The sequence below is a fragment of the Streptomyces sp. NPDC096311 genome (assembly GCF_044763085.1).
In the GTDB taxonomy this organism is placed as follows: Bacteria; Actinomycetota; Actinomycetes; order Streptomycetales; family Streptomycetaceae; genus Streptomyces.
On sequence record NZ_JBIWFN010000012.1, the window covers coordinates 1 to 57,671 of the forward strand.

The window sequence follows — 57,671 nt, forward strand, 5'->3', positions numbered from 1 at the left end:
GCAGGGGGGACCCTGTGGGAGAGTAGGACGCCGCCGAACTAATTGTAGGGAGAACCCCCGTACCGGGAAATCGGTACGGGGGTTTTCTGCGTTCAGGATCATTTTTTGGGGCCTCTCGCGTCGAGAGGCCCCCCTTTTTTGTGCCCGCTTAGAGCCGTCCCGCCGCCTTGAGCGCCAGATAGGCATCCGCAAGGGCCGGCGCCAGGTTGTCCGGAACCGCGTCGACGACGGTTACTCCATGGCGTTGGAGTTGTTCGGCCGTGCGATGGCGTTCTGTCTGGGCCTGGGCCGCGGCTGCCGCCTCGTACACCGCCTCGGTGCTTCCTCGAGCCGTAGCCATGTGCGCGACATGTGGGTCGGCCACTGAGGCCACGAGGACTGTGTGACGGCGGGTGAGACCGGAGAGTACAGGGAGCAGGCCCTCTTCGATGGGGGCCGCGTCGAGGCTGGTCAGCAACACGATCAGGGAGCGGCGAGGGGCCGTACGGAGGACCGTGGCGGTGAGGCCGCGGGCGTCCGTTTCGACGAGTTCAGGCTCCAGGGTCGCCATTGCGTTGACCAGGGAAGGGAGGACGTCGCCAGCCGAGCGGCCCTGGACCAGGGCGTGTACCCGGCGGTCGTACGCGAGGAGGTCCACGCGGTCGCCGGCCCGGGAGGCCAGGGCTGCCAGGAGGAGTGCCGCGTCCATGGAGGCGTCGAGACGCGGGGCGTCGCCCACGCGACCGGCGGAGGTTCGGCCCGTGTCGAGGACCAGGAGAATGTGGCGGTCGCGCTCAGGACGCCAGGTGCGTACGGCGACCGTGGCCCGGCGGGCCGTGGCGCGCCAGTCGATGGAACGGGTGTCGTCGCCGGGGACGTACTCGCGCAGGCTGTCGAATTCCGTGCCCTCGCCGCGGGTCAGGACGCTGGTTCGGCCGTCGAGTTCGCGCAGGCGGGCCAGTTTGGAGGGCAGGTGCTTGCGGCTGGTGAAGGGTGGCAGGACTCGTACGGTCCAGGGCACCTGGTGGCTGCCTTGGCGGGAGAAGAGACCGAGGGGGCCGTACGAGCGGATGGTGACGCGGTCTGCCTGGCGGTCGCCTCGGCGGGTGGGGCGCAGGCGGGTGGTCAGGCGTCGACGCTCGCCGGCGGGGACCGTCAGGCGGTGGCGGGAGGCGGCCACCTCGGTGCTCGGCTCCCAGCTGCTGGGAGGCCAGGCGTCACGGAGGCGGGCGCGCAGGAGGCGGCCGGAGGGATTGGTGACGGTCAGGGTGACATCGGCGGTCTCGCCGAGGCGTACAGAAGTGTCGCCGGAGCGGGCCAGGCCGAGGCGGCGTACGGGTGCGGCCAGGGCGGCGTCGCAGGCGCAGGCCAGGGCCAGGGGAGCGTTCACGGCGAGGATGCCCGTCCAACTCGGCTCCCAGATGCCGACGGGGAGTGTGCCGAGGGCCGCCAGCAGCGCGGCGCGTCCGGTGAGTGCCATCAGCGGGGGACGGGGACGTGGGCGAGGATCGCGTTGATGACCGAGTCGGCCGTCACGCCCTCCATCTCGGCCTCGGGGCGGAGCTGGATGCGGTGGCGGAGGGTGGGCAGGGCGAGGGCCTTTACGTCGTCGGGGATGACGTAGTCGCGGCCGGTCAGCCAGGCCCAGGCACGGGCGGTGGCGAGGAGGGCGGTCGCGCCGCGCGGGGAGACGCCGAGGGTGAGGGACGGCGATTCGCGGGTGGCGCGGCAGATGTCGACGACGTAGCCGGTGATTTCGGGGGAGACCGATGTCTTGGCCACGGCGGCGCGGGCGGCTTCCAGGTCGGCCGGGCCCGCCACGGGGCGTACGCCGGCGGCGCGCAGGTCGCGCGGGTTGAAGCCCTCGGCGTGGCGGGTGAGGACGTCGATCTCGTCCTGACGGGACGGCAGAGGGATCGTCAGTTTCAGGAGGAAGCGGTCCAGTTGGGCTTCGGGCAGAGGATACGTTCCCTCGTACTCGACCGGGTTCTGGGTCGCGGCGACCAGGAAGGGTTCCGGGAGCGGGCGGGGGGTGCCGTCGACCGTGACTTGACGCTCCTCCATTGCTTCGAGGAGGGACGACTGGGTCTTGGGCGGGGTGCGGTTGATCTCGTCGGCCAGCAGGAGGTTCGTGAAGACCGGGCCGGGCTGGAAGGAGAACTCGGCGGTGCGGGCGTCGTAGACGAGTGAGCCGGTGATGTCGCTCGGCATCAGGTCGGGAGTGAACTGGACGCGCTTGGTGTCGAGTTCGAGCGCGGATGCGAGCGCGCGGACGAGCAACGTTTTGGCGACTCCGGGGACTCCTTCTAGTAGAACGTGTCCGCGGCAGAGGAGGGCGACGACGAGGCCGGTCACGGCGGGGTCCTGGCCGACCACGGCTTTGGCGATCTCGGCGCGCAGGGCTTCCAGGGAGGAGCGGGCGGTACCCGGATCCCCGGTGTACCCGGCGTTGTCAGTGGTCGGGGCCATCATGAACGGCGTACCTCTCTTTCGAGGGCGTCGAGTTGGTCGGCGAGGGAGATGAGGGCCGCGTCGTCGGTGGGCGGCGGGCCGAAGAGGAGGGTGTGCAGGGCCTGTCCGTCGCCGTTGAGGCGGGCGGACATGGCGGGGAGCAGTGCCTCGGGCGCGTGCGCCTGGGCGGGGGACACGCCGATGAGGGGGGCGAGTCGGGTGCGGGTGGTGGAGCGCAGAGCGGCGGCCGCGCGGTCGCGGGCGTTGGCCTTGCGGTAGAGGCGGGCGCGGCCTTCGACGGTTTCGGAGGCGCGGATCGCGACGGGGAGGCGTTCGGGTACGAGGGGGCCGAGTCGGCGTGCCCGCCACAGGGCGGCCAGGCCTGCCGCGATGAAGAGCTGAAGGGTGCCCCAGAGCCAGCCCGAGGGGAGCAGGTCGAGGAAGGTCTTTTTGCCCGCGTCGGTGGCCGAGGTGTCGGAGAGGGAGGGGAGGTACCAGACCAAGTGGGGTCGGGAACCGAGCAGTTGGAGGGCGAGCGAGGCGTTGCCCTGCTTGTCGAGACGGTTGTTGTAGAGGATGTCGGGGGCGCCGATGACGACGGTGTCGCCGTTCCCGGTGGCCGCCGGGATGCGCAGCAGGGTGGGCAGGCCGTCGCTGGGGTAGCAGACATCGGCGCCGGGGTCGCTGGTGCTGTAGCGGATGCCGCCGGTGTCGGCGCTGCCCGCGCGGCGGGCGGCGGGCAGGTCGCAGCCGGGGGAGAGCGTCGAGTCGAAGCTGATCGCGGGATCGGCGGTGACTCCGGGGGCGAGGGTGCCGAGGGAGGGCGAGTCGGGGGCGATCAGGATCGTGCGGCCACCGGAGTTCTTGGTCGCCGCGCGGAGGCCGGCCTGCTGATGGTCGGTCAGCAGGTCAGGGGCCGCGACGAGGAGAGTGGTGTCGGCGTCGGCCGCGGCGCGGGCCTCGTCCAGGGTGGTGACCACGCGAGTGGAGACCCCGCGGTCGCCAAGGAGTTCGGCGGTGGCGCGACTGCCGTAGGGGTCGGCGGAGCGTGGGTCGAGGCGGCCGTGCTGGGCGCCGGAGCGGATTGCGGCGATCGCGACGGCGGCCGCCAGCAGGATCACGACGGCGAGGACGATGCCTCGGGTGCGGGTCCACACCTGGCGGGGTGTGGGCGAGGCCGAAGTGGACGTGAGGGTGGCCTCGGTCATGAGGCGGCCCCCTGGCGGCTGTTGCGGTCCGTGCTCTGGGCGCTGCTGGTGAGTACGGGTTTGGTGCGCTCGAGGTCGCGGTCGAGTCCGGTGAGGCGGTGGTATGTGTCGGAGCCCGCGGACCGGCCGCCGTATGTGACCTCGTCGAAGTCCCGGGCGGCGGCGCGCAGTCGGTCCGTGTGGGAGGGCAGTGTGCGGCCCGCTTCGGCGGCGGCCTCGTCCGCGGTGCGGCCGGGGCGTGGGTCGAGCAGGGCGCGCTCCTCGAGGGAGCGCACGACGGCGCGCATGCGTTCCTGGACGGCTTGGTTCCAGTGGCCCTGGGCGGCGTGCGCTTCGGCGGCCGCGCGGTGTTCGGCGGCGCTGCGGGGGCGGTCGTCGAAGAGTGCGGCGGAGGAGGTGGGGGTGCGGTGCGGGGTGCCGAGGCGCCACCAGAGGGCGGCCACGACCGCCAGCACCGCCACCACGATGACGACAAGTCCGAGCGTGCCGCCGGGAGTCGCCGTGGAGGCGGCGCTGAACAGTTTGTCGACCCAGTCCCAGAAGGCGTTCAAAGCGCGTTGCACCGGGCTGGGGTCGTTCTCGTGGTACATCCGTTTGGACAGTTCGCGTTTGGCCGCCTCCCGCGCGGGGTCGCGCGGGATCGTCACCGGTGGTTCGTCGTCGCGCGGCAGCGCGAGTACGGCCGTGGCGCCGGTGCGCGGCAGGGCCAGTACCGCTGTGAGAACTCCCCCCGCCGGACTCACCGCATCAGCTCCCCGGAGTGGTGCCGGGGGTGCTGGAGCCGTAGTCCTGGACACCGGCGGCACGTGCCAGGTCGAGGTCGAGGGCCTCGCGGCGGATGCGCTGGTCGATGTAGAGGAGCACGGTGACGCCCGCGGAGATCGGGAAGGTGATCATGGAGCCGATCACCGAACCGATTCCGCTGACGATGAGGAACGTCCAGCCGGAGCTGCCGCCGCTGCCAAGGAAACCGGCGACGCCGTCGCCACTCAGGGCGGAGGCGATGAGCGCGAAGGGGATCACGATGATCGACGCCACGATGTTGGCGATGATCGTGGCGAGCAGCTGGATGCCGAAGACTCGCCACCAGGAGCCGCGGACGAGCTTCGCGGAGCGGCTCATCGACTTCAGGACGCCTTGCTTCTCCAGCATCAGGGCGGGCGAGGCGAGCGAGAAGCGGATCATCAGCCAGAGGGCGACGACGCCCGTGCCGAGTCCGCCGAGGACCGCGAGTGCGGCGCCTGCGCTGCTCGAGCCGGCGACGGCGACGAGCAGGCCGGGAAGAGTGCCGATGGTGATGATCGCGACGGCGATGAGCGGCAGCAGGAAGGTCAGGGCGAACAGCTTCGGCAGCCGGGGTCTGGCGTCGCGCCAGGCCTCGGCGGTGGTCACCGACTTGCCGAGCACCGCGCGGCTGGTCACGGAGGTGAGCAGGGCCGTGGCGACGATGGTGCCGAGCAGGCCGATGAGCACGACGACGCCGGAGCTCAGCAGGGTGTCGCCCAGGGCGCGGCTCAACTCCCCGGCGGTGGCGCTCGGGTCGTTGAGGACGTCCGTGCTCGCGCTGTCGTCCAGAACCAGGCCCTGGAGCAGGATGACCGCGATCTGTGTGACGACGGCGACGGTGAGCGAGATGCCCAGGACGGTGCGCCAGTAGGTCCGCATCGTGGAGACCGCGCCGTCGAGGATCTCGCCGACGCCGAGCGGGCGCAGGGGGATCACGCCGGGCTTGGCAGCGGGCGGCGGGCCGCCCCAGTTGCCGCCCCAGCCACCGGGACCTCCTGGGCCTCCGTAGCCACGGCCGGGGCCTCCCCAGCCGCCGCCCTGGCCTCCGTAGCCGCCCGCGCCAGGGGGCTGCTGGCCGCCCCAGCCGGGGCCGGGGGGTGGTGGCGGCGGGGCTTGGGGGTCCTGTGGGCTGGGAGCGGACCACTGGCCGGGCGGGGGCTGCTCCTTGGACCACTTCGAGGGCGGCTCCGGCTGGTTCGCGCCACCTTGGTCCGCGGGCTGCTCCGGGGGCTCGAGGGCGCCGGAGTTGTCCGGCTCCTGCCCGTCGGAGGGGGCAGATCCGGGCGAGGCCCAGCCCGGAGTGTCTTTCATCGTCGCTCCTTCACGGTGCCCGTCCGCGTTCGCGGCGGCAGGTTGGCAGCCATCGTGCCACGGTGTGCCCGGCATGGGACCGGCCCCCGTATGGGGTGGACACCTTCAATTGTCCGCCTGCTACGGGGCAGACTGGGCGGATGGCTGATCAGTACGCGCAATTCCGCGAGGACGACGGGCTACTGGAGATACCGGCGATCCGCTGGGACGAGCCGCCCGAAGGGCCGGTGCTGGTCCTCCTCGACCAGACACGGTTGCCGGCCGAGGAAGTCGAGTTGGTGTGTACGGACGCTCCCGCGCTGGTGGAGGCGATCCGCACGCTGGCCGTGCGAGGGGCGCCGTTGCTGGGTATCGCCGGGGCGTACGGAGTCGCGCTCGCCGCCGTGCGCGGCTTCGACGTGGACGATGCCGCCCGGTCGCTGGCGGGCGCCAGGCCCACCGCGGTGAACCTCGCTGTCGGTGTGCGCCGGGCGCAGACGGCGTATCGTGCCGCGCTCTCCGGCGGCGGTGATCAGCGGCAGGCTGCCGGGGCGGCGCTCGAAGCGGCGCGGGCGTTGCACCGGGAGGACGCCGCGGCCAGTGCTCGGATGGCCGAGCACGGGTTGGCGCTGCTCGACGAGCTGTTGCCGGGTGGCGGGCACCGGATTCTGACGCATTGCAACACCGGGGCGCTGGTGTCCGGCGGGGAGGGCACGGCCTTCGCGGTGGCCCTCGCGGCGCATCGGGCGGGGCAGCTGCGGAGGCTGTGGGTGGACGAAACGCGTCCGTTGCTGCAAGGTGCTCGCCTGACGGCTTACGAGGCGGCACGCAACGGAATGGCGTACACCTTGCTCACGGACAACGCGGCAGGATCACTGTTCGCGGCGGGGGAGGTGGACGCGGTGCTCATCGGGGCCGATCGGATCGCTGCTGACGGTTCGGTGGCGAACAAGGTGGGGAGCTATCCGCTCGCGGTGCTGGCCCGGTATCACCATGTGCCTTTCATCGTGGTGGCGCCGGTGACGACGGTGGACCCGGACACCCCGGACGGAGCATCCATCGAGGTCGAGCAGCGCCCCGGTCATGAAGTGACCGAGGTCACAGCACCCCAGGTGCCTGTGGCGGGAGTGGAAGCGGGAGGCGGGATACCGGTGGCACCCCTGGGGACCCAGGCGTACAACCCGGCATTCGATGTGACGCCCCCCGAGTTGGTGACGGCGATCGTGACTGAAGAGGGCGCTGTGTCGCCCGTGACAGCAGAGGCACTCGCTGAGCTGTGTGGCAGGTCACGCCAGGTAACGATTTAGTTAATGGGATGATGTCGTTTATGAAGGGACGAGTCCTTGTCGTCGATGACGACACCGCACTGGCCGAGATGCTCGGCATTGTGTTGCGTGGTGAAGGTTTTGAGCCGTCTTTCGTAGCTGACGGCGACAAGGCGCTGGCCGCCTTCCGTGAGACCAAGCCCGATCTGGTGCTCCTGGACCTGATGCTTCCCGGCCGGGACGGTATCGAGGTGTGCCGCCTGATCAGGGCGGAATCCGGGGTGCCGATCGTGATGCTCACCGCGAAGAGCGACACCGTCGATGTCGTGGTCGGCCTCGAGTCCGGCGCCGACGACTACATCGTGAAGCCGTTCAAGCCAAAGGAGCTGGTGGCGCGGATCAGGGCGCGGCTGCGTCGTTCCGAGGAACCGGCGCCCGAGCAGCTGGCCATCGGCGATCTTGTGATCGATGTGGCCGGTCACTCTGTGAAGCGGGACGGGCAGTCGATCGCCCTGACGCCGCTGGAGTTCGATCTGCTCGTGGCACTGGCCCGCAAGCCGTGGCAGGTGTTCACGCGCGAGGTGCTCCTCGAGCAGGTGTGGGGCTACCGACACGCGGCGGACACCCGACTGGTCAACGTCCATGTCCAGCGGCTGCGCTCCAAGGTCGAGAAGGACCCGGAGCGGCCGGAGATCGTGGTGACCGTCCGTGGTGTCGGTTACAAGGCCGGACCGAGCTGACATGTCCCGGGACAGTGCCGCTTCGGCGCCCGGCGAGTCGGGGGTCCGTTCGGGGCGGCCTGTCGGCCGGAAGGTGACGGGCTCCCGCTGGGGACGTCTTTTGGAGGGCGGGCTGCTGCAGGGCGGAGTCCAGGGCAGCCCGGTCCTTCGGTTGTTCATGCGCTGGGTGCGCCGTCCGTTGCTGCCCGTGATGCGGCTGTGGCGGCGCAACATCCAGCTCAAGATCGTCGTCACGACGCTGCTGATGTCGCTGGGTGTCGTGCTGCTGCTCGGCTTCGTGGTCATCGGGCAGGTGCGCAACGGTCTGCTGGACGCCAAGGTCAAGGCCTCGCAGAGTCAGGCCACGGGTGGCTTCTCGGTGGCCAAGCAGAAGGCGGACGCGGCTGCCACGGCCAATGGCGACGACGGTTCGAGTACGGACGGCCGTCCGTCCAAGAACGTCAGCCAGTGGATGAACGACCTCGTCGTCTCCCTTTCCAGCGGCGGCCAGGGCGCCTTCGACGTGGTGACGCTCAGCTCCACCGTGGCCGGCAACGGCGGTGCCGGGCGCGGTCCGCGTTCCTCGGGTGACGTCGATCCGACAGTGAGCATCCCGGAGGACCTGCGCGCCCGCGTCGACAGCAACACGATGGCGGCGCAGAGCTACACCAGGGTCGTGTACAAGGACGGCACGGAGTCGCAGGCCGCGCTGGTCATCGGCAAGCAGGTCCTCGACCCCAACGGAGACGCGTACCAGCTCTACTACCTCTTCCCGCTGACGCAGGAGGAGAAGTCGCTGAGCCTGGTCAAGGGGACGCTCGCGACGGCCGGACTGTTCGTCGTGGTGCTTCTGGGGGCCATCGCCTGGCTCGTGGTGCGCCAGGTCGTCACTCCGGTGCGGATGGCGGCCGGGATCGCCGAGCGGCTCTCCGCCGGGCGCCTGCAGGAGCGGATGAAGGTCACCGGCGAGGACGACATCGCGCGGCTCGGCGAGGCTTTCAATAAGATGGCACAGAACCTTCAGCTGAAGATCCAGCAGCTGGAGGACCTGTCGCGGATGCAGCGACGGTTCGTGTCCGACGTGTCGCACGAGCTGCGTACGCCGCTCACGACCGTCCGGATGGCGGCCGACGTCATCCACGACGCGCGCGTGGACTTCGATCCGGTGACCGCTCGGTCGGCCGAGCTGCTCGCCGATCAGCTGGACCGGTTCGAGACGCTGCTCGCGGACCTGCTGGAGATCAGCCGGTTCGACGCGGGTGCGGCGGCGCTGGAGGCCGAGGCGATAGACCTCAGGGAAGTCGTACGACGTGTCGTCAGCGGCGCCGAGCCGCTCGCCGAGCGCAAGGGCTCGCAGATACGTGTCGTCGGCGACCAGCAGCCCGTGGTCGCCGAGGCGGATGCCCGGCGGGTGGAGCGGGTGCTGCGCAATCTCGTCGTCAACGCCGTGGAGCACGGCGACGGCAAGGAAGTGGTGGTCAAGCTCGCCACAGCGGGCGGGGCGGTCGCCATCGCGGTGCGTGACTACGGCGTCGGCCTCAAGCCCGGAGAGGCGACCCGGGTCTTCAGCCGCTTCTGGCGTGCCGACCCGGCACGCGCGCGTACCACCGGCGGTACGGGGCTCGGGCTGTCCATCGCCCTGGAGGACGCCCGGCTGCACGGCGGCTGGCTGCAGGCGTGGGGTGAGCCGGGCGGCGGTTCGCAGTTCCGGCTGACGCTGCCGCGTACCGCGGACGAGCCGCTGCGGGGGTCTCCGATACCTCTGGAGCCCATGGACTCGCGGCGTAATCGTGGACTTAATGACGCGGGACTGCCCTCCGGCGGCGGCGACAAGCTCGCCACGGTGCCGATGCAGGCCGCGGGTGGAAAGGCGGCACCGCCCATGCAGCGGACGTCCGTGGTGCCGCGACTGGCCGGGGCGTCGCCCACGGCCGATCCGACGGCGCTGCCGGGCAACGGCGCGCGTGTGGTGCCGAGGCCCTCCGGGGCAGTGCGGCGGCCGGACGACATGCCCGCCGCGGGTGGGGAGCGGAGCGTGCAGGAGCGTGGCCGGGACGGCGGCGGGTCTGAAGAACTCGGACAAGCAGAGCCCGAGGAACTCGGGCAAGGGGAGGCATTTCGTGGTCGCTGACCGCGAGGGGAGCGGCCGTCGGCGTCCCGCGCGCGTGGGGGTGTACATCGGCTGCGGCGCACTGCTGCTGACCGGGTGCGCCTCGATGCCGGACAGCGGGGATCTGCGCGGGGTCGAGTCCACGCCGAGGCAGGACTCGCAGGTCCGCGTCTTCGCGCTGCCGCCCCGCGAGGACGCCCCGCCGGCGGAGATCGTGCAGGGCTTCCTGGAGGCACTGACCAGTGACGACGCGCAGTATGAGACGGCGCGCAAATATCTGACGACGGGCGCCCGCAGAACGTGGGATCCGTACCGCTCCACGACCGTCCTCGCGGACGGGCCCAACCCCGAGTCGGAGCACTCGGGCACCAGGGAGGGCGACGACTCGTACACGCTCTCCGGCAGCAAGGTCGCCACGGTGGACGAGCAGCACGCGTACGCGCCGGACGCCGGTTCGTACCGGACGACGGTGCACCTCACGCTGCAGAAGGACACCAAGCAGTGGCGCATCGACGCGCTGCCGCAGGGCGTGGTGATGGGCAACTCCGACTTCCAGCGCAACTACGTGTCCGTCAACAAGTACTACTTCGCCTCGAATATGCCCTCTGGGCCGGGCGGACCGCTGGGGACTGTCGCCGATCCCGTCTATGTGCGGGACAAGGTGGACCCGATGACGGAGATGGTCCGGTCGCTCCTGAAGGGGCCCACACGCTGGCTGGATCCGGTGGTGACCTCGAGCTTCCCGTCCGACACGGAACTGAAGAAGGGCGTCACGTCGCTGTCGCCCGACGACCGCAACAGGGTGACGGTCCCGCTGAGCAAGAAGGCCGACCGGGTCGGAGAGACCCAGTGCAACAAGATGGCCACCCAACTCCTCTTCACGCTCCAGGACCTGACGCCCACGGGCGTCGACGAGGTGGAGCTGCAGCGGTCGAACGGTTCGCAGTTGTGCGTGGTCACCGAGAGCCAGGCGGAGACCGTCGCTTCGCACGGCACGGCCAAGCACCCTGAGTACGAGTACTTCATCGACGCCAAGCAGCGGCTCGTACGGCTGCCCAGCGGCAACAGTGACAAGCAGCCCGAGCCGGTACCCGGTGCGCTGGGAGTGGGTGACAAGAAGCTGCGGTCGGCCGCGGTGTCCCGGACCGAGGACAGCGCGGCCGGCGTGTCGGCCGACGGGAGTTCGCTGTACGTCGGATCGCTGGTGTCGGGCGCCTCGCTGGGGGACGCGGTGCTGCACAGCCAGGGGACGAAGGCGGACGACCGGCTGACGACGCCCAGTTGGGACGGACAGGGCGACCTGTGGGTGGCCGACCGCGATCCGAAGAACCCGCGGCTGCTCCTGCTGGAGAAGGGCGCGGGTACTCCGCTGGCGGTCACCGCGCCGGGTATCGACGGGCGTGTCCAGGCGGTGCGGGTGGCCGCCGACGGGGTGCGGATCGCACTGATCGTGCAGAAGGACGGCAAGAGCTCGCTGCAGATCGGGCGCATCCAGCGTGACACCAAGACCGGCGGACGGCCTCTCATCTCGATCCTCGAGCTGCGCTCCGTGGCGCCGCAGCTGGAGGAGGTCACCGCCATGTCGTGGGCCGGGGACAGCCGGCTCGTCGTCGTCGGGCGCGAGTCCGGCGGGGTGCAGCAGATGCGCTACGTCCAGGTCGACGGCTCCACTCCGGTGGGCGCCGCACCCTCCGCGCTGACGGGGGTGAAGGAGGTCGCCGCGTCCGAGGACGAACGGCTGCCGCTGGTGGCGCACTCGGAGGAGGACGGGATCGTGCGGCTGTCCTCCGGGGAGCAGTGGCAGAAGATCGTCAAGGACGGCACGGCACCGGTTTATCCCGGGTAGCGACCTCTTTCTTCCGATTTCTTCCGATTTCTTCCGAGTGCGGACTAGCCGGGCCTCCCTTTTCGGGCAGGCCCGGCTGCCATATCGGGTGGATCCGGCCGTTGCAGGGGGTGGACCTGGCCGTCGTACGGGATGGACTTGGCCGCCATTGCGGGCCGGGTCCCCCGGACGGGTGATGGGCGTGGAGTTGTCCACAGGCGGTTGTCCACAGGGGTGGCCGGTCGGCCCGCGCGTTGGCACAGTGGTGGGCATGCGGGGGTGGTGGCAGGACCTCACCGATCTGGTGCTGCCGGCCGAGTGCGGAGGCTGCGGAAGGCCTCGCACGGTGCTCTGCCCGGAGTGCCGTGCCGCCCTGAGCGGGGCCGCACCGCGCCGGGTGCGACCGGATCCGGAGCCGCCCGGGCTGCCGGTCGTGCACGCGGCGGCCCCATACGAGGACGAGGTGCGCGCGACGCTCCTCGCCCACAAGGAACGGGGGGCGCTGACACTTGCGAGACCTTTGGGGACGGCCCTGGCGGGGGCTGTGCGGGCAGGGCTGCGGCACCTGTGCCTCCCGGTCCCGGAGGGACCGCCCACGGCCCGGGACGGGCGCCTGAGGGGCGGCAACAGGCAACTGCGGCCCGGGGGTGGTCAGGGGCGCGTGCCGCTTTCCGGCACAGGTTCTCTGCTGCTTGTTCCCCTGCCGTCCTCGCGGCAGGCGGTGCGGGCGCGCGGCCATGATCCGGCGCGGCGGATCGCGCTCGCGGCGGCGGGGGAGCTGCGGCGCGCGGGGACACCGGCCCGGGTGCTGGCCGTGCTGCGGCAGCGGCGCGCCGTGGCCGACCAGGCGGGGCTCAACTCGCGGCAGCGACTGGACAATCTCGCGGGCGCCCTGGAGGTGGCGGCCGGAGGTGCCCGGCTATTGGCGAGCGGGGGCCGGGTCGTACTCGTGGACGACCTGATGACGACGGGCGCCTCGATGACGGAGGCGGCCCGTGCCGTACGGGCGGCGGTGGCGGGGGAAGCGACGGGGGAACGGATGACCGAGGCAACGACAGTGGTTACCGACCGGGCACAAGGAGCCCAGCGAATGGCGGGTATGAGCGGAGTCGACGACATGATCTGCGCGGCTGTGGTCGCGGCCCCGCCGGACTCTTTCGGAATAAACCGGAACTGACCGGGAAGTTCCATCGTTGCAGGTAATGACCAGGTCAATTCACCTGAACGGAGGTACGCCGCAGTAGAGGGTGACGACATCCGTCCAGGCGAGATATGTTCGGTTGTGAGGCAATGGCGCAGGCCATACCTCGCCCATCCGAATGTTGTGCTGCGGGTTTCTGAATCACCCGTAGCGATGGGGTGTAGATCTTGCCCATGGGGGAGGAGGAGGTGAAAGTCACCAAGTCCGAGGTTCCGGCACTCACCGGGGCCTGGTGCAAAAGGGAGACGCTCCGCCAGTGCAGCGGAGCAATCCGGGAACGGAGTTCTGCGTGGACATCGTCGTCAAGGGCCGCAAGACCGAGGTGCCCGAGCGGTTCCGCAAGCACGTGGCCGAGAAGCTGAAGCTGGAGAAGATCCAGAAGCTCGATGGCAAGGTGATCAGCCTCGACGTGGAGGTGTCCAAGGAGCCCAACCCCCGGCAGGCCGACCGTTGCGACCGAGTGGAGATCACGCTCCACTCCCGCGGTCCGGTGATCCGGGCGGAGGCGGCGGCAAGTGACCCGTATGCGGCACTCGACCTGGCGGCGGACAAACTCGAAGCCCGTCTGCGCAAGCAGCACGACAAGCGCTACACCCGCCGCGGCAACGGCCGGCTCTCGGCCGCGGAGGTCGCCGACCACGTCCCCGGCGCCGCGACGCTCAACGGGAACGGGACCGTCGTCCACGAGGACGACGCGGACAGCGTGCCGACGAAGAAGATCGGCTCCCTCGAGGTCATGGGCGAAGGCCCCCTCATCGTTCGCGAGAAGACCCACGTGGCCGCCCCGATGACGCTCGACCAGGCGCTCTACGAGATGGAGCTGGTCGGGCACGACTTCTATCTCTTTGTCGACTCCGAGACGAAGGAACCCAGTGTCGTCTACCGGCGGCACGCATACGACTACGGCGTCATTCACCTCAGCACGGACCCCATGGTCACCCAGGCCGGACCGGACGCGCCGGGCGGTGCGCTCGGCGGCTGACCCGCCCCGATGACGGCTGAGCCGGTGCCCCTGGAGCGCGCGTGCGCCCCCAGGGGCACCGGTGTGCGACCACTTCGCGACCCGCTCTGTCACCGCACTGTCGTCCGGGCATGGAATCATGGCCGAACCGGCCCCAACCGGTGGGTCGTTGCCTCGGATTGGCGATGGCACAAGAACGCAGGCCACGGCCTTCAGGGGGAGGAACGATGGCGGACAGCTTCGGACCGATGCGTGACGGGGATGCCGACGGCGGCGTCGTCGGCATGGGCCCGGACGCGGGCTCTCCACGCAAGGAGCCCATTCGGGTCCTCGTCGTGGACGACCATGCCCTCTTCCGCCGCGGCCTGGAGATCGTGCTCGCGGCCGAGGAGGACATCCAGGTCGTCGGCGAGGCGGGTGACGGGGCGGAGGCGGTCGACAAGGCGGCCGACCTGCTCCCCGACATCGTGCTGATGGACGTACGTATGCCGAAGCGGGGCGGCATCGAGGCGTGCACCTCCATCAAGGAGGTCGCTCCGAGCGCGAAGATCATCATGCTGACGATCAGCGACGAGGAAGCCGATCTCTACGACGCGATCAAGGCGGGCGCTACCGGTTATCTCCTCAAGGAGATCTCCACGGACGAGGTGGCCACGGCCATTCGCGCGGTGGCGGACGGGCAGTCGCAGATCAGCCCGTCGATGGCGTCGAAACTTCTCACCGAGTTCAAGTCGATGATTCAGCGGACGGACGAGCGCCGGCTCGTGCCCGCGCCGCGGCTCACGGATCGCGAGCTGGAGGTTCTCAAGCTCGTCGCGACCGGGATGAACAACCGGGATATCGCCAAGGAGTTGTTCATCTCCGAGAACACCGTGAAGAACCATGTGCGCAACATCCTGGAGAAGTTGCAACTGCACTCCAGGATGGAGGCGGTGGTCTACGCGATGCGGGAGAAGATCCTCGAGATCCGGTGAGTCTGCGTTGCGTCTGCGTAAGGCTGGTCGGGTTGGTCGGTCGGGTTGCCGGTCAGGTCAGGCCAGTGCGCGGGTGAGTTCCTTGGCGAGGGGCTCGCGGAGGTCCGGGGCGTCCACCCGCTCCACTCGTACGTTTGTGCAGTCCACCCAGCTCGCTGCCTCCAGGAGGGCCTGGGCCACGGCAGGGACCGCCTTGGCGCCGTCCAGCGTGACCTGTTTGGCGACCAGGGTTCGGCCCTCGCGGGCGGGGTCCACGCGGCCGACGAGCCGGCCCCCGGCGAGGACCGGCATCGCGAAGTAGCCGTACACCCGCTTCGGCTTGGGCGTGTACGCCTCCAGACGGTGGGTGAAGCCGAAGATCCGCTCCGTGCGGGCCCGCTCCCAGACGAGTGAGTCGAACGGGGACAGCAGCGTCGTACGGTGGCGGCCGCGCGGCGGTGTCTCCAGGGCCGCCGGGTCCGCCCACGCGGGCTTGCCCCAGCCCTCCACCGTCACCGGGACCAGGCCCGAGTCCGCGATCACCGCGTCGACCTGCTCGCCCTTGAGACGGTGATAGTCGGCGATGTCCGCGCGCGTGCCGACGCCCAGGGACTTGCCGGCCAGGCCGACCAGGCGGCGCAGGCACTCCCTGTCGTCCAGCTCGTCATGGAGCAGGGCCTCGGGGACGGCGCGCTCGGCGAGGTCGTACACGCGCTTCCAGCCACGGCGCTCCGTGCACACCACCTCGCCGTACATCAGCGCGCGCTCCACGGCCACCTTGGTGCCCGACCAGTCCCACCACTCGCTGGTCTTCTTCGCGCCGCCCAACTCCGTGGCCGTGAGGGGGCCTTCTGTGCGGAGCTGCTTGATGACCTGGTCGTAGGTGCCGTCAGGCAGGTCGTGGTTCCAGTGCGGGCGGGAGCGGTAGGCGCGGCGGCGGAAGGCGAAGTGGGGCCATTCCTCCACGGGGAGGATGCAGGCGGCGTGGGACCAGTACTCGAAGGCGTGGGTGTCGGTCCAGTAGGCCTGGTCGACGGTCGTGCGGCCTACCGCGCCCAGGCGGGCGTACGGGATGAGTTCGTGGGAGCGGGCCAGGACGGAGATCGTGTCGAGCTGGACCGCGCCGAGGTGTCGCAGGATTCCGCGGACGCCGGCCCTGCGGTCGGGGGCGCCCAGGAAGCCCTGGGCCCGTAGGGCGATGCGGCGGGCTTCTTCGGCGGAGAGGTCGGTGGTGGGACGCGGGAGGCTCGTCATGTTCCACACGGTAGGCGGTGCCACTGACAGTGGACTCGCCCCCGCCGCCCCTACCCGTCCCATCCCAGGGGCTCCGCCCCAGCCCCCGCCAGGGGCTGCGCCCCCGGACCCCCGGCGGGGCTCCGCCCCTGCACCCCGCCAGGGGCTGCGCCCCCGGACCCCCGGCAGGGCTGCGCCCCCGGACCCCTGGCAGGGCTGCGCCCCTGGACCCTTGGCGGGGCTCCGGCCCTGGACCCCCGGCGGAGCTGCGCCCCTGGACCCCCGGCGGAGCTGCGCCCCTGGACCTCCGGCGGAGCTGCGCCCCCGGACCCCCGGCGGAGCTGCGTCGCTGCACCCGGTGGGGCTGCGCTCCTGCACCCCGCCAGGGGCTCCGGCCCTGGACCCCGGTGGGGCTGCGCTCCTGCACCCCGCCAGGGGCTCCGGCCCTGGACCCCGGTGGGGCTGCGCCCCTGGACCCCTGGCGGGGCTCCGCCCCCGGACCCTTGGCGGGGCTCCGCCCCCGGACCCCCAGCGGGTGCCCCCTGCACCCTGGCGGGGCTGTGCCCCCGGACCCCCCGGCCGGGCTCCCCCCTGCTTCCCTCGAACCCCCCGTGGGGCTTTGCCTCCGGGCCCCGGAGGGGCTGTGCTTTGTGGTTGTGGTGGGGCTTCCGCCCCAGGGTGCTGCGGGGTTTCGCTCTGTCGCGGACGGGCTGCGCCCCAGCCCTGCCCCTGCGGGGGTGCGCCCTGCACCCTCCCGGGGCGGCAGGCCAGGTCTCCGGGGAGCCGGTTCGGGGTGAGGGGATTGGTTTTGAGTGTCGGGTGGCCTGGATGAGGTGGGTGTGTGGTGGAGGGGGGGTTACGGGGTGGCGGGCGGGGCGGGCAAGTACGGGGCCGTTGAGGCCAGGCCCAGGTCTGAGGGGAGTAGGGAGCCGATCCAGCAGTCTCGGCGTACGCCCTTGTTGTTGAGGGCGGAGCGGAGGGTGCCTTCCAGGGTGAAGCCGGCGCGTTCGGCGACCGCGCGGGAACCCTTGTTGCCGACCTCGGCGCGCCATTCCAGGCGGTCGACGGCGAGGCTCGTGAAGGCCCAGCGGGCGGCGGTGAGGGTGGCCTCGGTGATGTAGCCGTTGCCGCGGTGCTCCTTGGCCGCCCAGAAGCCGACCTCGCCGACCCCCAGGGAACGCATGCTGATGGAGAGCATGCCCGCCAGGTCCCCCGACAGGAGGAAGGCGCCGAAGGTGAACATGGAGCCGTCCGCCCAGCCGTCCGGCACCATCTGATCCGTGAAGCCCGTCGCGTGCTCGCGGAGATAGGGCGAGGGGATCGTGGTCCAGCGCTGGATATCGGGGTCCTGGACGGCTTCGTACACCGAGTCGGTGTCGTGCGAGTCCACGGCGCGCAGGAGCAGCCGGTCGGTGGTCAGCGTGACGGGGTCCATCGGCCGATTCTGCTAGGGCTACCGAAAGGGCGCCATTCCTTTGCGGCGAGTGACGGTTCGGTTACTTTTCGCAGCGCGGGCACGGCACCTTCCGCCACCCCTGTCCGTTGTCCTAGTGGCTGTCACTGGCAGACCTCCCGGCGCGGTGGGGTCCTCGCTTACGATGGCCGTTGCTCAAGCTGTGATTTGAATCTGACATTGAACCCGACCGTCCCAGGCCCGACCGGCAAGGAGACAAACCCCCGTGTCCGTCCTCTCGAAGATCATGCGTGCAGGCGAAGGCAAGATCCTGCGCAAGCTGCACCGCATCGCGGACCAGGTCAACTCCATCGAAGAGGACTTCGTCGACCTCTCCGACGCCGAGCTGCGCGCCCTCACTGATGAGTACAAGCAGCGGTATGCGGATGGGGAGAGCCTGGACGACCTGCTCCCCGAGGCCTTCGCCACCGTGCGTGAGGCCGCCAAGCGCGTCCTCGGACAGCGTCACTACGACGTGCAGATGATGGGTGGCGCCGCGCTCCACCTCGGCTACGTCGCGGAGATGAAGACCGGCGAGGGCAAGACCCTCGTCGGCACGCTGCCCGCGTATCTGAACGCCCTCTCCGGAGACGGCGTTCACCTGATCACGGTCAACGACTATCTGGCCGAGCGCGACTCCGAGATGATGGGTCGCGTCCACAAGTTCCTGGGTCTGACCGTCGGCTGCATCCTCGCCAACATGACGCCGGCCCAGCGCCGCGAGCAGTACGCGTGCGACATCACGTACGGCACGAACAACGAGTTCGGCTTCGACTACCTGCGCGACAACATGGCCTGGTCGCAGGACGAACTCGTCCAGCGCGGCCACAACTTCGCGATCGTCGACGAGGTCGACTCGATCCTCGTCGACGAGGCCCGTACGCCGCTCATCATCTCCGGCCCGGCCGACCAGGCCACCAAGTGGTACGGCGACTTCGCCAAGCTGGTCACCCGGCTGAAGAAGGGCGAGGCCGGCAACCCCCTCAAGGGCCTCGAGGAGACCGGGGACTACGAGGTCGACGAGAAGAAGCGCACCGTCGCCATCCACGAGCCCGGCGTCTCCAAGGTCGAGGACTGGCTGGGCATCGACAACCTGTACGAGTCGGTGAACACGCCGCTGGTGGGCTACCTGAACAACGCCATCAAGGCCAAGGAGCTCTTCAAGAAGGACAAGGACTACGTCGTCATCGACGGCGAAGTCATGATCGTCGACGAGCACACCGGCCGTATCCTCGCCGGCCGCCGCTACAACGAGGGCATGCACCAGGCGATCGAGGCGAAGGAAGGGGTGGACATCAAGGACGAGAACCAGACGCTCGCCACGATCACCCTGCAGAACTTCTTCCGCCTCTACGGCAAGCTCTCCGGCATGACCGGTACGGCGATGACCGAGGCCGCCGAGTTCCACCAGATCTACAAGCTCGGCGTCGTCCCGATCCCGACCAACAAGCCGATGGTCCGCAAGGACCAGTCGGACCTGATCTACCGCACCGAGGTCGCCAAGTTCGACGCGGTGGTCGACGACATCGCCGAGAAGCACGAGAAGGGCCAGCCGATCCTCGTCGGTACGACGTCGGTCGAGAAGTCCGAGTACCTTTCGCAGCAGCTCTCGAAGCGGGGCATCCAGCACGAGGTGCTGAACGCGAAGCAGCACGACCGTGAGGCCCCGATCATCGCCCAGGCCGGCCGCCGGGGCGCTGTGACCGTCGCCACGAACATGGCCGGTCGAGGCACGGACATCAAGCTCGGCGGCAACCCCGACGACCTCGCCGAGGCGGAGCTGCGTCAGCGTGGCCTCGACCCCGAGGAGCACATCGAGGAGTGGGCCGCGGCCCTCCCCGCCGCCCTGGAGAAGGCCGAGCAGGCCGTCAAGGCGGAGTTCGAAGAGGTCAAGGAGCTCGGCGGGCTCTACGTGCTGGGCACCGAGCGCCACGAGTCGCGTCGTATCGACAACCAGCTGCGCGGTCGTTCCGGCCGTCAGGGCGACCCGGGCGAGTCCCGCTTCTACCTGTCGCTCGGTGACGACCTGATGCGGCTGTTCAAGGCCCAGATGGTCGAGCGCGTGATGTCGATGGCCAACGTGCCGGACGACGTGCCGATCGAGAACAAGATGGTCACGCGCGCGATCGCCTCCGCCCAGTCGCAGGTCGAGCAGCAGAACTTCGAGACGCGCAAGAACGTTCTGAAGTACGACGAGGTGCTCAACCGGCAGCGCGAGGTCATCTACGGCGAGCGCCGCCGCGTCCTGGAGGGCGAGGACCTCCAGGAGCAGATCCAGCACTTCATGGACGACACGATCGACGCCTACATCGCGGCCGAGACCGCCGAGGGCTTCGCCGAGGAGTGGGACCTGGACCGGCTGTGGGGCGCCTTCAAGCAGCTCTACCCGGTGAAGGTCACCGTCGACGAGCTGGAGGAGGCGGCCGGTGACCGTGCCGGTCTGACCGCCGAGTTCATCTCCGAGTCCATCAAGGACGACATCCACGAGCAGTACGCGGCCCGTGAGGAGCAGCTCGGCTCCGAGATCATGCGGGAGCTGGAGCGGCGGGTCGTCCTGTCGGTCCTCGACCGCAAGTGGCGCGAGCACCTCTACGAGATGGACTACCTCCAGGAGGGCATCGGCCTGCGCGCCATGGCGCAGAAGGACCCGCTGGTCGAGTACCAGCGCGAGGGCTTCGACATGTTCTCCGCCATGATGGACGGCATCAAGGAGGAGTCCGTCGGCTACCTGTTCAACCTGGAGGTTCAGGTCGAGCAGCAGGTCGAGGAGGTCCCGGTCGAGGACGCCGCGCCGTCGCTGGAGAAGAAGGAGGACGTCGTACCCGCGGGTGCGCGTCCCGAGATCCGCGCCAAGGGGCTCGACGCCCCGCAGCGTCCCGACCGGCTGCACTTCTCCGCGCCGACCGTGGACGGTGAGGGCGGCATCGTCGAGGGCGACTTCGCCAACGACGACGACGAGCCCGTGCGTTCCGAGGCGGACGGCCTCACGCGCGCGGAGCGCCGCAAGCAGCAGAAGAGCAACGGGCGACGCCGCAAGAAGTGACCGATCGGCTCGCGAGAGCCGATGAGAGCTGAGAAGCGGTGAAGGGCCGGGCACCTGTGGGTGTCCGGCCCTTTGCGTTGCTCAGTGGGGGTTCAGGGGCCCGTGGGAGCCGGGCAGTGGGGGTTCAGGGGTCTGTGGGAGTTGGGCAGTGGGGGTTCAGGGGTCTGTGGGAGTTGGGCGGCGGGGCAGCGGTCCGCAGGAGTTGCCGGCGAGGTGTTCACGGATTCGGGGGCTGCTCAGTCGTCGTCCGGGCGGGGCATACGGGGGCCGCCCAGTTCCACCGCCGTGCAGCGCCAGCGGAGGTCGGGGCCCTGTTCCAGGCGGAAGGCCATCGCGCGGAGCCGGTCGCCCGCGCCGATGCGGGCGAAGGCCTCGATCGCGCCGGGCCGTGGCACGTAGTAGCCGATGTCGCGGACGACCGGGCGGGTGCCGCGGGTGCGCAGGGGGCCGCGCTCGGCGAGCCAGGCCAGCTCGTCGTAGGCCCGGCCCGCGGTGTGGCGCAGCATGCAGTGGACCGGGCGTTGGCCGCTGAGCACGGCGAGGAGGCGTTCGGCGAAGAGGTCGGTGGGACGGGGCTGCGGCGGCGCTGAGGACGGCGATGAGGGCGGCAGCGACGGCCGTGGGGGGTCGGCCGGCGGGGGCAGGAGGCGGGTGCGGGATGTGGCCTCCGCCGGGGGTGTTTGCGGTGCGGGCGCCTGGGGTGGGCTGTCTCCCGGGGCCGGGCGGGGTGCGCCCGCGCCCGGGGTGCGCGGTGGGGTGGTGCCGGGGCGGCGGGTGTCGTGGCGGCCGGGTGGGCGGGTGCCCGGGCGGCGCTTCGTCCTGGTCATCACCTTGTTCATGTGTCGTCCCCGTTCAGCGTCGGTCCCGCTCGCCGCGACCGGTCGATACCGGGCGGTAACTTCGTGTTGGGGATCTTCTACGAGGCGGGAGCGGGTCCCCGCAAGGACGCCGGGCGCGCGCCGCGGCGGCAGGAAGGTTCACCTATCAGAGTGAGCGGGAGGGGCGGGAGGCCCGGCGGGGAAGGGATGTTCCGGGTGAATCGCGGGCCGGGGGTGGACGCCGTACGGGGGAGGGACCGGGACCCGAAAGGGGACGCCCGCACGTATCCTGAAGGCCTTCCCGGGAGGCGCGGGACCGCCCTTCCAGGAGCCCTCCGACCCGGGAAACCCACCCGACTACGAAAGCGGCCAGCCATGCGCGTCTACGTCCCCCTGACCCTCTCCGGTCTCGCCGAGGCGTACAAGACGGGGGAACTGGCGGCGGGACCGGTCGTCGCGTACGCCGTCACGCCCGCGTTGCGCGAGTGGTACCTCTCCGACGACATCGAGGAGCTCGAGTACGCGGCGCTGAACCGGGCCGCGCTGGCCTCGCTGCGGCTGCTCGCGGGGGAGCCGGGGGCCGTGCGGCGGCGGGTGGTCGTCGCGGTCGACGTTCCCGACCGGGCCGCGGTCGCCGACCCCGACCGGGGGCTCGATCCGGTGGCGCTCGGTGAGGTGCGGGTGTCGGGGCCCGTGGCCCTGTCCAAGGCGGCCGCGGTGCACGTCGACGCCGATGACGCCGGGGTGGACGTCTCGGCCGCCGTGGACGCGCTCGGGGCGGCCGATCACGGGGACGACGACGCGCAGTTCATCGTGGACGGGGCCGAGGACCACGAGTTGTTGTGGTTCGCGACGCAGGAGATTCCCCACCTGGTGGGGCTGGAGGACTGAGCCTGCGCCGAGGGGCGTTGTCAGTGCGGGCGGGTAGTTTCTTGGTATGGGGAAGCAGGGCGCAGCAGCGCACATCGTGTGGGACTGGAACGGGACGCTGTTCCACGACAACGCCGCGATCATCGGGGCGACGAACGCGGCATTCGCCGAGTTGGGGTTGGAGCCGCTCACGCTCGAGCGGTACCGGGAGTTGTACTGCGTGCCGGTGCCGAAGTTCTACGAGCGGCTGATGGGGCGGCTGCCGACCGATGCCGAGTGGGAGGTCATGGACGACACCTTCCATCGGTACTACGCGGAGCACCGCGTGACGTGCGAGCTCACCGAGGGGGCGTCGACGTTGCTCGCGGACTGGCGGTCGGCGGGGCGCAGCCAGTCGCTGTTGAGCATGTATGTGCACGAGGAACTGGTGCCGCTGGTCCGGGGGTTCGGGATCGAGCCGCACTTCGTGCGGGTGGAGGGGCGGGTCGGGCCGTCCGGCGGCAGCAAGGCCGAGCACATGGTGCGGCACATAGGCTCGCTCGCGGGCGTGGACCCGGAGCGCACGGTGGTGATCGGGGACGCCGCCGACGACGCGGTGGCCGCGCTGCACGTGGGGGCGCGGGCCGTGCTCTACACCGGCGGTTCGCACAGTCGCGCCAGCCTCGAAGGGGTCGGCGTGCCCGTGGTGGACAGCCTGGAGGAGGCGGTCGAGGAGGCCGAGCGACTGATGGCGGCGTAGGCCCGTCGTCCGAGCTCGCCGCGCGGGGTGTGCGGCGGCGCCCGGGGTGTGCGGCGGCCCTCGTCGGCGAGGCGGCCGCGTACCCGGCTCACACCTCCCACGTCACCGCCCCCGAGTCGTTCAGCCCACCGGCGCCTTCGCCCTCAGCACCCTGAGGAACTCGCGCATCCAGGCCGGGTGGTCCGGCCAGGCGCGGGCGGACACGAGGGTGCCGTCGACCACTGCCTCCGCGTCCTGGAAGGTCGCTCCGGCGGCCTGCATGTCCAGTTCCAGTGCCGGGTAGGCGGTGACGCGGCGCCCGCTCAGGGCGTCGGCGGCGGCCGTGAGGAGCGGGCCGTGGCAGATCTGGGCCACGGGCTTGTCGGCGTCGAAGAAGGACTTGAGGATCTTGCGGAGTTCGGGGTCGTTGCGGAGGTACTCGGGCGCGCGGCCGCCCGGGATCACCACGGCGGCGTACTGACCGGGGTCGACCTCCGAGAACGCGAGGTCGGCGGGCCAGGTGTAGCCGGGCTTCTCCGTGTACGTGTCGAAGCCGGGTTCGAAGTCGTGGACCACGAAGCGGAGCTGCTTGCGGGTGGGGGCCGCGATATGGACCTCGTAGCCCTCCTCGCGCAGGCGCTGGTAGGGGTACAGGACCTCCAGTGATTCCGCCGCGTCGCCGGTGACCATCAGGATCTTCGGTGTCATGTCGGTGCCGCTCCCTTCGGTGGAGCTTCGGTGGAGCTTCAGCGGGGCCCAGCGGGTCCCGGCGGGACTTCAGAGGGGCTACAGCTCTATTCCGCCTCTGCCCCACCGTCCTCGTCAACGTGGTGCCGCAGGAGAGGGTTACCGGAGGACTGCACGTTCCCGTCCCTTTCGTCCCTGTGCATACTGTCAAAGTTCCACCCCCGGTTTTGTACACATACGGCTCATGACGGGCCCCGGGTAGGGAGCGATAGCCTGGTGGCGTGATCAGCGCGATATCTCGCGGGGGCCCAGTTGCCCCTGCCTCGCGCCCGGAGCGCACGGACGACATCCGTGACCGGGCGGCGATCGCTGATCTTCACGGGCGGGATGGAGCGGCGACCGCGGCAAGCACCAGCGGAAACGCGGGCGCAAGCGGAATCGCGAGCGTTCTCCGTAGGCCGCGGACACCCCGGGGACGGACGACGCAGAGATCAGCGTCACAGTCGCCGAGGGTGCCAAGAATGGCCGATACCCCCCCGCCCATCTCTCCATGCGGCATAGCGTCGGACCAGACCGGACACCCCGCGTCTCGGCGTTACGTCGGAGAAGAGACCGTACTTCCTTCTACGTCACGCAACGGCGCGCGACAGGAGCCAGAGGACAATGCAGACCAAGCTGGACGAAGCCAAGGCCGAGCTGCTCGAGAGGGCTGCCCGGGTAGCTGAGAACAGCCCGGTCGGGGGGCACCTACCGACTGGGACGACGAGCGAGGGCACTCCGGACAAGGACACCGTGCTCGCGTTCCTCCAGCGCTACTACCTGCACACAGCCCCGGAGGACATGACCGACCGCGACCCGGTCGATGTCTTCGGAGCCGCCTTCTCCCACTACCGACTGGCCGAGAACCGCCCCCAGGGCACGGCCAACGTCCGAGTGCACACGCCCACCGTCGAGGAGAACGGCTGGACCTGCAGCCACTCCGTCGTCGAGGTCGTGACCGACGACATGCCCTTCCTCGTCGACTCGGTCACCAACGAGCTGTCCCGGCAGGGCCGCGGCATCCACCTCGTCATCCACCCGCAGTTCGTCGTACGGCGCGATCTGACCGGCGAGCTCATCGAGGTGTTCCCCGGCCGGCCCACCCTCGAGGATCTGCCGCACGACGCGCACGTCGAGTCCTGGATCCACGTCGAGATCGACCGCGAGACCGACCGTGCCGACCTGAAGCAGATCACCGCCGATCTGCTGCGCGTCCTGTCCGACGTCCGCGAGGCCGTCGAGGACTGGGAGAAGATGCGCGACGCCGCGCTGCGCATCGCCGAGGAACTGCCCACCGAGCCGACCGCCGACGACCTGCGTGACCTGGAGGTCGAGGAGGCCCGTGAGCTGCTGCGCTGGCTCTCGGACGACCACTTCACCTTCCTGGGGTTCCGCGAGTACGAGCTGCGCGACGACGACTCGCTGGCCGCCGTCCCCGGCACCGGACTCGGCATCCTGCGCTCCGACCCGCAGCACGGCGGTGACGACAGCCACCCGGTCAGCCCGTCCTTCGAGCGGCTGCCCGCGGACGCCCGCGCCAAGGCCCGTGAGCACAAGCTGCTCGTCCTCACCAAGGCCAACAGCCGCGCCACCGTGCACCGGCCGTCCTACCTCGACTACATCGGTGTGAAGAAGTTCGACGCCGAGGGCAACGTCGTCGGTGAGCGGCGCTTCCTGGGCCTGTTCTCCTCGGCCGCGTACACCGAGTCCGTGCGCCGCGTGCCCGTGGTCCGCCGCAAGGTCGAGGAGGTCCTCAAGGGCGCGGGCTTCTCGCCCAACAGCCACGACGGCCGCGACCTGCTCCAGATCCTGGAGACCTACCCCCGCGACGAGCTCTTCCAGACGCCCGCCGACGAGCTGCGTTCCATCGTCACCAGCGTCCTCTACCTCCAGGAGCGGCGCCGCCTGCGCCTCTACCTGCGCCAGGACGAGTACGGCCGCTACTACTCGGCCCTCGTCTACCTCCCGCGCGACCGCTACACCACCGGGGTGCGCCTCAGGATCATCGACATCCTGAAGGAGGAGCTGAACGGCACCAGCGTCGACTTCACCGCCTGGAACACCGAGTCGATCCTCTCCCGGCTGCACTTCGTGGTCCGGGTCCCGCAGGGCACCGAGCTGACGCAGCTCAGCGACGCGGACAAGGACAGGCTCGAGGTGCGGCTCGTCGAGGCCGCCCGCTCCTGGGCCGACGGTTTCGCCGAGGCGCTGAACGCCGAGTGCGGCGAGGAGCGCGCGGCCGAGCTGCTGCGCCGCTACGGCAGCGCCTTCCCCGAGGGCTACAAGGCCGACCACACCCCGCGTGCCGCGGTCGCCGATCTGGTTCACCTGGAGAAGCTCACCCGCGACCGGAGCAAGGACTTCGCGCTCAGCCTGTACGAGCCGGTCGGTGCCGGTCCCGGCGAGCGCCGCTTCAAGATCTACCGCACCGGCGAGCAGGTCTCCCTCTCGGCGGTCCTGCCGGCCCTCAACCGCATGGGCGTCGAGGTCACCGACGAGCGCCCGTACGAGCTGCGCTGCTCGGACCGTACGACGGCCTGGATCTACGACTTCGGGCTGCGCCTGCCCAAGTCCCTGAACGGCAACGGCGACTACCTCGGCGACGACGGCCGTGAGCGCTTCCAGGAGGCCTTCGCCGCCACCTGGACCGGCGAGGCCGAGAACGACGGCTTCAACGCCCTCGTGCTGAGCGCCGGGTTGACCTGGCGGCAGGCGATGGTGCTGCGCGCGTACGCCAAGTACCTGCGCCAGGCGGGCTCCACCTTCAGCCAGGACTACATGGAGGACACCCTCCGGAACAATGTCCACACCACCCGGCTGCTGGTCTCGCTCTTCGAGGCGCGGATGTCGCCGGAGCGCCAGCACGCCGGTGTCGAGCTGACCGACGCGCTGATGGAGGAGCTGGACGCCGCTCTCGACCAGGTGGCCAGCCTGGACGAGGACCGGATCCTGCGCTCCTTCCTCACCCTCATCAAGGCGACCCTGCGCACCAACTTCTTCCAGGAGGCGTTGGGCGCCAAGCCGCACGAGTACGTCTCCATGAAGTTCGACCCGCAGGCCATCCCGGACCTGCCGGCGCCGCGACCGGCGTACGAGATCTGGGTGTACTCGCCGAAGGTGGAGGGCGTGCACCTGCGCTTCGGCAAGGTCGCGCGCGGTGGTCTGCGCTGGTCCGACCGGCGCGAGGACTTCCGGACGGAGATCCTGGGCCTGGTCAAGGCACAGATGGTGAAGAACACCGTCATCGTGCCCGTCGGCGCCAAGGGCGGCTTCGTCGCCAAGCAGCTGCCCGACCCGTCCGTGGACCGCGACGCCTGGCTCGCGGAGGGCATCCGCAGCTACCGGACCTTCATCTCGGCGCTGCTCGACATCACCGACAACCTGGTCGCCGGTGCGGTCGTGCCCCCGGTGGACGTGGTCCGGCACGACGGGGAGGACACCTATCTCGTCGTCGCCGCCGACAAGGGCACCGCGACCTTCTCCGACATCGCCAACGAGGTCGCCGAGAGTTACAACTTCTGGCTCGGGGATGCCTTCGCCTCCGGCGGCTCCGCCGGGTACGACCACAAGAAGATGGGCATCACCGCGCGCGGTGCCTGGGAGTCCGTGAAGCGGCACTTCCGGGAGCTGGGCGTCAACACCCAGACCGAGGACTTCACCGTCGTCGGTGTCGGTGACATGTCCGGGGACGTGTTCGGCAACGGCATGCTGCTCTCCGAGCACATCCGCGTGGTCGCCGCCTTCGACCACCGGCACATCTTCCTCGACCCGACCCCGGACGCGGAGACCTCGTACGCCGAGCGGCGTCGGCTCTTCGAGCTGCCGCGCTCGTCCTGGGCGGACTACAACACCGAGCTGATCTCGGCCGGCGGCGGAGTCTTCCCGCGGACCGCCAAGGCGATCCCGGTCAACGCGCACGTCCGCGAGGCCCTCGGCATCGAGGCCGGTGTCACCAAGATGACTCCGGCCGACCTGATGAAGGCGATCCTCCACGCGCCGGTCGACCTGCTGTGGAACGGCGGCATCGGTACGTACGTCAAGGCGTCCGCCGAGTCGCACGCGGACGTCGGCGACAAGGCCAACGACGCCATCCGCGTCGACGGCGCCGACCTGCGCGTCAAGGTCGTCGGCGAGGGCGGCAACCTCGGTCTGACCCAGCTGGGCCGGATCGAGTTCGCGCAGCACGGCGGCAAGATCAACACCGACGCCATCGACAACAGCGCGGGCGTGGACACCTCCGACCACGAGGTGAACATCAAGATCCTGCTCAACGCGGTCGTGACCAACGGCGATCAGACGGTCAAGCAGCGCAACAAGCTGCTCGCCGAGATGACCGACGAGGTCGGCGCCCTGGTCCTGCGCAACAACTACGCGCAGAACGTCGCGATCGCCAACGCGCTGGCCCAGTCGCCGAGCATGCTCCACGCCCAGCAGCGCTTCCTGCGCTTCCTGGTGAGGGAGGGCCACCTCGACCGGGCGCTGGAGTTCCTGCCCAACGAGCGGCAGATCCGTGAGCGGCTCAACTCCGGGCAGGGCCTGACCGGTCCGGAGACGGCCGTGCTCCTCGCGTACACGAAGATCACGGTCTCCGACGAGCTGCTCGCCACCTCGCTGCCCGACGACCAGTACCTGCAGAGCCTGCTGTTCGCGTACTTCCCCACCGCGCTGCGTGAGAAGTTCCGCGAGCAGATCGAGGCGCACGCGCTGCGCCGCGAGATCGTGACGACCGTCCTGGTCAACGACACGGTCAACACGGGTGGTACGAGCTTCCTGCACCGCCTCCGTGAGGAGACGGGCGCGTCCCTGGAGGAGATCGTCCGGGCGCAGACCGCGGCCCGCGCGATCTTCGAGTCGAGCAAGGTGTGGGACGCGGTGGAGGCGCTCGACAATGTCGTCGCCGCCGACGTCCAGACCAGGATCCGGCTGCACTCGCGCCGTCTCGTCGAGCGGGGCACGCGCTGGCTGCTCAACAACCGGCCGCAGCCGCTCCAGCTCGCCGAGAACATCTCCTTCTTCAGCGAGGGGGTCGCGCAGGTCTGGGGCGAGCTGCCCAAGCTGCTGCGCGGTGCGGACCTGGAGTGGTACCAGCAGATCTTCGAGGAGCTGACGGGCGCCGGCGTCCCCGAGGAGCTGGCCACGCACGTGGCCGGGTTCTCCTCGGCCTTCCCGACGCTGGACATCGTCGCGGTGGCCGACCGCATGGGCAAGAACCCGATGGCCGTCGCGGAGGTGTACTACGACCTCGCCGACCGCCTGAACATCACCCAGCTCATGGACCGCATCATCGAGCTCCCGCGTGCCGACCGCTGGCAGTCCATGGCCCGCGCCTCGATCCGCGAGGACCTGTACGCGGCTCACGCGGCGCTCACCGCGGACGTGCTCGCCGTCGGCAACGGCACCTCGACCCCGGAGCAGCGCTTCAAGGCCTGGGAGGAGAAGAACGCGGCGATCCTGAGCCGCGCCCGCACCACCCTGGAGGAGATCCAGACCTCGGACTCGTTCGACCTGGCGAACCTGTCGGTGGCGATGCGCACGATGCGGACGCTTCTGCGGACGCACTCGTAGCTCACCTCTGGGTGCGCTTCACTCACTCGTGAGCGCACTTGTTTCACTCGATCGGATGTACGTCGATGGGGCAGCCCCGGCCGGGACGGCCGGGGCTGCCCCTGTTTGTGCAGGTAGGGGCAAGCGCCTCGGCCGCCCTCTTGCCTCGCTCTTGCGGATCTCTCGGGAAAACCGGAACCGGAATTTACCTATTGCTGATAAAAGGGACAATCGTGACTGTGAATCTCTCCGAGGGGCGGGCCCGTGTAGGCCGACAGGCCCCCGCGCCGCCCCAGCCCGCACCAGCCGCCACTCCTCCCGGGGCGATCGAAAGGACCCGGCGGATCGTCCTCGAAGTGGTGAAGTTCGGAGCCGTCGGCGGTAGCGGTATCGCAGTCAACTTCCTGGTCTTCAACCTTCTCCTGCACGGCCTGAAGTGGGCCCCGATGGCCGCCACGGTCATCGCCAGCTGTGTCGCCATGGGCAGCAACTACCTCGGCTTCCGCTTCTTCGCCTACCGTGACCGGGCCTCGCGCACCCGACGCCAGATCGCCCTGTTCTTCGCCTTCAGCGGCATCGGCGTCATCATGGAGAGCGCGCTGTTCTACATCGGCTACCACGGTCTGGGTATGGACACCCCGCTCGGCTCCAACCTGGCCAAGGCGCTGTCGATCGTGCTGGCCTCGGCGTTCCGTTTTCTCGTGTACCGCACCTGGGTGTTCGAACAGGTGAAACACAGCCGCTAGACAGCCGCTCGCAACCCTTTGCGGGCGATCGGCATCTACCTAGGTGATACGCAAATGGACTAGATCGCCTAGGTTGAACCATCAGGAATGTCTAGCATTAATAGGATGAGTGTGGATCACCCCTGCCCGCCAGCAGAAACAGCAGCCTTGCCCGCCGTGTCCGTGGTCGTGATCGTCTACAACGACGCGTCCCGGCTGACGACGGCCGTGCGCTCCGTTCTCGACCAGACCCTGCGCGGTGTCGAGGTCGTCATCGTCGACGACCGCAGTACGGACGACTCGTACGACGTGGCACAGCGACTGGCCGCCGCGCACCCGGACCGCGTCCGGGCCTTCAGGCTGCCCGAGAACAGCGGCGGCTGCGGCGCCCCCCGCAACCACGGCATCCAGCAGGCCCGCGGCGACTACGTCCTCTTCCTCGACAGTGACGACGTCCTGGAGCGCAACGCCTGCCGCAACATGCTGGAGGCCGCCGAGTCCACCGGCGCGGACCTCGTCTCGGGCCTGTGCGTGCGTGTGCACGTCGACTCGCGCACCGGCAAGGAGGTCAAGTGGTACCCCTGGCTGTACGACCGCACCCGCACCCTGGAGTCCATCTCCGAGCTGCCCGACCTGCTGGTCTTCGACACCCTGTCGACGAACAAGTGCTACCGCAGGCAGTTCCTGCTCGATGAGGGCCTTGAGTTCCCGGTCGGGATCCACTACGAGGACCTGCTGTTCTCCGCGCAGGCCTACGTGGCCGCCCAGCGCATCACGCTCATCCCGAACCGGGTGTACGACTGGCGGGTGGTCGAGAAGACGGCCGCGAAGTCCATCAGCAACCGGCGTGACGAGATCGCCAACTTCACGCACCGCATGGAGATCCACCGCCGGGTCGACCAGCTCCTCGCCGACCACGGCCTGCTGGAGCTGAAGTTCGCCAAGGACGTCAAGTGGCTCAAGCACGACCTGGTGCTGCACCTGCGCGAGCTGCCCTTCCGTGACGAGACCTACCGCCAGGAGTTCGCGCAGATCGCGCGCACCTACCTGGAGTCGATCGACCGCATGGCCTTCGACGAGGTCGAGCCGATCCACGCCATCTGCGCGTACCTCCTCCACGAGGCCGACTGGGACAACCTGCTGCCCGCCGTGGACACGCTCAGCAACCGCGACAAGATCTCCTCGCCGCTCGTCGAGCACGAGGGACGCGTGTACTGGTGCGCCGAACACATCGAGCACGACGCCTTCGCCCGGCACGTCCTGGACGTCACCGAGCTCGGTTACCACACCAAGCCGGTCGAGAAGATGTTCCTGCGCAACGCGCTGACCGGATACGCGGAGACCGACGGCACCGTCCGGCTGGCCGGGCGCATCACCAACCCGCTCGGCGTGATCCCGCCCGACGCCCGGCTCTCCGCGCAGCTGGAGTTCTACGCCCGCCGTCCGGGCGTGCGCTTCCAGACCTTCCGCTTCCCCGTGGCCACCGTGCGGCACGAGGGCGAGGCCATCGCCTGGGAGGCCTCGGCCGACCTCGCCAAGGGCCTGCGTCCGCTCGGCATCGTGGACGCGGTCTGGGACGTACGCCTCCACCTCGCCGTCGCCGGTGAGGGCGAAGGCGCGAGGACGGTCCGCACCACGACCCGGCTCACGGCCTCCGAGCCCGAGCTGGCCCAGGGGCACCTGCCCGTCCGGCCCCGCCTGACCCGGCTGGTCGCCGACCGCATCGAGCCCGAGGTCTCCTCCCGCGGCCACCTCTCCTTCCGGCTCGTCCCGGACAAGAAGGCCAACGAACTCGTCCAGCGCGGAGTGCAGGGCCCGACCGGGCGGCTCGCCAAGACCGGCTACCGCAAGGTCAAGGCGCTGCGCAAGGAACTCGCCTCCGGCGACACCAAGCTCCGCGTCTACCACGACGTGTTCAGCCGCCTGCCCGTCAAGAAGGGCCTCGTCGTCTTCGAGAGCCACCTGGGCCGGCAGTACAGCGACAGCCCCAAGGCCATCTACGAGGAGATGCGCCGCCAGGGCATCGACTTCGAGGCCGTGTGGGCCTACGCGGACAGCCCCCAGGGCTTCCCGGACGACGCCACCCTCGTACGCCGCTGGTCGCTGCCGTACCTCAAGGCGCTCGCCCAGGCCGAGTACTGGGTCGACAACCAGAGCTATCCGCTGAAGGTCACCAAGCGGCCCGAGACGACGTACATCCAGACCTGGCACGGTTCGGCGCTCAAGCGGATGGGCTTCGACGAGCCGGAATGGAAGCTCAAGTCCCGTGAGGAGCAGGCCGAGCAGCAGCGCACCCTCAACCGCTTCGACCGCTTCCTGATCCGCTCCGAGCACGACGTGCGCACCCTCGCGCGGGCGTTCCGGCTCCAGGAGCGGACGCTGCTGCGGGTGGGCTACCCGCGCAACGACGCGCTCGTCCAGGCCAAGGAGCGCGAGGAGGCCACCGGGCAGCGGGAGCGCGGTGCGCTGGCGGCCGAGTTCGGCATCCCGGAGGACAAGCAGATCCTGCTGTACGCGCCGACCTTCCGTCAGCGCGGCGGCAAGCGCCGGTTCGAGCTGCCCTTCGACGTGGAGCGCTTCGCCGACACCTTCGGCGACCGCTATGTCCTCCTGGTCCGCTCGCACTACCTCAACCACGTCGTGCTGCCGCCCTCCGTGCGCGGCCGGGTCATCGACGTGACCAGCTACCACGACATGACCCCGCTGCTGGCGCTCGCCGACGGTCTGATCACCGACTACTCGTCCGTGATGTTCGACTACTCCCTCCTCGACCGCCCGATGTTCTTCTTCACGTACGACTACGACGAATACGTGCACGAGGGCCGCGGAACCTACTTCGACCTGCTGGAGAGGGCCCCCGGCCCGGTCGTCCGCACCGAGGACGAGCTGCACGCGGTTCTGGACTCGCTGGAGGATCAGAAGGTGAAGTACGCGGCCCCGCGCGAGCGGTTCGTCGCCGACTTCGGCGAGTTCGACCAGGGCAACGCCGCGCAGAGCATCGTCGACCAGTTCTTCTCCCAGTGGAGGCGCGCGTGACCGCGTACAGCGAGCGGGACGTCTTCTTCGTCTCCAACAGCGTCGACGAGCTCGGCGGCGTGACCAGCTGGTCGCACCAGATGGCCCGGCTGTTCACCGAGCGCGGGCACCGCGTGCACGTCATCGGCATCACCGAGCCCGCGGTCGTCCAGGAGCTCGGCGAACTCCCGTACCCCACCACGACGTTGTACGAGGTCCACCCGCCGCGCGTGGGCTCCGCGCGCGGCATCAAGGGGCGGCTCAACGTCGCCGAGCGCAGGCTGCGCGCCGAACGGGCGGCGGGTATGCGTGAGCAGGCCGCCAAGCTGACCCGGTTGTTCCGGGCCGCGCGCCCCGGCGCCGTCGTGATCGTCACGCAGGTGTGGGCGATGGAGTGGGTGGAGCTCGCCGACACCACCGGTCTGACCGTCATCGGCATGAGCCACGAGTCCTTCGCGTACTCGAAGGCGACCTCGCGCTTCGGACGGGTGCAGAAGCACTACAAGGACGTCGACCGGATGCTCGCGCTCACCCGCGAGGACGCCGACCTGTGGATCCGCCAGGGTCTCGACAACGCGTCCTTCATGCCGAACCCGATCCCCTTCATGCCCGAGGTGCCCTCCTCGCGCACCGAGAACGTCGTCGTCAGCGTCGGCCGGCTCTCGGACCAGAAGGGCATCGACATGCTCCTCGACACCTGGGCCGAGGTGGCGCCCCGCCATCCCGAGTGGACCTTGCGGATCTTCGGCTCCGGCGAGGACGAGGAGATCCTCAAGAAGCAGTGCACCGCCCTCGGCCTCGACGACTCCGTCGAGTGGATGGGCCGCACCAGCGACGTACCCGGCGCCCTGCGCGGCGGTTCCGTCTTCGTCCTGTCCTCCCGCGGCGAGGGCTTCCCCCTCGCCCTCATGGAGGCCATGGCGACCGCCCTGCCGTGTGCCGCCTTCGACTGCGCTCCCGGCGTCCACGAGATCGTCCAGGACGGCGAGGACGGTCTCCTGGCGGCCCTGGGCAACACCGGGGAGCTGGCCCGCCGCCTCGACACCCTGATGTCCGACAAGGACCTGCGCGACCGCATGGGCGAGGCGGCCCGCGTCAACATCCAGCGCTACACGACGGACGAGATCGTCCGCAGGTGGGAAGACCTGTTCACCTTCTTGGAGAGGTGAGCAGAGGCGCCCCAAAGAGGTGCGGGGAACTGCGCGACCGGCCACGACGAACTCGCGGCCGGCATCGAGCAGTTCCCCGCACCCCCTGAGTCGCCCCTACTTCCCCGTGAACTTCTCGTACTCCGCGAGCACATCCTCCGTGGGCCCGTCCAGGCGGAGCTCCCCCCGCTCCAGCCACAGCACCCGGTCGCACGTGTCCCGGATCGACTTGTTGTTGTGGCTCACCAGGAACACGGTGCCCGCGTGCTTGCGCAACTCCCGGATCCGCTCCTCGGAGCGCTTCTGGAAGGAGCGGTCCCCCGTGGCGAGAGCCTCGTCGATCATCAGCACGTCGTGGTCCTTGGCCGCCGCGATGGAGAACCGCAGCCGCGCCGCCATCCCGGAGGAGTACGTCCGCATCGGGAGGGTGATGAAGTCGCCCTTCTCGTTGATGCCGGAGAAGTCGACGATCTCCTGGTAGCGCTCCTTGACCTGCTCGCGGGACATGCCCATGGCGAGTCCGCCGAGGTAGACGTTCCGCTCACCCGTGAGGTCGCTCATCAGGGCCGCGTTGACGCCGAGCAGCGAGGGCTGACCGTCGGTGTAGATCTTGCCGTTCTCCACCGGAAGGAGGCCGGCGACCGCCTTGAGCAGGGTGGACTTGCCCGAGCCGTTGGTGCCGATCAGACCGATGGCCTCGCCGCGGTAGGCGGTGAAGGACACGTCCTTGACGGCGTGCACCTTGCGTACGCCCGCGGCCTTCTCGGCCTGCCCCCGCCGCAGCATGCGGTTGAGCGCGGCGGTGGCGCTGCCTCGTCCTGCACCGGTGCCGTTGACCCGGTAGACGATGTCCACGTGGTCGGCGACGACGGTGGGGACGAGCGCGTCGGCGCTGCCGGCCGCGTCCTGGGGCCGGGCGTCCTGCATGAGGGTGTCAGCCATGTCAGCCACGTCCGTACGTCTCCTCGGCCTTCCAGAAGTAGATGAAGCCGCCGACTCCGGCGACCAGCGCCCAGCCGGTCGCCAGCGCCCACACGTGGTGCGGCAGCTGGTGGGCGTGGAAGCTGTCGATCAGCGCGTAGCGCGTCAGGTCGATGTAGACGGCGGCCGGGTTGCTCTCCAGCGCGACCATCGCCCAGTGCGGCATGTGGCTGTGCTTGAGGGTCGAGGCGATGCTCCACATGACACCGGAGACGTACATCCAGGTGCGCAGCACGAACGGCATGAGCTGCGCGATGTCCGGCGTCTTGGCGCCCATCCGCGCCATGATCATCGCCACGCCCGCGTTGAAGACGAACTGCAGCGTCAGGATCGGCACGACGAGCAGCCACGACGCGCTCACGGGAATGCCGAAGCAGAGCAGGATGACGACCAGCGCGGCCATCGAGAACAGCAGCTGCTGGAGCTGCTGGATGGCGTACGACACCGGCAGCGCGGCCCGCGGGAAGTGCAGGGCTCGGACCAGGCCGAGGCTGCCGGAGATCGCCCGGGTGCCCGCCATGATCGAGCTCTGTGTGAAGGTCCAGATGAAGACACCGGTGACCAGGAACGGGACGAAGTCCGGCACGCCGTGCTTGGTGCCGAGCAGCACACCGAAGATGAAGTAGTAGACCGCCGCGTTCAGCAGCGGGTTCATGACCTGCCAGACCTGGCCGAGCTTCGCCTGGCTGTACTGGGCCGTGAGCTTGGCGGTGGCGAAGGCGGTGATGAAGTGGCGCCGTGCCCACAGCTGGCGGATGTACTCCGGCAGGGTCGGGCGGGCGCCACTGACCGTGAGGCCGTACCGGGCGGCGAGCGCCGCGGGATCGTCGGTGGGGGGAACCGACGTCGGCGGTGTGTGGAGGACCTGGCTCACATCCGCTGCTTTCGCTCGGGGGGTGGGATGCGCGGGCCGTCCTTGACGTTTCTTAACTGCGGCTTTGCCAGCTTCTTACGTCGGGACGGGACCGTATCGTCGCAACGCGAGACTATGGCTTCTCGACGTCGGAACGCAACCGTTTCGTCGTAACGCCCTATGCTGGAAGGCATGACGACGAACGCCGACACCACGAGTGCCGCCGCGAACGCGGGGAGTGCTGCCGGGAAGGCCCCGCGTCGTAGGGCTCCGGCGGGGGCGGCCGTGCTGCGCGAGGACGTGACCGAGGCGATCCGGGCCGCCGTCTTCGAGGAGCTCGCGGCCGTCGGCTACGCCCGCATGTCCATCGAGGGCATCGCGCGCCGCGCGGGCGTCGGCAAGACGGCGGTGTACCGGCGATGGCGTTCGAAACTGCACCTGGTGCTCGACCTGGTCTCCGCCATCGCGATCCAGGGACTGCCCGCCCCTGACACGGGCTCCCTGGAGGGCGACCTGCGCCTGCTGTACGAGGTCACCTCCCGTGCGCTGCGCCACCCCGTGGCCGGCCAGATCATCCCGGACCTCCAGGCGGAGGCGGCCCGCAACCCCGACATCGCGGACGCCATGCAGAAGGCGCTGCGGGAAGGCCAGCAGTCAGTGGCGAGCGGGATCGTCGCGGCGGCGGCCGCGCGGGGCGAGGTGCGCGAGGGAATCGACCAGGAACTCGCGCTCGACCTCATGTCGGGCCCGCTGTACTGGCGGGCGGTGGTGGTCCGCGGGCCCAAGTTGCCGAAGGGGTACCTGGCGAGCCTGGCCCGGGCCACGGCGGCGGCGCTGCGGGCGGTGTGAGGGCGCCTGTCCGACGGGCGGGCGGGTTCAGGCGCCCGCCGAAGGGCGCTCAGGCCGCGTGCTGTCCCTCCTCGCGGCCCTTGAGAAGGGCGCTGCCCGCGCCGAGGGAGACGGCTCCCATGCCGACCGCCGTCGCGACGCCCTGCGCGCCGTCGACGACGCACGGGGCGACCGCGGCGACGACGAGGTCGAACAGGAACAGGAACAGGAACAGGAACAGGAACAGGAACAGGAACAGGAACAGGAACCAGAGGGCCGGCTTTGACGACAGGAGCGCCCTCCCGAACCCCTGGCGCAGTGGGCTGCACCTCACCAGGTCACCTGTTCGTCCACGGCGGCTGCCGTTCGCCTAACCTGTGGCCATGCGAGAGACGGTGCGGCAGGCCGCGCGGGCCACGGCCGGCCTCGTCATGTCCGCCGTGCTGGCCTTCGGCACGATCCTCTTCATCACCGTGCTGCTGATCACGGCCACGCTGACGCTCGCGGTCGTCGGCGCCGGGCTGCTGCCCGAGACGGTGCTGCTGATCCGGCGGATCGCCGGGGCCAAGCGGAACCTGGTGGCCCGGTGGACGGGCAAGGCGATCCCCGAGGCCTACCAGCCCATCGAGGGCCCGCTGCGGCAACGACTGCGCACGGCGGTCCGCGGCCCCGGCACGCTCGGCGACTTCCGCTGGATGGTCTCCCACTACGTCTACGGCTTCCTCGGACTGCTCACCGTCCCGCTGTGGCTACTGGGCCTGCCCGTCGACGGCGTACGACAGGGGCTGCTCGGCCGCTCCCCGCTCGTCCTGCCGCTGATCGGCCGGCTCGCGGACCTCGACGCCGCCTGGTCCACCGCCCTGCTCAAGCCCTCACCGGAGGCGCTGCTCGCCGTCCGGATCGAGGAGCTGACCGAGACCCGGGCCGGTGCGATCGCCGCGCACGGCGCCGAACTGCGCCGCATCGAGCGCGACCTGCACGACGGCACACAGGCCCGGCTGGTCTCCCTGTCGATGCGCATCGGTATCGCCAAACGGGCCTACGAACGCGACCCGGAGACCGCGCTCAGACTTCTCGAGGACGCGCAGAGCCAGGCCGAGGAGGCGCTGACCGAGCTGCGCCACGTCGTCCGCGGCATCCATCCGCCGATCCTCACCGACCGGGGACTGGCAGGCGCCGTACGGGCGCTCGCCGCGAGCAGCGGGCTGGACGTCACCGTGGTCGTGGACGGCCTGGAGGACGGGGCGCGGAGCGGGTCCCGGGCCCCGGCGGCGGTCGAGGCGGCGGCGTACTTCGTGGTCGCCGAGTCGCTGACGAACGCGGCCAAGCACAGCGGATCCGAGTGCGCCGAGGTACGGCTGGTCCGCAACCGGGGCGGGCTGAGCGTCCGGGTCGCCGACGAGGGACAGGGTGGAGCCGACCAGGGGGGTGGCTCCGGGCTGCTCGGTATGCAGCGACGCGTGGCCGCGCTCGACGGGACCCTGCTGATGACCAGCCCCGTCGGGGGGCCGACCGTGATCGAGGTGGAGCTGCCGTGCGTGTGGTGACCGGGACAGTGGAGACGAGGCCGCCGTGCGTGTGGTGATCGCCGAGGACAACGCCCTCCTGCGGGAGGGGATGGTGCTGCTGCTGACCTCCGCCGGGCACGAGGTCGTGGCCGTCGCGGGCAGCGGCCCCGAGGTGCTGCCCGCCCTCCTCGCGCACCGGCCGGACATCGCCGTGCTCGACGTCCGGATGCCGCCGGGCTTCCGCGACGAGGGCTTGCGCGCGGCCCTGGAGGCACGCAAGGAGATGCCCGGTCTGCCGGTGCTCGTGCTCTCCCAGTACGTCGAGGAGTCGTACGCCGCCGAGCTGCTCGGCGGTGGTGCGAGCGGGGTCGGCTATCTGCTCAAGGACCGGGTGGGCCGGGTGGACGAGTTCCTCGACGCGCTCGACCGGGTCGCGACGGGCGGTACGGCTCTCGACCCCGAGGTCGTCACCGAGCTGCTCACCCGGCGCCGTGACGATCCGGTCGACACGCTCACGCCCCGCGAGCGCGAGGTTCTGAAACTGATGGCCGAAGGCCGCGACAACACGACCATCGCCAAGACGCTGGTCGTCACGGAACGGGCCGTCAGCAAGCACATCGGCAACGTCTTCCTGAAGCTGGGCCTGCCGCCGAGCGACAGCGGCCACCGCCGGGTGCTCGCGGTCCTGGCGTACCTCAACAGGGACGCGTGAGCCGTACCCGGTACACACCGGGTTTGCGTGGGCTCCCGGCGGCCGGCACTCACCCCGCCAGCCGCCGGGCCAGCCCGACGAGTTCGGCCGCTCTCAGCACCCGCCCGCCGAACCCCGGCAACGGCACGTGCAGCGCCGCCACCCACGGCCCCGGAATTCCCTCCACCCCGTGGACGGCTCCGGCCAGCCCACCCGTGACGGCGGCGACGGTGTCCGTGTCGCCGCCGAGATCGACGGCGGCCCGCACGGCGTCCTCGTAGGAGCCCGTGCTCCGCACCGCCCACAGGGCGGACCCGAGACAGGGCCACACCGCCCCGTTGAACTCTGTGGCCTGATCGGGGTGCCAGGCGTCGGCGAGAACGACGGCGTACCGAGCCCGATGGTCGGGATGCACGGCCTCCAGGACGTCCGGTACGGCGGTGACGGGATCGCCGCCGTCGAGCGCGACCCGGATCAGCTCGTGGAAGATCGCGGTGCCTTCCCACGCCGCGCGGTCGCCGTGGGTGAGTGCGGCGATGCGGCGGCCGGCCTCCATGGTGGCGTCCCGGCCCTGCCGCGCGAAGTACACGGCGGACGTGGCCGCCCGCATCAACGCCCCGTTCCCGGCCGCCCGTTGGCTGACCTGGAAGTGCAGGGCGGCGGCGAGGTCCCAGGGGTCGTTGCCGGTGAGTACGGCCTCGGTCTGCAGGCCGATGTCCTTGGGGTCGGCGGCGGCCCAGCGCCGGAATCTGCGGAAGATGTCGGGGAGTTCGAGGGCGTCATGGTCCGTCAGGGACTCGCCGACCAGCACCGCCATCTGTGTGTCGTCGGTCGCCTCGCCCGGGTCCCAGCCGCCCCCTCCGCACATTTCCCCGCCCTGCCCGGCGGTGGGGAAGCGGGCCGAGAACGCTCCCTCGGGCCCGAACTCGAAGGGCGCGCCGAGGGCGTCTCCCACGGCGGAGCCGAGAACGGTGCCGACGGCGCGTTCTTGAGGGCGGGTCATGGGGTCAGCGCGGTGCGGGAGCGTCCGGGGCGCAGCCGCGGAGGGTGTGGGCGATGACGTGCTCCAGGTCCCTGTCCAGGGTTTCGCTGGGCAGGGTGTCGCTGACGGCGAGCCGTGCGAAGCCGTTGAGGGTGCTGAAGATCGGGGTGGCGATGGCTTCCAGGGGTCCTTCGCGGACCTCGCCCCTGCGCTGGGCCTCCGTGATGAGTTCCGCGGCCAGGCCCCCCATGCTGTGGGCGGCCGTGACCAGGGCCTCGGACGCCTCCGGGTCGTGCTTGACCGCGAACATGAGGTCCAGGAGTTCCGCGTTGGCGGTGGCGAAGCCCACGTAGGTACGGGCCAGGGCGCCGAGCCGGTCGGCGAAGGACTCGCTCACGGTCTCCTGCGACGCGGTCAGGGTGGCCAGGAGCCGTTCGAAGCCGGCCAGGGCCAGCGCGTCCAGCAGGGCCTGCTTGTCCTTGAAGTGCCGGCTCGGGGCCGCGTGGCTGACGCCCAGGTCGCGGGCCAGTTCGCGCAGGGACAGGGCCCCGGGGCCCTTCTCCTCGAGTGTTTCCTCGGCGCGGGTCAGCAGTGCGGCGCGCAGGTCTCCATGGTGGTAGCGGCGAGGGCGGGTCTGCATGCCCGACAGTCTATCCGGTATGTAACCGGCGACTACATTGTTGGCGCTGTCAGCTTTGTTGGCATCGCCATCATTGTTGTCGTTGACATCATTGTTGTCGGCGTCTACATTCAGGGCATGGCTACCAAGCACTCAGCTGACCGGAACAGCAAGTGGAACGCGGGCGACATCGGTGATCAGCGCGGCCGTACGGCCGTGGTCACCGGCGCCAACAGCGGGCTCGGCATCGCCACCGTCGACGCCCTCGCCCGGGCCGGCGCCCATGTCGTCCTCGCCGTACGGGACCCGCAGCGCGGTGAGGCCGCCGCCCGCACCGTCAACGGAAGCGTCGAGGTGCGCCGACTGGACCTCGCGGACCTCGCGTCCGTGCGTGAGTTCGCCGCGTCCTGGCGGGGCGAACTCGATCTGCTGATCAACAACGCGGGCGTCATGAACATCCCCGAGGCCGGCACGAAGGACGGCTTCGAGATGCAGTTCGGGACCAACCACCTGGGGCACTTCGCCCTGACGAATCTGCTGCTGCCGTACCTCACCGACCGGGTGGTCACCGTGTCCTCGGGGGCGCACAAGATGCCCGGCAGCCCCCGCATCCACTTCGAGAACCTGAACCTGACCGGCGAGTACTCGCCCGTCGCCGCCTACAGCCAGTCCAAGCTCGCCAATCTCCTGTTCACCCTGGAGCTCCAGAGCCGGCTGGCCGCCGCGGGTTCGTCCGTACGGGCCCTCGCCGCGCACCCCGGCTGGGCCGCCACCGGTCTCCAGGGCCGGGACGCCAGCGTGCTGCGGCGCACGCTGATGGCGGTGGGCAACCGGTTCATCGCCCAGGACAACAAGGCCGGTGCCCTGCCCACGCTGTACGCCGCGACGCAGGACCTGCCCGGCGCCAGTTATGTGGGACCCGACGGGCTCGGCGAGATGCGCGGCGCGCCGACACTGGTCGGGCGCTCGGCCGCGGCCAGCGACCCGGTGTCCGCGGTCCGGCTGTGGGCGGCCTCCGAGGAACTGACCGGCGTCACCTTTCCCCGGCTGGAATCCGAGCAGAGCCAGGGCCGGACCCCGCAGACCGTCTCGGTCTAGGTCCGGCCCGCCGGACAGGACCTGGACCGACAGGACCTGGACCGACGGGCCCTACGAGCGCGCCGCGCCGGGGTGCAGCCGTACCCACCCCGCCCATGCCGACGTGATCATGTCCTGCACGTCGTACTTCGCCTTCCAGCCCAGTTCCACCGCGATGCGGTCGGCGGAGGCGACGACGCGCGCCGGGTCGCCGGGGCGGCGCGGTGTGGTCACCGCGGGACGGTCGTAGCCGGTGATCGCGTTGATCCGGTCGATCATCTCGCGGACGGAAACGCCTTCCCCACGGCCGATGTTGAGGGTCAGGTCCCGCCCGGGCGAGGCCTCCAGGGCGCGGGCCGCGGCCACGTGGGCCTCCGCCAGGTCCACCACGTGGATGTAGTCCCGAACACACGTCCCGTCGGGCGTCGGGTAGTCGTCACCGAAGATGCGCGGCGGCGCGTCCTGCGTGAGCTTCTCGAAGACCATGGGGACGAGGTTGAAGACACCGACGTCGGCGAGTTCGGGGGTCGCCGCCCCCGCCACGTTGAAGTAGCGCAGCGACGCCGTGGACAGGCCCGTGGCGCGGCCCGTCGCACGGACCAGCCACTCGCCCGCCAGCTTCGTCTCGCCGTACGGGCTCATGGGTGCGCAGGGGGTTTCCTCCGTCACCAGGTTGACGTCCGGCATGCCGTAGACCGCGGCGGAGGAGGAGAACACGAAGGAGCCGACGGACGTCGCCGTCACCGCCTCCAGGAGAACCCGCAGGCCCTCGACGTTCTCGCGGTAGTAGTGCAGCGGGAGGTCGACGGACTCACCGACCTGCTTCTTCGCCGCGAGGTGGACCACGCCGGTGATCGCGTGCTCCTCGATCGTGCGGGCCAGCAGCTCGGCGTCCAGCGTCGAGCCGACCACCAGCGGTACGTCGGAGGGGACCCGCTCGGCGATGCCCGTGGACAGGTCGTCGTAGACCACGGCCTGCTCGCCCGCGTCCCGCATCGCGCGCACCACGTGCGCCCCGATGTAGCCGGCGCCGCCGGTGATCAGCCAGGTCATGAACGGTCGTCCCCTCGGGAGTGTGATCGGTGTGAGGTCGGTGTGAGTCGGTGTGAGTCGGTGTGAGCTCGAGGTGAGATCGATGTGCCGTTGTGACATCAGTGAAGCAGGCGCTTGAGCCGACGGCGTACCACGTCGGTCATCCCTCGCAGTCCGGGCGCCAGACGCAGCGCCAGCGCCCCCGCGTGGGTGCGGTACGGCTGCACCAACAGGACGCCGTACCGCAGGTTCGGGACCGCGCGGCGACGCAGCAGGCCCCCGCCGCCGACCGCGTGCGCGGTGACGTCCCGGCTCGAACCGTCACGGTAGTGAACCCGCAGCCGCAGGTCCCAGGTGCCCGAGCCCAGCGCCGACAGGTCCACCGGCAGCTCGCCCGACCAGGTGGCCCGGTCCGCGTCCTGGGTCAGCTCGACCGACAGGCTCAGCCCGATCCGCTCCTCGTCCCGGTGCGTGAACTCCACGTCCGCCGAGGCCGGACCGGCCTCCGCGAGCCGTCCGTACAGGTCGTGCAGGCGCAGCCGCAGCCGTGCCGCACGCGCGCGGGGACGCAGTTCCGCGTCGACCGCGGCGGGCAGCACATGCGCGGGGCGTTGCAGGTAGTGGTCCAGCGTGACCTGGGGGAGGTCGTCCGACCAGACCGGCGTGCCGTCGGCGGCGCGGGCGTACGGCGGGCGCAACCGGGCCGGGCGGGCGGCGAGTTCCTTGAGGCGCGGCAGGTCGCGGGGCTCCTCGGAGGCGAGCACGACACGGGCGATCAGCCGGCCGGGGGCGGTCGGGTTGACGGTGAAGTCGCTTGCGTCGAACGTCGACAGATACGTGCGCGTGAGCTCCCACCAGGCCCGCCGGTAGTCGGCGTCGCGCAACTCCAACTCGCGGGCGTACATGCGCAGTTCATGGTCGAGGAACTTCGCGTTGGCGGCCCGGGCGAGCTGCTTCTCGCCGGCGTTGAGCAGGATCTCGTAGGCGGTGCGGTGCGCCGCGGTGCGGGAGCGCCAGTTCTCGATGTCCGCGCGGTCCAGCGAGATCGACAACTGCTGGGCGCCGCGCCGCACATGCCACACGTACACCGTGTCGGGGATCAGCGCGATGCGCGGCCCGGCGGCCAGCACGCGCGCGGTGAACACGAAGTCCTCGTACGGGTGACGGCCCTCGGGGAAGCGGATCGCGTGTTCACGAAGGAAGTCGGTTCGGTACAGCTTGTTGACGCACAGCGTGTCGTGGACCAGACGGGGCCGCTGCGTCGGGTGGGAGACCAGCGCGGGCTTCGCGTAGAGGTCGCGCTCCCAGGGGATCTCGCGGCCCGAGGGCAGTTCGCGGCGTACGCACAGACCCGCCGCGACCTCCGTGCGCTGTTCCCGTGCCACTTCGAGCAGCGCGTCCACGGCGCCCGGCGGCAGCACGTCGTCGCTGTCCAGGAACATCACGTACGGGGCGGTCGCCGCGTCGATCCCGTCGTTGCGGGGGCTCCCGCAGCCGCCGCTGTTCTCCGGGCGGCGTATGACCTTCACGCGCGGCTCATCGGCGGCGAGGCGGTCGAGGAGGTCGGCGCTCCCGTCGGTCGAGCGGTCGTCGACGGCCAGTACCTCCCGGACGGCCGGGCCCTGAGCGAGTGCCGAACGCACCGCTTCCGTCACGTGGTCGGCGTCGTTGTAACCGATGACGACGACACAGACCTGCGAGTGGTGAGGTTTCATAGGATCCACGGGCCGAAATCGTAGGGCTTGACAGTAATTATCCGTTAAGAGGTACTTAGTGTCCGGTCCGGAAGACGGCAGGAATCGGGTCGGGGTTCCGTTTCTGCGCGTCGTTTTTCGGCCGATCCACCACGAGCACGGGAAGTCCGGAGTGCCAGAGCCGGGTGAAGGACAGCACCGCCGCGGCCGCCAGCAGACCGTTGCGGATGAGCATCAGCAAACAGCCCGTCCAGGTGCTGTCGATGACCTCCCCGTACAGGGCAGGGTAGGCGACGGAGCTTACCGCCGTCGCCGCGACGACGAGCGCCGCCACCGGGCGCTGTGTGGTGTGCCGCGATGTCAGGCACACGGCGGCCAGACCGAGCAGCCACACCATGTACTGGGGGCTGATCACCCGGCTCGTCACCGTGAACATCAGCACGGCGGCGAGTGCGGCGTCGTACGGGGTCGCCGCCGTCCAGTGCCGTGCGCGCACCCGCCACAGCAGCAGCAGCGCGAAGGAGACGGCCGTCAGGGCGAGCGAGAGGGTCGCGACCGTCTGGACGTGGGGGCCCACGAACTCCATCGCGCCGTACTGGTAGCGCACGCTGCCCGGCCAGCCCGCGTGGCGCGCGAAGCCGAGCACCGTGCCGCCGAGCGACTCGATCTGCACGCCCCGGCCGCCCTGCTGGCGCAGGAAGTCGAAGGGGTCGCTGAAGGCCGTCGCGAGGACGGTGAGCAGGGTGACCGCCGTGAGCGCCGCCGACGTCCAGGCCTCCCGGGTGGTACGGCCCCGGGGTGTGCCGATGAGGACGAGTGCGGGCCAGACCTTCACCAGGGCGCCGAGCGCGGCGAACGCGCCGCCCGCGCGCGGGGAGCGCTTCAGTGCCAGCAGGGAGACGACGGCGAACGCCGTGACCTGTACGTCGTAGCGGGCGAGCGGGATGTGCAGCAGCAACGGCAGGCCCAGCGTCCACAGTGCCGCGCCGCGCAGGCTGCGGCCGGGTCTGCTGCCCGCGCGTGCCAGGGCCAGCACGATCACGGCGTCCGCGACCAGCGTCAGGGCCACGAAGGCGTGCGGGTACGTCAGGCCCGGCAGAAGCCCGGGCGAGAGCAGTACGGGGCCCGCGCCCGGCGGGTACTGCCACAGCCGGTCGCCTGCCGGATAGGCGCCGTGCGACAGGGTCTCGTACCAGCGGAAATAGAGGTGACTCACCTCGCGGGAGACCCCGCCGCCGCCCAGCACGGAGAGGTCGTCGTGCGCGAGCAGCCACAGCATCAGCGCGCGGGTCGCCATCCAGGCGGCGGCGAGGGGGAGCAGACGGGATCGGCCTCGGGGGCTCAGGTAAGCGCTCATCAAGCCCGGATCGTAAGCTCTCGGATGCCTCACAAGAACTGATACGCCATCAAAGGTTAACGAAGGTCAGTTAATAGTAAGAAATGGTACATGGGGGAAAGCGTGCTAATGAAACAGTCCGGCGTCGGCCGCCGGCAGGCTCCGGACGTCTCGGGGGCCTCGGCCGAGCCCGTGGCGCGGGTCGTCGCCGTGGTGCTGCCCGTGCTCGTCATGCTCACACTCGGGCTCTGGAGGCTCGACCGCGGGGGCATGTGGCGTGACGAGGCGGCCACCTACCAGGTCGCGCGGCGCTCGGTTCCGCAGATCTGGCATCTGTTGCACCACGTCGACGCGGTGCACGGCCTGTACTACCTCTTCATGCATCTCGTCCTCGCCCCCGCCCCCGGCGAGGTCGCCCTGCGCCTGCCCTCGGTCGTCGGCGCCGCCACGACCGCGGGTCTCGTCGCCGCCCTCGGGATCCGTCTGTGCAACCCCCGCGTCGGCCTCTGGGCGGGACTGCTGTACGCGGTCACACCCCTGACCGGGCACTTCGCCCAGGAGGGCCGTTCGTACGCCCTGGTCGCGGCCGGGGCGACGGCGGCGACCCTGCTCCTCGTGCGGGCCCTGCGCGGGGGCAGGGGCTGGTGGGCGTACGGCGTGACCGTCGCCGTCACCTGCCTGCTGCACGAGTTCGCCTTACTCCTCCTGCTCGCGCACGGGACGACCCTGGCGCTGACGCGGATGCCGTGGCGGGTGTGGTGGCGATGGGGCATCGCGGCGGGGGTCACGTTGCTCGTCCTGGCGCCGCTCGCGCTCGTCTCCCACCGGCAGTCGGCGCAGGTGGCATGGCTGGCGGTGCCGAACCGCGAGAGCGTGGACAACCTGATGCACGCGTTCCTCAGCCAGGCCCAACTGGTGTTCGTGCCCTACGTGTTCCTGATCGCACTCGCCCTGTGGCGCCCGTTCCCGCGACGCGGCGAGCCGAACCTCGTGTCGGTCGCCCTGCCGCTGCTGCTGGTCCCGCCGGCGGTCCTGATCGCGGTCTCCCGCTTCCGGCCGCTGTACGACGAGCGGTATGTGCTCTACGCGCTGGCGGGGGCACCGCTGCTGGCCGCGGCGGGGGCGGAGCGGCTGACCGGGTGGGTGTCCCGGCTGCCCAGCGCCGCGGCTCCCCGCCTCGTCGCCCTCGCCGGTGTCCTCGCCATCTCCCTCGTCCTCGCCGTCCAGTTCCCCCTGCTCCGCAAGGACCGCGACCCCGCACACCGTCCCGACAACCTCGCCGCCGTCTCCGCCGCCGCCGGTCGCGAACTACGGCCCGGTGATCCGGTGTTGTACCTGCCGTCGCTCACACGTCGCTCGGCGCTGGCCTATCCGGCGGGCTTCCGCGGGGTGCGCGACGTCGCCCTGAAGACGTCCGCCATAGCGTCCGGGACGCTGTACGGGACGGAAGTGGGCCCGCGCGAACTGCGCAGCCGGCTCGAGCGGCTCGACCGGGTGTGGCTGGTGTGCGAACCGTTCGTGTTCCGGCCGCACTGGCATCCGGACACCCAGGTCGCGACCGAGGCGACCAAACGCGCCGTACTCGCCAAGGAATTCACCCTGCGCGAGCAGGTTGTCCGCAGGGGTGTCACCCTTCGCCTGTACGTACGCCACCGCTAGCACCGTCCGGCGTACGTAAGCCGCAGCCAGGACCTGTCCGGCGGATCGGACCCTAGGGGACGTCCGCGCCGGCCGCGTCCAGGGCTGCGGGGTCGAGCGTCGCCGCGTCCAGTGCCGCCGTGAGCCGGTCGAGCCGCGCCTGCAGCTCCCGGATCTCCTCGAGGTTCGCGCCCGTCGCCGCGGCGATCCGGCGCGGTACGAGCAGCGCACGCTCGCGCAGGGCCGTGCCCTCGTCCGTGAGATGGACGTGCACGGAGCGCTCATCCGCCGCACTGCGCTCCCGCCGCACCAGACCGGCCGTCTCCAGCCGCTTGAGCAGCGGGGACAGCGTCCCGGAGTCGAGCCGCAGATGCTCGCCGACCTTCTTCACGGGCAGCTCGCCGTGTTCCCACAGCACCAGCATCACCAGGTACTGGGGGTAGGTGAGCCCGAGGTCCTTGAGGATCACCCGGTACACGCCCCCGAAGGCGCGCGAGGCGGCGTTCAGGGAGAAGCAGATCTGCTGGTCGAGACGGAGGTAGTCCCCGTCGGGCGGGGCCTGGGTGCTCGGGGTCGGCATGGCGGTCATGACTCCAGGATAGCTCTTGTCCATCATTAAGTTGTGCACAATTGAATTGCGTGCTCTAATTGAGGCCGTGAGGCGGTCGGACCGGCCGCCCCGGCAAGACCTTGACTTGAGAGGGATGGTCCCCATGGACGCGCTCTACACCGCTGTCGCCACCGCCACCCACGGCCGTGACGGCCGCGCCGTCAGCTCCGACAACAAGCTCGACATCCAGCTGGCGGTTCCGGTGGAGATGGGTGGCAGCGGAAAGGGCACCAACCCCGAGCAGCTGTTTGCCGCCGGTTACGCCGCCTGTTTCGCCAGCGCCCTCGGCGTCGTCGGCCGCATGGCGAAGGTCGACGTCAGCGAGGCCGCGGTGACCGGCGAGGTGACCATCGGCAAGCAGGGCGAGGGCTTCGGCCTGGCCGTCACGCTCCGCGTGGAGCTGCCCGACTCCGTGGACGAGGCCACCGGCCGCAAGCTGGTCGAGCAGGCCCACCAGGTCTGCCCCTACTCCAACGCCACCCGCGGCAACATCCCGGTCGAGCTCGTCATCGAGTAGTTCGGGAGCGAGTGGTCCAGAGGCTGTGACGTCGCTCAGTACCCGCGCCCCGTCAGGGGTGCGGGGCTGTGGCATGTGCGGTTTTGCCGCGTCCACTCCGCGGAGCGACCCTCGCGAGGACCTCGCCCGTGCGCCGGCTCCAATCCACCACCGTCGCCTCCTCCGGCACCCGGCTCCACCGCGTCAGCAACAGCCATCGCACGTGATACCGCCGCACCACCGCGGAGCGCCGCGCCGGCGTCGACGCGGGGTCGAGGTATCCCCGGACGGCCGCGAGCCGCCGCACCCGCTCCCGTTCGTCCAGTCCCGCGTCCGGCCACACGGGCGCGGCCAGGTTCGGGCCGTAGCCCGGGATCAGACGGGAGGCGTAGTACCCGTCGGCGATCACCACTTCGCCGGGCTTGATGTGCCGCGCCGCCCAGTCGTACGAGGGCCAGCGCGGCGGCTGGTCGAAACTCACCGGATCGAGTGAACGCGGTACGACGGCACCGGCCTGCACCGTGAGGAAGCCGACGCAGGCGCCGACGGCCGTCACCACCCCCAGCGCCCGCCGCCACACCGGCCACGGCCGCGCCGCCACCAGCTCGATCGCGAGCGCGAACTGCGGCGCCACGAGCGCGAGTCCCAGGATCCTGCCGTAGCTGTAGTGCCCGCTGACCCAGCCGTACGCCACCACCAGGCAGTCCAGTGCGAACATCAGCACCAGTGGGTCCCGCCGGGAGCGCCGCGCGCGCAGCCACAGCGCCGGTACCCCGATCAGCGCCAGCCAGAAGTGTCCGGGCACCCCCTCGTACAGCCGCCGGTGCATCGCGTCCGTGCTGTGGTCCCCGGGCAGCGTGAGGACGTCGAAGTACGGCCAGAGGTGGGCGACCATCAGCGCCGCCGCCCCCGTGATCGCCCACCGGGCCGCCACGGCCGCCCGCCATCCCTGCTGCCACCCGGCCACGAACGCCACCGCCCCGAGCGCCGCCGCCGACGCGGTGATCGGATGGACGAGCAGGATCAGGCCGTAAAGGACGCCGAGCCCCTTGTACCCGGACAGGCTCCGCAGCCCGCTCGGGCCGACGTACCGGACCGGGCCGCCGATCCCTCCCGCGAGCGTGCCCGTGAGCGCCCACGCCCAGAAGGTGAGTCCGATGGCGAACGTCGATGGATAGCCGAGGTTGCCCGTCATCGACATCAGCCCGAGGTAGCCGCTCGACCAGGCGCGCTCGGTGCCCCACAGCAGCACCATCGCGAGCAGCGCGCACACCGGCGCCCAGGGGCGGCGGGGCGCCAGGACGCGCACGAAGCGGCCGATCCCCGTCAGCAGCACCAGCAGGTTCAGCGGCGTCGAGAGCCGGACCACCTCCCAGCCCGCGAGGCCCGTCAGCCGGGCGAAGGCGCCCTGGGCCACGGTGTACGGGGAGTAGAAGGGGCTGCCCTCGCCCGGCAGGTCCGCCGTCGGATGGGCGGGATGCAGGAGGTTCGCCTTGAGGCGCTCGACGACCGCCGCGTGCTGGCCGAAGTCGCAGCACATCGGCACCCGCCAGGAGGCGAGGCACAGCACCAGCCAGAACAGTCCGCCGAAGACCTGATAGGGCGTGGGGTGCCAGGGGGTGCCGCCGCGCAGCGCGCTCGCGCCACGGGCGGTCCGCCGGACGGGGAGGTCGACCTCGGTCTGAGCTGTTCGGGTCATTTGTCGTATATGCCCACCGAGGCCGACGGCTTTGCCGAACTTCACCTCATCGAGCGACTCATCGAGCGACTCCGGCGTCCAGCCCGGCGCCCGTCCCGGCGCCCGTCCCGGCGCCCGTCCCGGCGCCCGTCCCGGTGTCCATCGCGGTGTCCATCGCGGTGTTCGGCTCCGCGTCCGTCCGAAGCGGGCCCGGCACCGTGTCGAGACCCCGCACCCGCGGCCGTAGGACCTGTTCCAGCAGCAGCGGAAGTCCCACCACCGGCAGCACCCACGCCAGCACGATCAGCCGGTCGCCGTAGATGTCGATGTCGGGGTGTCCGGCCTGGTTGAGGACGCCGGTGAGCGCGCCCGCGACCAGGAACACCCCGAAGGCCGGACGATGCCGCAGCGCGCCCCAGGCCCCGGCCAGCAGGGCCGTCGGGAAGAACGGCTGCCAGAGTTCACGACGCAGCCACTCCACCCAGAAGTCGACCTCCAGGCTGAGGAAATCCGACCACGGCCGGCTGCGGTCGGGCCGGGAGAAGTGGGCCGTGAGCAGGTCCTGGAGGGACTCCGACTCGGACGGGTGGCCCAGCACCTTCGCCGCGAGCAGGGTGACGGCGACCCCGCAGGCCGCCACCACCCCCACCTCCCGCAACGGCCGTGCGAGCCTCCGCAGCGGTTGCCGTGGTCCGCCGCGCCGGATGCCGAGCACCGCGCAGGCGCCCGCCAGGCACAGCCCGAGGAACAGCGCCTGCGAGGGCTTGACGGCGAAGAGCGCGGCCAGGGACCCGCCGACCAGCACGGTCGCGGCCCGCGTCCGGCCCTCCAGAGCGAGTGCGCAGCCCCACAACGCCGCCAGTGTCAGGGTCAGCAGCAGGCCCTCGGTCATGGGCCGCATGGCGGTCGTGCCGCACGGCAGGACGTAGAAGAGGGCCTGTCCGGTCAGCGCGGCGAGGGTGGGGGCGCACAGGGTGCGCAGCACCAGGAAGGCGAGTACGCCCCCGGTGACCGTGATGAGGACACTCGACGTCCACAGGCCCCACTTCACGCCGAGGACGGTGATGAAGGGGACCAGGAAGACCGGGTAGCCGGGGCGCGCCTCGAAGATCCGCAGGAAGCGCGGCGGCATGAACGGCACGGTGTGGCCCGCCGTCTGCCCGGCGCTCAGCCGCTTCGACACCCAGCCCCGCTGGTCGCGCCGGCACTCCTCGACGACCCGCCCGGCGGGGCTCGGCTCACGGAAGTGGACGACGTTGACGCTCTGGTCGCGGCGCGCGATGGACGCCCGGCCGGCACAGGCGTAGTCGATGGTGGCCGTGGCCGCCTCGTGCTTGCTCGCGCCGCGCGGACTCAGGGCGTACGAGAGGTAGTTCCTGGTGTCGGGGGTGTCGCGGCCGGTGACGTTCGCGAGCTGGAGCAGGGCGAAGACGGCGGCCAGGACGACCACCCAGAACCGGGGCGGGCGCGGCTTCACGAACGGGCCGACGACGGTCATGAGGGCGCTCACGACGAGGTGAGGACGTTGTGTCCCGCCTGCGCGGGCACCACCGCCACCGGCACCGGGTGCTCGACGCGCTCGCCGAGCATCAGCGTCCGTACCACCCGCTCGGCCGCCCGCCCGTCGTCGAACGCGCAGAACCGCGCCCGGAACCCGGACCGCAGCCGCGCCGACTCCTCGTCCCGCCAGGACCCGGACGCGAACAGCCACGCCAGCTCCCGGTAGGAGCGGGCCACATGGCCCGGCGCGTCGGCCGTGATGTCGAAGTACGCGCCCCGGCTCGCGGCGTACGCGCCCCAGTCGTCCGCGTGGATCACGATCGGCCGGCCCAGGTTGGCGTAGTCGAACATCAGGGCCGAGTAGTCCGTGACCAGCACGTCGGAGGCGAGCATCAGGTCCTCGACGTGCGGCTCGTCGGTCGCGTCGAGCACGACCCCGCGCCGGTGCAGCTCGGACAGGCCCATCCCGCGCGAGGGGCCGTCCGTGAGCGAGGGGTGCAGCCGGACGAGGAGGGTGTGGCCCTCGCCGAGGTCGTCGGCGAACCGGGCGAGGTCGATCCGGTCGACGAGGCCGCCGCGGACGTAGTCGCGGCGCGTCGGCGCGTACAGCACCACCCGGTGGCCGGCCGGGATGCCGAGGCGGGCGCGGACCGCCGCACCGTCCTCGGGCCGGGCCCGTACGAGGACGTCGTTGCGGGGGCTGCCGGTGCGCAGCGAGGTGAAGTGGCAGGGGTAGGCGCGGTCCCAGACCAGTTCGGAGTGGCGGTTGGCGACCAGGCTGTAGTCCCAGCGGTCGGCGCGGCGCAGCATCTGCGGCACGTCGAAGCCGTGCCGGGCGCCCGCCTTGTCGCGCAGGTCGGCTCCCATGTACTTCAGCGGGGTGCCCTGGTGGGTGTGCACATGGACGCTGCCCGCGCGCTTGACCAGGGTGCCGGGCCAGTTGACGTTGTTGATCAGGTACGTGGCGCGGGCGGTGACCCGGCGGTAGCCGAGCGAGTCCGGCAGGACGTACTCGACGCCGGGCGGCAGCAGCGGCACCTGGTCCTCGCGCACCACCCACACCCCCCGGACGTGCGGGGCGAGTTCGCGCGCCGCGTGGTAGACCGCGCCCGGGTCGCCGAGCACCCCGCGGTGCGAGAACGCCGAGTACACCGCGAGGTCCGGGTCCAGCGGCCGGTGCTCGTGCGCCGCGGACCAGCCGCTCTTGACCCGGGTGGCCGCCACCTTGCGCACCTGGAGCCCGCGCCGCCCGAGTTCCGCGCCGAGCCGGCCGGACTGGCGCCGGGCGAGGTAGGTCACGTAACCGCCCTGGAGGACACGCAGTTCGCGCGGCACCGGGCCGCCGCCCTCGTGCTTGCGGAAGAGGGCGGCCGTACGCCGGAAGAACTCGCCCTTGTCGGACGCGGGCAGCCGGTCCGGCTTGGCGAGGATGTCCAGACAGTGTTCGCCCATCTTGCGGTGCAGGAACGGGCGCCAGCTCGACAGCTGCGGGCGGGAGTCGACGAAGGCGAAGACGCGCTCGTACTGGTCGTGGATGTCGAAGTGCTTGCGACTGGTGGTGGACAGGATGTTGCCCTGGCGGCGCTGCCGGTAGTTCAGACAGATCCGGTCCAGGGTGGCGATCCGCTCCGCGCTGAGCAGGACCGGGAAGGTCCAGGGGGTGTCCTCGTAGTAGCCGGGCGGGAAGGTGAAGCCCTCCCGCTCGACGAACGCGCGGCGGTAGACCTTGTTCCACACGACCATCAACAGGTCGAGGATCTCAGGGTGTTCGGCGGCCGTGAAGCAGCCGTCGCCGCCCTCGGCCAGCACCTGCGCGAGGGCGTTGCGGCGCGTACCGCCCCACCAGTAGGTGCGCGCGTAGTCGAAGACCAGCACATCGGGGTCGGCCGTCTCGTCGAGGCGGTCGGCCATGGCGCGCAGGGTGCCCGGCGTGAGGGTGTCGTCGCTGTCGAGGAAGAAGAGGTAGTCCCCCGTCGCGTACGGCATTCCGGCGTTGCGGGCGCGGCCGAGGCCCACGTTCTGCGGCAGGTGCAGCACCCGCAGGCGCGGTTCGCGGGCCGCGTACTCGTCGAGGATCGCGCCGCAGCCGTCCGGCGAGCAGTCGTCGACCGCGATCACCTCGATGTCGGTGTACGACTGCTCCAGGACCGAGTCGAGGCACTCGCGCAGAAAGCCCTGCACCTTGAAGACGGGGACGATGACGCTGAAGCGGGGCACGTCAGCTCCTTACGAGGGGGGACGCGGCGGGGGCCGGAAGGCGCTCGGCGAGCGGGATCACCGGCGGGATCGCCTCCGGCGGCCGGCCCAGCAGCACTCTGCGGACGACCCGCTCGGCGGCCTGCCCGTCGTCGAACTGGCAGAAGCGCTCGCGGAACGCGGCCCGCAGGGCTCGCGAGGAGTCGTCCGCGTAGGAGCGGTCACGGAAGGCCCCCGCGAGCTCCTCCGGGGTGCGCACCACCGGCCCCGGCGGTGCCTCCATCAGGTCGAAGTAGACGCCCCGCGTCTCCCGGTAGACCTCCCAGTCGTCGGCGTACACGACGATCGGGCGGTCGAGGTTGGCGTAGTCGAACATGATCGACGAGTAGTCCGTGATCAGCGCGTCGGCGGCCAGACAGACGTCCTCCGAGGACCGGTGCCGGGTCACGTCGATGATCCGGCCGCTGCTTGTGCCCCTGCCCTCGTCGTAGAAGTAGTGGGCGCGCAGGAGCACGACGAACTCGTCGCCGATCTCCTCGCAGAAGGCCTCCAGGTCGAGCCGGGACTCGAAGCCGGTGCTGTAGTCGCGGTGCGTGGGCGCGTAGAGGAGGGCGGTCCTGCCCTCGGGGACGCCCAGCCGGGCGCGGACGCGGGCCACGTCCTCGGCGGTCGCCGTGCAGTAGACGTCGTTGCGCGGATAGCCGTACTCCAGGGCCTCGTACGTGCCCGGGAAGGCCCGCTCCCACATCTGGGTGGAGTGCCGGTTGGAGGAGAGGTTGTAGTCCCAGCGGTCCACCCGGGCCAGCAGCTTGGCGAAGCTGCCGGTCGCGGCGGCCACGATCGGATACGTCGACTGGTCGACACCCATCGTCTTCAGCGGCGTGCCGTGCTGGGTCTGCAGATGCACGCTGCCGGGCCGCTTGACGACACCGTCCGCGAAATTGGCGTTGTTGACCAGGTACTTGGCACGGGCCAGCACCTCCCAGGCGCGCGGGCTGCCGATCACCGCGTGGTCGACACCGTCCGGGACCTGGTCCACCGCGTCGGCCTCGACCAGGAACACCGAGCGTAGATGCGGGGCGAGTTCGAGGGCCTTGGCGTGGATCGCGGCCGGGCTGCAGGCGTAACCGCGGCCCCAGTAGGCGCAGTACACGACGAGGTTCTCGTCGAGGGGGAGGCGCAGTTGCGCGGCGTACCGCGCGCGGACGCTCAGCAGACGGGGGCGCGGCAGCTGCTGACCGGCCCTCGCCATCCGCCGGCTGACGCCGCGCAGCGCGCGGAAGGCGCTGTACGCCCCGGCCGCCAGGAGCCGGTACTGCACCCCGATCCGGCCCGGGGGCGGCTGGAACCCGGCGGGCCGGTGGCGCCGGTAGAGCCGGCCGGCGCGCCGGAAGAAGGCCCGGCGCCGGTGCAGCGGAAGCCGCTTCGGATGGGCGGCGGACTTCAGCACCGCCGCGAAGAGGTCACCGAACAGCGCCCGCGACCGCTCCACGGACAGTTCTTCCTCGGCCGCCCGGCTCAGCACCAGGTCGACCTGGTCGAGAAGCTGGAACTGGTGCTCGCCCGGCGTGTTCAGGCGGCTGCCCTGCCGCCGCAGCCGATGCCGTACGACGACCTGGCGCAGCACCGCCACCCGCCCGGCGGCGACCGTCACCAGGCCGCCCCAGCCGAGATCCGTGAAGTGCCCCGGGGGGAAGGCGAGGCGCCGCTCCCGCAGGAACGCCCGGCGGTAGGCCGCGCTCCACGCCGGAAGGCCCGCCCCGGTCAGCCGCGGCGCCCGGTCCGGGGGGAACACCCCGTCCGGGGCCTTCGGGAGGGGCGGTGTGCTGGTCTCGACGTCCCACCAGTGGACGCGTTCGTGTCCGAAGTAGAGGACGTCCGCTTCCTCGGGCTCCTTCCGGAGCGTGTGGTCCAGGGCGGCCAGCGCGCCCGGCACCAGGACGTCATCGCCGTCGAGGAAGAGCAGATACGTGCCGCTCGCCGCCCCGGTCCCGGTGTTGCGCGCCCCGCTCAGTCCGTCCGCGGGCGGTGAGTGGACCGGGGCGACCCGGGAGTCCCGCGCGGCGTACCCGGCGGCGACCTCGCCCGCCGGGGAGTCCGGCCCGTCGCAGACCGGGATCAGCTCGAAGTCGCCGAAGGACTGGTCGAGGACCGAGTCCAGTGCGAGGGCCAGTCGCCCGGCGACTCCATAAGTGGGGACGATGATACTGAAGCGGGGCATTCTGCTCTTTCTCTGCTTACTTCTCTGGTTGCTTCTCGGGCTACTGCCGGGGTGCTGGTGGGTGTCAGCGCCCGGGCCGCCCGGCGGGGCGCCAGGTGACGGGTCTCGTCGGTGTGGGCCGGGAGGGGCTGGAGGGCATGCCTGCTCCGGTTCAGAGGGTCTCGGCGACGGGGAGGACGGGGGTGCCGGGCGCGGGCACGGTGGCCAGGGGGGTCCGGGGACGGGCGGCGGCGGCCGAGGGGACCGGGTGGCGCTCCGCGGGCGGCAGCACCCGCGGCAGCCCGGCGCTCTCGCCCAGCACGACATGGCGTACGACCCGCTCGGCGGCGCGGCCGTCCTCGTACGGGCAGAACCGCTCGCGGAACGCGGTCCGCAGCTGGGTCGAGCGGGAGCCGCGCCAGTGGCCGGTCGCGAAGATGTCGATCAGCTCGTCCTCGCTGCGCGCGACCGCGCCCGGCGGGAAGTTCCGCAGGTCGAAGTAGGTGCCCCGGGAGGCCTGGTACGCCTCCCAGTCGTCCGCGTGGATCACGATCGGCCGGTCCAGGACCGCGTAGTCGAACATCAGGGAGGAGTAGTCGGTGACCAGCGCGTCCGAGGCCAGGCAGAGGTTCTCGATGCTCGGGTGGTCGGAGACGTCGATGAGCCGGGCCCCGGAGCGGGTGCTCAGCGCGGCGGCGTACGAGTGGTGGGCGCGGGTCAGGACGACGAACCGGGGGCCGAGCTGGCGCAGGACGCGCTCCAGATCGAGAGCGAGACGCTGGGTGCGGCGGTAGTCGCGGTAGGTCGGCGCGTACAGGACGGCGACCGTGCCCTCGGGGATGCCGAGGGACTGCCGCAGCCGGGTGACGTCCGTCGAGGTCGCCCGCTGGAACACGTCGTTGCGGGGGAGGCCGTACTCCAGCGTCGTGTACGCGGCGGGGAAGACGCGCTCCCAGATCAGGGTGGAGTGGCGGTTGCCCGACAGGCAGTAGTCCCACTTGTCGGCGCTGCGCAGCAGCTCGGCGAAGTCGGTGTCACGGGCGGCCGCCGGGCGGTCCTGGAGGTCGAGGCCCATGTACTTGAGCGGGGTGCCGTGCTGGGTCTGGATCATGATCTGGCCGGGGCGCTTGACCAGCCGGCGGTCGAAGTTGACGTTGTTGACGAGGTACTTGGAGCGGGCGAGCGCCGTCCAGTACGCCGTCGTACCGGGTCGCAGACGGCGCGTCGAGGCCGGGATCGTGTGGTGGTGCTCGGGGTGCGCGATCCACGCCGTACGGATGTGCGGGGCGAGTTCGCGGAACGCGGACTCCAGGGCGCCCGGGTTGCAGCCGTGGCCGCGCCCCCAGTAGCTGGAGAAGACGGCGCGGTCGGCGCGCAGCGGCAGGCGGAGCTGGACGCGGTAGTGGAACTGGAGGGCGCCGCCGCGGACCTTGCGCAGCAGCCCCTTGACGCCACGCAGCGCCTTCTTGTGGGTACTCGTGACCAGGCCGAGCAGCCGGTACGTGCGGTGGTTGCCGAGCCGGACCAGGGCGTGCCGCAGGCGGGTGCGGGGGCGGACGGGGGCGCCCGGGGCGCGGTAACGGCGGTAGTGGGTGCGGGCCTTGCGCAGGAACTCGGCGCGGGTGCCGCGCGGCAGCCGCCCCCGCTTGGTGAACACCGTGGAGAGGTGGTCGACCATGCGGCGGAACAGGACCGGACGCCAGCGTGCCAG

The 57,671-nt window shown here is 70.7% G+C and carries 42 protein-coding genes and 1 pseudogene (1 of these 43 running past the window's edge); 20 read left to right on the top strand and 23 right to left on the bottom strand.

The window, feature by feature from the left end:
• Nucleotides 1–148 precede the first annotated feature (148 nt).
• The 5 genes from ACIRA5_RS28680 to ACIRA5_RS28700 are packed head-to-tail and all read right to left on the bottom strand — an operon-like array spanning nucleotide 149 to nucleotide 5,735.
• Entirely contained in the window at nucleotides 149–1,459 is a 1,311-nt protein-coding gene (locus ACIRA5_RS28680) for a DUF58 domain-containing protein (RefSeq protein ID WP_403695200.1), read from the bottom strand.
• The gene (locus ACIRA5_RS28685; protein WP_403695829.1) at nucleotides 1,459–2,448 is read right to left on the bottom strand and encodes an AAA family ATPase; all 990 of its coding nucleotides are present in this window, start codon (nucleotides 2,446–2,448) and stop codon (nucleotides 1,459–1,461) included. Before ACIRA5_RS28685 ends, ACIRA5_RS28680 begins: the two co-directional genes overlap by 1 nt.
• The gene (locus ACIRA5_RS28690; protein WP_403695202.1) at nucleotides 2,448–3,638 is read right to left on the bottom strand and encodes a DUF4350 domain-containing protein; all 1,191 of its coding nucleotides are present in this window, start codon (nucleotides 3,636–3,638) and stop codon (nucleotides 2,448–2,450) included. Before ACIRA5_RS28690 ends, ACIRA5_RS28685 begins: the two co-directional genes overlap by 1 nt.
• On the bottom strand, nucleotides 3,635–4,381 hold the full coding sequence (locus ACIRA5_RS28695) for a DUF4129 domain-containing protein (protein WP_403695205.1): 747 nt from the start codon (nucleotides 4,379–4,381) through the stop codon (nucleotides 3,635–3,637). Before ACIRA5_RS28695 ends, ACIRA5_RS28690 begins: the two co-directional genes overlap by 4 nt.
• A gap of 4 nt (nucleotides 4,382–4,385) precedes the next feature.
• Nucleotides 4,386–5,735: a hypothetical protein gene (locus ACIRA5_RS28700; protein ID WP_403695207.1), complete on the bottom strand. Its 1,350-nt coding sequence runs from the start codon at nucleotides 5,733–5,735 to the stop codon at nucleotides 4,386–4,388.
• 140 nt (nucleotides 5,736–5,875) lie between these two features.
• Between ACIRA5_RS28700 and mtnA the strand changes: the two genes are divergently transcribed.
• The 7 genes and pseudogenes from mtnA to ACIRA5_RS28735 all read left to right on the top strand — a co-directional run bounded on the left by mtnA (nucleotide 5,876) and on the right by ACIRA5_RS28735 (nucleotide 14,769).
• On the top strand, nucleotides 5,876–7,021 hold the full coding sequence (gene mtnA / locus ACIRA5_RS28705; RefSeq protein WP_403695832.1) for an S-methyl-5-thioribose-1-phosphate isomerase: 1,146 nt from the start codon (nucleotides 5,876–5,878) through the stop codon (nucleotides 7,019–7,021).
• Nucleotides 7,022–7,029: 8 nt separating this feature from the next.
• A complete protein-coding gene (mtrA, locus tag ACIRA5_RS28710) occupies nucleotides 7,030–7,719 on the top strand; it encodes a two-component system response regulator MtrA (protein ID WP_015659998.1) in 690 nt (229 codons plus the stop codon).
• A 1-nt stretch (nucleotide 7,720) separates the two neighbouring features.
• Nucleotides 7,721–9,716: pseudogene (gene mtrB, locus ACIRA5_RS28715) on the top strand (MtrAB system histidine kinase MtrB); the annotation flags it as partial.
• A 102-nt stretch (nucleotides 9,717–9,818) separates the two neighbouring features.
• Nucleotides 9,819–11,654 (top strand): LpqB family beta-propeller domain-containing protein, encoded by a 1,836-nt coding sequence (locus ACIRA5_RS28720; RefSeq protein ID WP_403695210.1) that lies wholly within the window; start codon nucleotides 9,819–9,821, stop codon nucleotides 11,652–11,654.
• A 250-nt stretch (nucleotides 11,655–11,904) separates the two neighbouring features.
• Nucleotides 11,905–12,810 carry a ComF family protein gene (locus tag ACIRA5_RS28725; RefSeq protein WP_403695213.1) on the top strand — a complete coding sequence of 302 codons (906 nt, stop codon included), beginning with the start codon at nucleotides 11,905–11,907 and terminating at the stop codon, nucleotides 12,808–12,810.
• 313 nt (nucleotides 12,811–13,123) lie between these two features.
• Nucleotides 13,124–13,816 carry a ribosome hibernation-promoting factor, HPF/YfiA family gene (gene hpf / locus ACIRA5_RS28730; RefSeq protein WP_403695216.1) on the top strand — a complete coding sequence of 231 codons (693 nt, stop codon included), beginning with the start codon at nucleotides 13,124–13,126 and terminating at the stop codon, nucleotides 13,814–13,816.
• A 206-nt stretch (nucleotides 13,817–14,022) separates the two neighbouring features.
• Nucleotides 14,023–14,769, top strand: coding sequence for a response regulator transcription factor (locus ACIRA5_RS28735; protein WP_067380003.1), 747 nt, complete (start codon nucleotides 14,023–14,025; stop codon nucleotides 14,767–14,769).
• Nucleotides 14,770–14,826: 57 nt separating this feature from the next.
• On the opposite strand, the gene ACIRA5_RS28740 is transcribed toward ACIRA5_RS28735, so the two are convergent.
• Nucleotides 14,827–16,002, bottom strand: a complete 1,176-nt coding sequence (locus ACIRA5_RS28740) for a winged helix-turn-helix domain-containing protein (protein WP_403695220.1) — start codon at nucleotides 16,000–16,002, stop codon at nucleotides 14,827–14,829.
• A gap of 835 nt (nucleotides 16,003–16,837) precedes the next feature.
• The gene (locus tag ACIRA5_RS28745) at nucleotides 16,838–17,416 is read right to left on the bottom strand and encodes a GNAT family N-acetyltransferase (RefSeq protein WP_403695223.1); all 579 of its coding nucleotides are present in this window, start codon (nucleotides 17,414–17,416) and stop codon (nucleotides 16,838–16,840) included.
• 244 nt (nucleotides 17,417–17,660) lie between these two features.
• On the opposite strand from ACIRA5_RS28745, the gene secA reads away from it, so the two are divergent.
• Nucleotides 17,661–20,477 (top strand): preprotein translocase subunit SecA, encoded by a 2,817-nt coding sequence (gene secA, locus ACIRA5_RS28750; RefSeq protein WP_403695225.1) that lies wholly within the window; start codon nucleotides 17,661–17,663, stop codon nucleotides 20,475–20,477.
• Nucleotides 20,478–20,713: 236 nt separating this feature from the next.
• Here the strand turns inward: secA and ACIRA5_RS28755 are convergent, their stop codons facing one another.
• Nucleotides 20,714–21,316 carry an Rv3235 family protein gene (locus ACIRA5_RS28755; RefSeq protein ID WP_403695228.1) on the bottom strand — a complete coding sequence of 201 codons (603 nt, stop codon included), beginning with the start codon at nucleotides 21,314–21,316 and terminating at the stop codon, nucleotides 20,714–20,716.
• 354 nt (nucleotides 21,317–21,670) lie between these two features.
• On the opposite strand from ACIRA5_RS28755, the gene ACIRA5_RS28760 reads away from it, so the two are divergent.
• Nucleotides 21,671–22,186 carry a DUF6912 family protein gene (locus ACIRA5_RS28760; protein WP_403695231.1) on the top strand — a complete coding sequence of 172 codons (516 nt, stop codon included), beginning with the start codon at nucleotides 21,671–21,673 and terminating at the stop codon, nucleotides 22,184–22,186.
• A gap of 46 nt (nucleotides 22,187–22,232) precedes the next feature.
• Entirely contained in the window at nucleotides 22,233–22,904 is a 672-nt protein-coding gene (locus tag ACIRA5_RS28765; protein WP_054229600.1) for an HAD family hydrolase, read from the top strand.
• 120 nt (nucleotides 22,905–23,024) lie between these two features.
• Here ACIRA5_RS28765 and ACIRA5_RS28770 read toward each other — a convergent pair whose 3' ends face one another.
• Entirely contained in the window at nucleotides 23,025–23,591 is a 567-nt protein-coding gene (locus ACIRA5_RS28770) for a DJ-1/PfpI family protein (RefSeq protein WP_075029015.1), read from the bottom strand.
• 642 nt (nucleotides 23,592–24,233) lie between these two features.
• Here ACIRA5_RS28770 and ACIRA5_RS28775 point away from each other — a divergent pair.
• From ACIRA5_RS28775 to ACIRA5_RS28790, 4 genes are all read left to right on the top strand, one after another.
• Complete coding sequence (locus ACIRA5_RS28775) at nucleotides 24,234–29,174, top strand: NAD-glutamate dehydrogenase (RefSeq protein ID WP_403695236.1); 4,941 nt, start codon at nucleotides 24,234–24,236, stop codon at nucleotides 29,172–29,174.
• A gap of 335 nt (nucleotides 29,175–29,509) precedes the next feature.
• The gene (locus ACIRA5_RS28780; protein WP_257039421.1) at nucleotides 29,510–29,899 is read left to right on the top strand and encodes a GtrA family protein; all 390 of its coding nucleotides are present in this window, start codon (nucleotides 29,510–29,512) and stop codon (nucleotides 29,897–29,899) included.
• Nucleotides 29,900–30,004: 105 nt separating this feature from the next.
• Nucleotides 30,005–32,914 (top strand): CDP-glycerol glycerophosphotransferase family protein, encoded by a 2,910-nt coding sequence (locus tag ACIRA5_RS28785; protein WP_403695239.1) that lies wholly within the window; start codon nucleotides 30,005–30,007, stop codon nucleotides 32,912–32,914.
• Nucleotides 32,911–34,062 (top strand): glycosyltransferase, encoded by a 1,152-nt coding sequence (locus tag ACIRA5_RS28790; protein WP_403695242.1) that lies wholly within the window; start codon nucleotides 32,911–32,913, stop codon nucleotides 34,060–34,062. Before ACIRA5_RS28785 ends, ACIRA5_RS28790 begins: the two co-directional genes overlap by 4 nt.
• Nucleotides 34,063–34,158: 96 nt before the next feature.
• Here the strand turns inward: ACIRA5_RS28790 and ACIRA5_RS28795 are convergent, their stop codons facing one another.
• A complete protein-coding gene (locus ACIRA5_RS28795) occupies nucleotides 34,159–34,968 on the bottom strand; it encodes an ABC transporter ATP-binding protein (protein WP_403695834.1) in 810 nt (269 codons plus the stop codon).
• Nucleotides 34,969–34,984: 16 nt separating this feature from the next.
• A complete protein-coding gene (locus tag ACIRA5_RS28800) occupies nucleotides 34,985–35,896 on the bottom strand; it encodes an ABC transporter permease (RefSeq protein ID WP_403695245.1) in 912 nt (303 codons plus the stop codon).
• Nucleotides 35,897–36,067: 171 nt separating this feature from the next.
• Here ACIRA5_RS28800 and ACIRA5_RS28805 point away from each other — a divergent pair, with 171 nt between their 5' ends.
• Nucleotides 36,068–36,724 carry a TetR/AcrR family transcriptional regulator gene (locus tag ACIRA5_RS28805; protein WP_403695247.1) on the top strand — a complete coding sequence of 219 codons (657 nt, stop codon included), beginning with the start codon at nucleotides 36,068–36,070 and terminating at the stop codon, nucleotides 36,722–36,724.
• A 49-nt stretch (nucleotides 36,725–36,773) separates the two neighbouring features.
• Here the strand turns inward: ACIRA5_RS28805 and ACIRA5_RS28810 are convergent, their stop codons facing one another.
• Complete coding sequence (locus tag ACIRA5_RS28810) at nucleotides 36,774–37,037, bottom strand: hypothetical protein (RefSeq protein ID WP_403695250.1); 264 nt, start codon at nucleotides 37,035–37,037, stop codon at nucleotides 36,774–36,776.
• A gap of 49 nt (nucleotides 37,038–37,086) precedes the next feature.
• Here ACIRA5_RS28810 and ACIRA5_RS28815 point away from each other — a divergent pair, with 49 nt between their 5' ends.
• Nucleotides 37,087–38,250 (top strand): histidine kinase, encoded by a 1,164-nt coding sequence (locus ACIRA5_RS28815; protein WP_403695252.1) that lies wholly within the window; start codon nucleotides 37,087–37,089, stop codon nucleotides 38,248–38,250.
• A 25-nt stretch (nucleotides 38,251–38,275) separates the two neighbouring features.
• Nucleotides 38,276–38,923: a response regulator gene (locus ACIRA5_RS28820; RefSeq protein ID WP_403695254.1), complete on the top strand. Its 648-nt coding sequence runs from the start codon at nucleotides 38,276–38,278 to the stop codon at nucleotides 38,921–38,923.
• A gap of 49 nt (nucleotides 38,924–38,972) precedes the next feature.
• On the opposite strand, the gene ACIRA5_RS28825 is transcribed toward ACIRA5_RS28820, so the two are convergent.
• Both ACIRA5_RS28825 and ACIRA5_RS28830 read right to left on the bottom strand, forming a co-directional pair.
• A complete protein-coding gene (locus ACIRA5_RS28825; protein WP_403695256.1) occupies nucleotides 38,973–39,905 on the bottom strand; it encodes an ADP-ribosylglycohydrolase family protein in 933 nt (310 codons plus the stop codon).
• 4 nt (nucleotides 39,906–39,909) lie between these two features.
• A complete protein-coding gene (locus ACIRA5_RS28830) occupies nucleotides 39,910–40,524 on the bottom strand; it encodes a TetR/AcrR family transcriptional regulator (RefSeq protein ID WP_403695258.1) in 615 nt (204 codons plus the stop codon).
• Between the two features lie 117 nt (nucleotides 40,525–40,641).
• On the opposite strand from ACIRA5_RS28830, the gene ACIRA5_RS28835 reads away from it, so the two are divergent.
• Nucleotides 40,642–41,601: an oxidoreductase gene (locus ACIRA5_RS28835; RefSeq protein WP_403695261.1), complete on the top strand. Its 960-nt coding sequence runs from the start codon at nucleotides 40,642–40,644 to the stop codon at nucleotides 41,599–41,601.
• 51 nt (nucleotides 41,602–41,652) lie between these two features.
• Here the strand turns inward: ACIRA5_RS28835 and galE are convergent, their stop codons facing one another.
• From galE to ACIRA5_RS28850, 3 genes are all read right to left on the bottom strand, one after another.
• Nucleotides 41,653–42,633 (bottom strand): UDP-glucose 4-epimerase GalE, encoded by a 981-nt coding sequence (galE, locus tag ACIRA5_RS28840; RefSeq protein WP_403695263.1) that lies wholly within the window; start codon nucleotides 42,631–42,633, stop codon nucleotides 41,653–41,655.
• Nucleotides 42,634–42,731: 98 nt separating this feature from the next.
• Nucleotides 42,732–44,327: a glycosyltransferase gene (locus ACIRA5_RS28845; protein ID WP_403695836.1), complete on the bottom strand. Its 1,596-nt coding sequence runs from the start codon at nucleotides 44,325–44,327 to the stop codon at nucleotides 42,732–42,734.
• Between the two features lie 55 nt (nucleotides 44,328–44,382).
• Nucleotides 44,383–45,663: a glycosyltransferase 87 family protein gene (locus tag ACIRA5_RS28850; protein ID WP_403695264.1), complete on the bottom strand. Its 1,281-nt coding sequence runs from the start codon at nucleotides 45,661–45,663 to the stop codon at nucleotides 44,383–44,385.
• 108 nt (nucleotides 45,664–45,771) lie between these two features.
• Here ACIRA5_RS28850 and ACIRA5_RS28855 point away from each other — a divergent pair, with 108 nt between their 5' ends.
• Nucleotides 45,772–47,301: a glycosyltransferase family 39 protein gene (locus ACIRA5_RS28855; RefSeq protein WP_403695266.1), complete on the top strand. Its 1,530-nt coding sequence runs from the start codon at nucleotides 45,772–45,774 to the stop codon at nucleotides 47,299–47,301.
• 52 nt (nucleotides 47,302–47,353) lie between these two features.
• On the opposite strand, the gene ACIRA5_RS28860 is transcribed toward ACIRA5_RS28855, so the two are convergent.
• Nucleotides 47,354–47,869 (bottom strand): MarR family winged helix-turn-helix transcriptional regulator, encoded by a 516-nt coding sequence (locus ACIRA5_RS28860; RefSeq protein WP_403695269.1) that lies wholly within the window; start codon nucleotides 47,867–47,869, stop codon nucleotides 47,354–47,356.
• 124 nt (nucleotides 47,870–47,993) lie between these two features.
• On the opposite strand from ACIRA5_RS28860, the gene ACIRA5_RS28865 reads away from it, so the two are divergent.
• Nucleotides 47,994–48,407, top strand: coding sequence for an organic hydroperoxide resistance protein (locus tag ACIRA5_RS28865; protein WP_403695271.1), 414 nt, complete (start codon nucleotides 47,994–47,996; stop codon nucleotides 48,405–48,407).
• Nucleotides 48,408–48,459: 52 nt separating this feature from the next.
• Here ACIRA5_RS28865 and ACIRA5_RS28870 read toward each other — a convergent pair whose 3' ends face one another.
• The 5 genes from ACIRA5_RS28870 to ACIRA5_RS28890 form a co-directional block, all read right to left on the bottom strand.
• Nucleotides 48,460–50,085 carry a hypothetical protein gene (locus ACIRA5_RS28870; protein WP_403695274.1) on the bottom strand — a complete coding sequence of 542 codons (1,626 nt, stop codon included), beginning with the start codon at nucleotides 50,083–50,085 and terminating at the stop codon, nucleotides 48,460–48,462.
• Nucleotides 50,086–50,143: 58 nt separating this feature from the next.
• Nucleotides 50,144–51,562 (bottom strand): hypothetical protein, encoded by a 1,419-nt coding sequence (locus tag ACIRA5_RS28875; RefSeq protein WP_403695837.1) that lies wholly within the window; start codon nucleotides 51,560–51,562, stop codon nucleotides 50,144–50,146.
• A gap of 8 nt (nucleotides 51,563–51,570) precedes the next feature.
• Nucleotides 51,571–53,781: a CDP-glycerol glycerophosphotransferase family protein gene (locus ACIRA5_RS28880; protein WP_403695277.1), complete on the bottom strand. Its 2,211-nt coding sequence runs from the start codon at nucleotides 53,779–53,781 to the stop codon at nucleotides 51,571–51,573.
• Nucleotide 53,782: 1 nt separating this feature from the next.
• Nucleotides 53,783–55,981 carry a CDP-glycerol glycerophosphotransferase family protein gene (locus tag ACIRA5_RS28885; protein ID WP_403695280.1) on the bottom strand — a complete coding sequence of 733 codons (2,199 nt, stop codon included), beginning with the start codon at nucleotides 55,979–55,981 and terminating at the stop codon, nucleotides 53,783–53,785.
• A 151-nt stretch (nucleotides 55,982–56,132) separates the two neighbouring features.
• Nucleotides 56,133–57,671, bottom strand: partial view of a CDP-glycerol glycerophosphotransferase family protein gene (locus ACIRA5_RS28890; protein WP_403695283.1) — the 3' portion only. Its footprint extends 732 nt past the window's final position; only the last 1,539 of its 2,271 coding nucleotides appear in the window; the start codon falls outside the window, past its right edge; its stop codon occupies nucleotides 56,133–56,135.

Bases quoted from the DNA above. Each gene is read 5' to 3' on its own strand.
- galE (WP_403695263.1), bottom strand. From the start codon at position 42,633: ATGACCTGGCTGATCACCGGCGGCGCCGGCTACATCGGGGCGCACGTG.
- mtnA (WP_403695832.1), top strand. From the start codon at position 5,876: ATGGCTGATCAGTACGCGCAATTCCGCGAGGACGACGGGCTACTGGAG.
- ACIRA5_RS28740 (WP_403695220.1), bottom strand. From the start codon at position 16,002: ATGACGAGCCTCCCGCGTCCCACCACCGACCTCTCCGCCGAAGAAGCC.
- ACIRA5_RS28865 (WP_403695271.1), top strand. From the start codon at position 47,994: ATGGACGCGCTCTACACCGCTGTCGCCACCGCCACCCACGGCCGTGAC.
- ACIRA5_RS28745 (WP_403695223.1), bottom strand. From the start codon at position 17,416: ATGGACCCCGTCACGCTGACCACCGACCGGCTGCTCCTGCGCGCCGTG.
- ACIRA5_RS28795 (WP_403695834.1), bottom strand. From the start codon at position 34,968: ATGCAGGACGCCCGGCCCCAGGACGCGGCCGGCAGCGCCGACGCGCTC.
- ACIRA5_RS28835 (WP_403695261.1), top strand. From the start codon at position 40,642: ATGGCTACCAAGCACTCAGCTGACCGGAACAGCAAGTGGAACGCGGGC.
- ACIRA5_RS28685 (WP_403695829.1), bottom strand. From the start codon at position 2,448: ATGGCCCCGACCACTGACAACGCCGGGTACACCGGGGATCCGGGTACC.
- ACIRA5_RS28885 (WP_403695280.1), bottom strand. From the start codon at position 55,981: ATGCCCCGCTTCAGTATCATCGTCCCCACTTATGGAGTCGCCGGGCGA.
- ACIRA5_RS28870 (WP_403695274.1), bottom strand. From the start codon at position 50,085: ATGACCCGAACAGCTCAGACCGAGGTCGACCTCCCCGTCCGGCGGACC.
- ACIRA5_RS28690 (WP_403695202.1), bottom strand. From the start codon at position 3,638: ATGACCGAGGCCACCCTCACGTCCACTTCGGCCTCGCCCACACCCCGC.
- ACIRA5_RS28855 (WP_403695266.1), top strand. From the start codon at position 45,772: ATGAAACAGTCCGGCGTCGGCCGCCGGCAGGCTCCGGACGTCTCGGGG.
- ACIRA5_RS28680 (WP_403695200.1), bottom strand. From the start codon at position 1,459: ATGGCACTCACCGGACGCGCCGCGCTGCTGGCGGCCCTCGGCACACTC.
- ACIRA5_RS28725 (WP_403695213.1), top strand. From the start codon at position 11,905: ATGCGGGGGTGGTGGCAGGACCTCACCGATCTGGTGCTGCCGGCCGAG.
- ACIRA5_RS28815 (WP_403695252.1), top strand. From the start codon at position 37,087: ATGCGAGAGACGGTGCGGCAGGCCGCGCGGGCCACGGCCGGCCTCGTC.
- ACIRA5_RS28875 (WP_403695837.1), bottom strand. From the start codon at position 51,562: ATGACCGTCGTCGGCCCGTTCGTGAAGCCGCGCCCGCCCCGGTTCTGG.
- ACIRA5_RS28845 (WP_403695836.1), bottom strand. From the start codon at position 44,327: ATGAAACCTCACCACTCGCAGGTCTGTGTCGTCGTCATCGGTTACAAC.
- ACIRA5_RS28850 (WP_403695264.1), bottom strand. From the start codon at position 45,663: ATGAGCGCTTACCTGAGCCCCCGAGGCCGATCCCGTCTGCTCCCCCTC.
- ACIRA5_RS28700 (WP_403695207.1), bottom strand. From the start codon at position 5,735: ATGAAAGACACTCCGGGCTGGGCCTCGCCCGGATCTGCCCCCTCCGAC.
- ACIRA5_RS28765 (WP_054229600.1), top strand. From the start codon at position 22,233: ATGGGGAAGCAGGGCGCAGCAGCGCACATCGTGTGGGACTGGAACGGG.
- ACIRA5_RS28775 (WP_403695236.1), top strand. From the start codon at position 24,234: ATGCAGACCAAGCTGGACGAAGCCAAGGCCGAGCTGCTCGAGAGGGCT.
- ACIRA5_RS28825 (WP_403695256.1), bottom strand. From the start codon at position 39,905: ATGACCCGCCCTCAAGAACGCGCCGTCGGCACCGTTCTCGGCTCCGCC.
- mtrA (WP_015659998.1), top strand. From the start codon at position 7,030: ATGATGTCGTTTATGAAGGGACGAGTCCTTGTCGTCGATGACGACACC.
- ACIRA5_RS28805 (WP_403695247.1), top strand. From the start codon at position 36,068: ATGACGACGAACGCCGACACCACGAGTGCCGCCGCGAACGCGGGGAGT.
- ACIRA5_RS28860 (WP_403695269.1), bottom strand. From the start codon at position 47,869: ATGACCGCCATGCCGACCCCGAGCACCCAGGCCCCGCCCGACGGGGAC.
- ACIRA5_RS28735 (WP_067380003.1), top strand. From the start codon at position 14,023: ATGGCGGACAGCTTCGGACCGATGCGTGACGGGGATGCCGACGGCGGC.
- ACIRA5_RS28770 (WP_075029015.1), bottom strand. From the start codon at position 23,591: ATGACACCGAAGATCCTGATGGTCACCGGCGACGCGGCGGAATCACTG.
- ACIRA5_RS28830 (WP_403695258.1), bottom strand. From the start codon at position 40,524: ATGCAGACCCGCCCTCGCCGCTACCACCATGGAGACCTGCGCGCCGCA.
- ACIRA5_RS28760 (WP_403695231.1), top strand. From the start codon at position 21,671: ATGCGCGTCTACGTCCCCCTGACCCTCTCCGGTCTCGCCGAGGCGTAC.
- ACIRA5_RS28785 (WP_403695239.1), top strand. From the start codon at position 30,005: ATGAGTGTGGATCACCCCTGCCCGCCAGCAGAAACAGCAGCCTTGCCC.
- ACIRA5_RS28755 (WP_403695228.1), bottom strand. From the start codon at position 21,316: ATGAACAAGGTGATGACCAGGACGAAGCGCCGCCCGGGCACCCGCCCA.